The organism is Pantoea sp. CFCC18177 (assembly GCF_059412425.1).
Genome location: NZ_JBNBPL010000015.1, coordinates 57,672 through 115,342 on the forward strand (window position 1 = coordinate 57,672; position 57,671 = coordinate 115,342).

At 53.9% G+C, this 57,671-nt stretch carries 52 protein-coding genes (2 of these 52 cut by a window edge); 15 read left to right on the forward strand and 37 right to left on the reverse strand.

Going from position 1 to position 57,671, the window contains the following annotated elements; translation table 11 throughout:
• Together ACPUC8_RS16040 and ACPUC8_RS16045 are read left to right on the forward strand one after the other, a co-directional pair.
• Nucleotides 1–412 carry the 3' portion of a chemotaxis protein gene (locus tag ACPUC8_RS16040; RefSeq protein WP_494926818.1) on the forward strand. 551 nt of this gene lie to the left of the window's left edge, so only the last 412 of its 963 coding nucleotides appear in the window; its start codon lies beyond the left edge, outside the window; it ends in the stop codon at nt 410–412.
• 317 nt (nt 413–729) lie between these two features.
• The gene (locus tag ACPUC8_RS16045) at nt 730–2,286 is read left to right on the forward strand and encodes a methyl-accepting chemotaxis protein (protein ID WP_039333040.1); all 1,557 of its coding nucleotides are present in this window, start codon (nt 730–732) and stop codon (nt 2,284–2,286) included.
• A gap of 91 nt (nt 2,287–2,377) precedes the next feature.
• Here ACPUC8_RS16045 and ACPUC8_RS16050 read toward each other — a convergent pair whose 3' ends face one another.
• The 3 genes from ACPUC8_RS16050 to ACPUC8_RS16060 all read right to left on the reverse strand — a co-directional run bounded on the left by ACPUC8_RS16050 (nt 2,378) and on the right by ACPUC8_RS16060 (nt 6,450).
• A complete protein-coding gene (locus ACPUC8_RS16050; RefSeq protein WP_494926819.1) occupies nt 2,378–3,667 on the reverse strand; it encodes an HAAAP family serine/threonine permease in 1,290 nt (429 codons plus the stop codon).
• Between the two features lie 483 nt (nt 3,668–4,150).
• Entirely contained in the window at nt 4,151–5,146 is a 996-nt protein-coding gene (locus ACPUC8_RS16055) for a glycosyltransferase family 2 protein (protein ID WP_494926820.1), read from the reverse strand.
• Nucleotides 5,143–6,450: an oligosaccharide flippase family protein gene (locus ACPUC8_RS16060; protein ID WP_058974057.1), complete on the reverse strand. Its 1,308-nt coding sequence runs from the start codon at nt 6,448–6,450 to the stop codon at nt 5,143–5,145. Before ACPUC8_RS16060 ends, ACPUC8_RS16055 begins: the two co-directional genes overlap by 4 nt.
• A 1,148-nt stretch (nt 6,451–7,598) precedes the next feature.
• Here ACPUC8_RS16060 and ACPUC8_RS16065 point away from each other — a divergent pair.
• Nucleotides 7,599–9,503 (forward strand): flagellin N-terminal helical domain-containing protein, encoded by a 1,905-nt coding sequence (locus ACPUC8_RS16065; RefSeq protein WP_494926821.1) that lies wholly within the window; start codon nt 7,599–7,601, stop codon nt 9,501–9,503.
• 1 nt (nt 9,504) lies between these two features.
• On the opposite strand, the gene ACPUC8_RS16070 is transcribed toward ACPUC8_RS16065, so the two are convergent.
• The gene (locus tag ACPUC8_RS16070; RefSeq protein ID WP_494926822.1) at nt 9,505–10,395 is read right to left on the reverse strand and encodes a LysR substrate-binding domain-containing protein; all 891 of its coding nucleotides are present in this window, start codon (nt 10,393–10,395) and stop codon (nt 9,505–9,507) included.
• A gap of 103 nt (nt 10,396–10,498) precedes the next feature.
• On the opposite strand from ACPUC8_RS16070, the gene ACPUC8_RS16075 reads away from it, so the two are divergent.
• Nucleotides 10,499–11,920: an aldehyde dehydrogenase family protein gene (locus tag ACPUC8_RS16075; protein ID WP_494926823.1), complete on the forward strand. Its 1,422-nt coding sequence runs from the start codon at nt 10,499–10,501 to the stop codon at nt 11,918–11,920.
• A gap of 99 nt (nt 11,921–12,019) precedes the next feature.
• Here ACPUC8_RS16075 and ACPUC8_RS16080 read toward each other — a convergent pair whose 3' ends face one another.
• The 11 genes from ACPUC8_RS16080 to ACPUC8_RS16130 form a co-directional block, all read right to left on the reverse strand.
• Nucleotides 12,020–13,210: a cytochrome c biogenesis protein/redoxin gene (locus tag ACPUC8_RS16080; RefSeq protein WP_494926824.1), complete on the reverse strand. Its 1,191-nt coding sequence runs from the start codon at nt 13,208–13,210 to the stop codon at nt 12,020–12,022.
• Nucleotides 13,211–13,349: 139 nt separating this feature from the next.
• Nucleotides 13,350–14,660, reverse strand: coding sequence for an ATP-binding protein (locus ACPUC8_RS16085; RefSeq protein WP_494926825.1), 1,311 nt, complete (start codon nt 14,658–14,660; stop codon nt 13,350–13,352).
• Nucleotides 14,657–15,397, reverse strand: coding sequence for a response regulator (locus ACPUC8_RS16090; RefSeq protein ID WP_039333109.1), 741 nt, complete (start codon nt 15,395–15,397; stop codon nt 14,657–14,659). Before ACPUC8_RS16090 ends, ACPUC8_RS16085 begins: the two co-directional genes overlap by 4 nt.
• A gap of 70 nt (nt 15,398–15,467) precedes the next feature.
• The gene (locus tag ACPUC8_RS16095) at nt 15,468–16,460 is read right to left on the reverse strand and encodes an alpha/beta fold hydrolase (protein WP_039333111.1); all 993 of its coding nucleotides are present in this window, start codon (nt 16,458–16,460) and stop codon (nt 15,468–15,470) included.
• Between the two features lie 198 nt (nt 16,461–16,658).
• On the reverse strand, nt 16,659–17,882 hold the full coding sequence (fucP, locus tag ACPUC8_RS16100; RefSeq protein ID WP_039333113.1) for an L-fucose:H+ symporter permease: 1,224 nt from the start codon (nt 17,880–17,882) through the stop codon (nt 16,659–16,661).
• 41 nt (nt 17,883–17,923) lie between these two features.
• Nucleotides 17,924–18,274, reverse strand: a complete 351-nt coding sequence (locus ACPUC8_RS16105) for an L-rhamnose mutarotase (protein ID WP_494926826.1) — start codon at nt 18,272–18,274, stop codon at nt 17,924–17,926.
• On the reverse strand, nt 18,271–19,047 hold the full coding sequence (locus ACPUC8_RS16110) for an L-fucose dehydrogenase (protein ID WP_039333117.1): 777 nt from the start codon (nt 19,045–19,047) through the stop codon (nt 18,271–18,273). The genes ACPUC8_RS16105 and ACPUC8_RS16110 overlap by 4 nt, the downstream gene beginning before the upstream one ends.
• Nucleotides 19,025–19,882 carry an amidohydrolase family protein gene (locus tag ACPUC8_RS16115; protein WP_494926827.1) on the reverse strand — a complete coding sequence of 286 codons (858 nt, stop codon included), beginning with the start codon at nt 19,880–19,882 and terminating at the stop codon, nt 19,025–19,027. The genes ACPUC8_RS16110 and ACPUC8_RS16115 overlap by 23 nt, the downstream gene beginning before the upstream one ends.
• A 2-nt stretch (nt 19,883–19,884) precedes the next feature.
• Nucleotides 19,885–21,171, reverse strand: a complete 1,287-nt coding sequence (locus ACPUC8_RS16120; protein ID WP_494926828.1) for an L-fuconate dehydratase — start codon at nt 21,169–21,171, stop codon at nt 19,885–19,887.
• Nucleotides 21,168–22,016 carry a fumarylacetoacetate hydrolase family protein gene (locus tag ACPUC8_RS16125; protein WP_494926829.1) on the reverse strand — a complete coding sequence of 283 codons (849 nt, stop codon included), beginning with the start codon at nt 22,014–22,016 and terminating at the stop codon, nt 21,168–21,170. Before ACPUC8_RS16125 ends, ACPUC8_RS16120 begins: the two co-directional genes overlap by 4 nt.
• Before the next feature lie 14 nt (nt 22,017–22,030).
• A complete protein-coding gene (locus ACPUC8_RS16130; protein ID WP_494926830.1) occupies nt 22,031–22,771 on the reverse strand; it encodes an SDR family oxidoreductase in 741 nt (246 codons plus the stop codon).
• Between the two features lie 194 nt (nt 22,772–22,965).
• Here ACPUC8_RS16130 and ACPUC8_RS16135 point away from each other — a divergent pair, with 194 nt between their 5' ends.
• Nucleotides 22,966–23,718 carry a FadR/GntR family transcriptional regulator gene (locus tag ACPUC8_RS16135; protein WP_058973250.1) on the forward strand — a complete coding sequence of 251 codons (753 nt, stop codon included), beginning with the start codon at nt 22,966–22,968 and terminating at the stop codon, nt 23,716–23,718.
• A gap of 64 nt (nt 23,719–23,782) precedes the next feature.
• On the opposite strand, the gene ACPUC8_RS16140 is transcribed toward ACPUC8_RS16135, so the two are convergent.
• The 8 genes from ACPUC8_RS16140 to proB all read right to left on the reverse strand — a co-directional run bounded on the left by ACPUC8_RS16140 (nt 23,783) and on the right by proB (nt 31,151).
• Nucleotides 23,783–25,528 (reverse strand): putative phage tail protein, encoded by a 1,746-nt coding sequence (locus tag ACPUC8_RS16140; RefSeq protein WP_494926841.1) that lies wholly within the window; start codon nt 25,526–25,528, stop codon nt 23,783–23,785.
• A gap of 201 nt (nt 25,529–25,729) precedes the next feature.
• Nucleotides 25,730–26,023: a hypothetical protein gene (locus ACPUC8_RS16145; protein ID WP_494926831.1), complete on the reverse strand. Its 294-nt coding sequence runs from the start codon at nt 26,021–26,023 to the stop codon at nt 25,730–25,732.
• A complete protein-coding gene (locus ACPUC8_RS16150) occupies nt 26,020–26,370 on the reverse strand; it encodes a DUF7940 domain-containing protein (RefSeq protein WP_039333132.1) in 351 nt (116 codons plus the stop codon). The genes ACPUC8_RS16145 and ACPUC8_RS16150 overlap by 4 nt, the downstream gene beginning before the upstream one ends.
• Complete coding sequence (locus ACPUC8_RS16155; protein ID WP_058973246.1) at nt 26,367–26,834, reverse strand: glycoside hydrolase family protein; 468 nt, start codon at nt 26,832–26,834, stop codon at nt 26,367–26,369. The genes ACPUC8_RS16150 and ACPUC8_RS16155 overlap by 4 nt, the downstream gene beginning before the upstream one ends.
• A gap of 172 nt (nt 26,835–27,006) precedes the next feature.
• A complete protein-coding gene (locus tag ACPUC8_RS16160) occupies nt 27,007–27,285 on the reverse strand; it encodes a transcriptional antitermination N peptide (RefSeq protein ID WP_039333138.1) in 279 nt (92 codons plus the stop codon).
• Nucleotides 27,286–27,698: 413 nt separating this feature from the next.
• The gene (locus ACPUC8_RS16165; protein WP_058973244.1) at nt 27,699–28,430 is read right to left on the reverse strand and encodes a S24 family peptidase; all 732 of its coding nucleotides are present in this window, start codon (nt 28,428–28,430) and stop codon (nt 27,699–27,701) included.
• Between the two features lie 353 nt (nt 28,431–28,783).
• A complete protein-coding gene (gene proA / locus ACPUC8_RS16170) occupies nt 28,784–30,037 on the reverse strand; it encodes a glutamate-5-semialdehyde dehydrogenase (protein WP_039333145.1) in 1,254 nt (417 codons plus the stop codon).
• A gap of 10 nt (nt 30,038–30,047) precedes the next feature.
• Nucleotides 30,048–31,151 (reverse strand): glutamate 5-kinase, encoded by a 1,104-nt coding sequence (gene proB / locus ACPUC8_RS16175; RefSeq protein WP_039333147.1) that lies wholly within the window; start codon nt 31,149–31,151, stop codon nt 30,048–30,050.
• Nucleotides 31,152–31,395: 244 nt separating this feature from the next.
• Here proB and ompC point away from each other — a divergent pair, with 244 nt between their 5' ends.
• Nucleotides 31,396–32,511, forward strand: coding sequence for a porin OmpC (gene ompC / locus ACPUC8_RS16180; protein ID WP_039333149.1), 1,116 nt, complete (start codon nt 31,396–31,398; stop codon nt 32,509–32,511).
• Between the two features lie 111 nt (nt 32,512–32,622).
• Here ompC and crl read toward each other — a convergent pair whose 3' ends face one another.
• The 3 genes from crl to gpt all read right to left on the reverse strand — a co-directional run bounded on the left by crl (nt 32,623) and on the right by gpt (nt 34,961).
• Nucleotides 32,623–33,024 (reverse strand): sigma factor-binding protein Crl, encoded by a 402-nt coding sequence (crl, locus tag ACPUC8_RS16185; protein ID WP_039333151.1) that lies wholly within the window; start codon nt 33,022–33,024, stop codon nt 32,623–32,625.
• 109 nt (nt 33,025–33,133) lie between these two features.
• Nucleotides 33,134–34,381 carry an esterase FrsA gene (frsA, locus tag ACPUC8_RS16190; protein ID WP_039333153.1) on the reverse strand — a complete coding sequence of 416 codons (1,248 nt, stop codon included), beginning with the start codon at nt 34,379–34,381 and terminating at the stop codon, nt 33,134–33,136.
• A gap of 121 nt (nt 34,382–34,502) precedes the next feature.
• Entirely contained in the window at nt 34,503–34,961 is a 459-nt protein-coding gene (gene gpt, locus ACPUC8_RS16195) for a xanthine phosphoribosyltransferase (protein ID WP_007887137.1), read from the reverse strand.
• Nucleotides 34,962–35,215: 254 nt separating this feature from the next.
• Between gpt and pepD the strand changes: the two genes are divergently transcribed.
• The 4 genes from pepD to ACPUC8_RS16215 all read left to right on the forward strand — a co-directional run bounded on the left by pepD (nt 35,216) and on the right by ACPUC8_RS16215 (nt 40,629).
• Nucleotides 35,216–36,676: a beta-Ala-His dipeptidase gene (gene pepD, locus ACPUC8_RS16200; protein ID WP_039333156.1), complete on the forward strand. Its 1,461-nt coding sequence runs from the start codon at nt 35,216–35,218 to the stop codon at nt 36,674–36,676.
• Nucleotides 36,677–37,030: 354 nt separating this feature from the next.
• The gene (locus tag ACPUC8_RS16205) at nt 37,031–38,536 is read left to right on the forward strand and encodes a sugar ABC transporter ATP-binding protein (protein ID WP_039333158.1); all 1,506 of its coding nucleotides are present in this window, start codon (nt 37,031–37,033) and stop codon (nt 38,534–38,536) included.
• Nucleotides 38,533–39,531 (forward strand): ABC transporter permease, encoded by a 999-nt coding sequence (locus tag ACPUC8_RS16210; RefSeq protein WP_039333160.1) that lies wholly within the window; start codon nt 38,533–38,535, stop codon nt 39,529–39,531. The genes ACPUC8_RS16205 and ACPUC8_RS16210 overlap by 4 nt, the downstream gene beginning before the upstream one ends.
• Nucleotides 39,532–39,558: 27 nt before the next feature.
• Nucleotides 39,559–40,629: a sugar ABC transporter substrate-binding protein gene (locus tag ACPUC8_RS16215; protein WP_494926832.1), complete on the forward strand. Its 1,071-nt coding sequence runs from the start codon at nt 39,559–39,561 to the stop codon at nt 40,627–40,629.
• Between the two features lie 164 nt (nt 40,630–40,793).
• On the opposite strand, the gene dinB is transcribed toward ACPUC8_RS16215, so the two are convergent.
• On the reverse strand, nt 40,794–41,849 hold the full coding sequence (dinB, locus tag ACPUC8_RS16220) for a DNA polymerase IV (RefSeq protein WP_039333164.1): 1,056 nt from the start codon (nt 41,847–41,849) through the stop codon (nt 40,794–40,796).
• Between the two features lie 243 nt (nt 41,850–42,092).
• Here dinB and dpaA point away from each other — a divergent pair, with 243 nt between their 5' ends.
• The gene (gene dpaA / locus ACPUC8_RS16225) at nt 42,093–42,836 is read left to right on the forward strand and encodes a peptidoglycan meso-diaminopimelic acid protein amidase (RefSeq protein ID WP_494926833.1); all 744 of its coding nucleotides are present in this window, start codon (nt 42,093–42,095) and stop codon (nt 42,834–42,836) included.
• Here the strand turns inward: dpaA and ACPUC8_RS16230 are convergent.
• Complete coding sequence (locus ACPUC8_RS16230) at nt 42,807–43,574, reverse strand: class II glutamine amidotransferase (protein ID WP_039333168.1); 768 nt, start codon at nt 43,572–43,574, stop codon at nt 42,807–42,809. The genes dpaA and ACPUC8_RS16230 overlap by 30 nt on opposite strands.
• Before the next feature lie 50 nt (nt 43,575–43,624).
• On the reverse strand, nt 43,625–44,203 hold the full coding sequence (gene lpcA / locus ACPUC8_RS16235) for a D-sedoheptulose 7-phosphate isomerase (RefSeq protein WP_039333170.1): 579 nt from the start codon (nt 44,201–44,203) through the stop codon (nt 43,625–43,627).
• Between the two features lie 243 nt (nt 44,204–44,446).
• On the opposite strand from lpcA, the gene fadE reads away from it, so the two are divergent.
• Nucleotides 44,447–46,891, forward strand: coding sequence for an acyl-CoA dehydrogenase FadE (gene fadE / locus ACPUC8_RS16240; RefSeq protein WP_494926834.1), 2,445 nt, complete (start codon nt 44,447–44,449; stop codon nt 46,889–46,891).
• Nucleotides 46,892–46,924: 33 nt separating this feature from the next.
• Here fadE and mtnK read toward each other — a convergent pair whose 3' ends face one another.
• Nucleotides 46,925–48,124, reverse strand: coding sequence for an S-methyl-5-thioribose kinase (gene mtnK / locus ACPUC8_RS16245; protein WP_039333173.1), 1,200 nt, complete (start codon nt 48,122–48,124; stop codon nt 46,925–46,927).
• Between the two features lie 105 nt (nt 48,125–48,229).
• Here mtnK and mtnA point away from each other — a divergent pair, with 105 nt between their 5' ends.
• A complete protein-coding gene (gene mtnA, locus ACPUC8_RS16250; RefSeq protein ID WP_494926835.1) occupies nt 48,230–49,249 on the forward strand; it encodes an S-methyl-5-thioribose-1-phosphate isomerase in 1,020 nt (339 codons plus the stop codon).
• Between the two features lie 80 nt (nt 49,250–49,329).
• Here mtnA and ACPUC8_RS16255 read toward each other — a convergent pair whose 3' ends face one another.
• The 3 genes from ACPUC8_RS16255 to ACPUC8_RS16265 are packed head-to-tail and all read right to left on the reverse strand — an operon-like array spanning nt 49,330 to nt 51,168.
• Entirely contained in the window at nt 49,330–49,872 is a 543-nt protein-coding gene (locus ACPUC8_RS16255) for a 1,2-dihydroxy-3-keto-5-methylthiopentene dioxygenase (RefSeq protein ID WP_039333177.1), read from the reverse strand.
• Nucleotide 49,873: 1 nt separating this feature from the next.
• Nucleotides 49,874–50,557 carry an acireductone synthase gene (mtnC, locus tag ACPUC8_RS16260; RefSeq protein ID WP_494926836.1) on the reverse strand — a complete coding sequence of 228 codons (684 nt, stop codon included), beginning with the start codon at nt 50,555–50,557 and terminating at the stop codon, nt 49,874–49,876.
• Nucleotides 50,554–51,168: a methylthioribulose 1-phosphate dehydratase gene (locus ACPUC8_RS16265; RefSeq protein WP_039333182.1), complete on the reverse strand. Its 615-nt coding sequence runs from the start codon at nt 51,166–51,168 to the stop codon at nt 50,554–50,556. Before ACPUC8_RS16265 ends, mtnC begins: the two co-directional genes overlap by 4 nt.
• 132 nt (nt 51,169–51,300) lie before the next feature.
• Here ACPUC8_RS16265 and ACPUC8_RS16270 point away from each other — a divergent pair, with 132 nt between their 5' ends.
• Nucleotides 51,301–52,461 (forward strand): pyridoxal phosphate-dependent aminotransferase, encoded by a 1,161-nt coding sequence (locus ACPUC8_RS16270; RefSeq protein WP_039333184.1) that lies wholly within the window; start codon nt 51,301–51,303, stop codon nt 52,459–52,461.
• A complete protein-coding gene (locus ACPUC8_RS16275) occupies nt 52,449–53,219 on the forward strand; it encodes an amidohydrolase (RefSeq protein ID WP_494926837.1) in 771 nt (256 codons plus the stop codon). Before ACPUC8_RS16270 ends, ACPUC8_RS16275 begins: the two co-directional genes overlap by 13 nt.
• Nucleotides 53,220–53,264: 45 nt before the next feature.
• On the opposite strand, the gene katG is transcribed toward ACPUC8_RS16275, so the two are convergent.
• From katG to hpxK, 4 genes are all read right to left on the reverse strand, one after another.
• Nucleotides 53,265–55,463 carry a catalase/peroxidase HPI gene (gene katG / locus ACPUC8_RS16280; protein WP_494926838.1) on the reverse strand — a complete coding sequence of 733 codons (2,199 nt, stop codon included), beginning with the start codon at nt 55,461–55,463 and terminating at the stop codon, nt 53,265–53,267.
• 226 nt (nt 55,464–55,689) lie between these two features.
• Nucleotides 55,690–56,025, reverse strand: coding sequence for a hydroxyisourate hydrolase (uraH, locus tag ACPUC8_RS16285; RefSeq protein ID WP_039333190.1), 336 nt, complete (start codon nt 56,023–56,025; stop codon nt 55,690–55,692).
• On the reverse strand, nt 56,022–56,516 hold the full coding sequence (gene uraD, locus ACPUC8_RS16290; protein ID WP_058972914.1) for a 2-oxo-4-hydroxy-4-carboxy-5-ureidoimidazoline decarboxylase: 495 nt from the start codon (nt 56,514–56,516) through the stop codon (nt 56,022–56,024). The genes uraH and uraD overlap by 4 nt, the downstream gene beginning before the upstream one ends.
• Before the next feature lie 12 nt (nt 56,517–56,528).
• Nucleotides 56,529–57,671, reverse strand: partial view of an allantoate amidohydrolase gene (hpxK, locus tag ACPUC8_RS16295; RefSeq protein WP_494926839.1) — the 3' portion only. It continues 117 nt past the right edge of the window; 1,143 of the gene's 1,260 nt are visible here — the last part of the coding sequence; the start codon falls outside the window, past its right edge; it ends in the stop codon at nt 56,529–56,531.

A 57,671-nucleotide genomic window follows, 5' to 3' on the forward strand; every position in this document is an offset into this window, starting at 1 on the left:
ACCTGGCCAGGTCGCGATCGTGGCAGAGGACTCCAAAGTGGCGCGTCAGTTACTGGAGCAGGGCCTGAAAAGCATGGGCATACCAGCTATCATGCACAACACGGGCCTTGAAGCCTGGATAAAAATCAACGATATGCAGAAAGAAGCGACGGCGGCTGGCGAATCAATTCACGACAAGATCGCCTTGGTGTTGACCGATCTGGAAATGCCAGAGATGGATGGCTTTACTCTGACGCGCAATATTAAACGCGATGAAACCCTGCGCCAGATTCCGGTGGTGATTCACTCGTCACTTTCCGGCAGCGCCAACGAGGATCATGTACGCAAGGTCGGCGCGGATGGCTATGTCGCGAAGTTTGAGATTAACGAGCTGTCGAGCGTGATTCATCGTGTGCTGGAGAAGAAGCGTTAATTTATAACCTGCACGACTCTCCAAGGCGCGATGATTCGCGCCTTTTTTTATGCCTGCTGATTTTACGGGCGGCCTGAAGGATGCCCCTTCCTCATGATCAAATCGTTAACAAATCTAACGAATTTGTGACCCACCTCTAAAAAATTAAAGTTAAAACATTAACAACCGATAACTGATAGCGCTGACACCGGCGCTGCCATACCAGATTAATCACGCTGGTAAAGTATTTTTACTATATAAAACATCAACCTGATGCAGGCTGCACGCCTGCTTTTCCATTTTGAAAACAACACATTTTGGCATTACGGGGAGAACCAATGTTGAGCTTAAAGAATATGAAAGTGGGCGTCCGTTTAGGGATTGCCTTTGGTTTGGTTGTGGCACTGTTAGGCGTAGTCGGCGTGACGTCGATTATGAAAATCAACAACATCAAAAATGGCATCACCTCTATTGTGGAAGATCGCTATGTGAAGGTGCGTCTTGGTTTTGATGTGCGTGATGGCGTCAACGATCAGATCAAGTATCTGCGTGGCATGGTGATCGATACCCTACGTCCAGAATACAATGTGCAGCGCTTTAAGCAGTTGGATGAAGCCACTGAACGCACCAACAGCGCGATGAAAAAGATCGAAGCGATTCAGGTGACTGAGATTGGTAAAAAGAAAATCGCCGGTCTACTGGCTGCCAGCCAGTTGTTCGAACAACAGAAGAATGAAGTGCTGGATCTGGTACGCGCTGGCAAACTGGAAGAGGCCAGCACCTTTGTACTGAAAAAAATCACCAGTACGCAGAATACCTATCTCGACAGCGCGGTCGCTTTTGCCAATTCTCAGTCAGACCAGCTGCGTAAAGAAGGTTCCGGCATTATTGATGATGGCTCCACCGCGATTGAAATCACCTTGATCTTCTCTGCCATCGCGATTGCCGCCTCAGTACTGCTTGGCTTTATGCTGACCCGTTCGATTGTTCGCCCACTGAATGAAGCGGTAGAAATTGCCGGAAAAGTGGCAGCAGGCGACCTCAGTTCACACATTGAAGTCAGCGGGAAAGACGAAACTGCAGTATTGATGCAGGCACTGCAGGCGATGAATGACAATCTGCTGACCATTGTCTCCAATGTCCGCGCCGGTTCGGACACCATTGCCGTGGCTTCCAATCAGATTTCCAGCGGCAACATCGATCTCTCTTCCCGCACCGAGCAACAGGCCAGTTCACTGGAAGAGACCGCCTCGGCGATGGAGCAGATGACCGCCACTGTGAAGCACAATGCCGATAATGCGCGTGAAGCTAATCAGTTGGTCGCCACCACCTCCACTGTCGCGAAAGAAGGCGGCGTGGTGATGGAACAGGTGATTGAGAAGATGGAAGCCATTACCCTCTCCTCGAAGAAGATTGTCGACATCATCAGCGTGATCGATTCTATCGCCTTCCAGACCAACATTCTGTCACTAAATGCCGCAGTTGAAGCCGCCCGTGCGGGTGAACAGGGTCGTGGTTTTGCGGTGGTTGCCACCGAAGTGCGTAACCTGGCACAACGTTCAGCCTCCGCTGCGAAAGAGATTAAAGTGTTGATTGAAGATTCCGTGGCGAAAGTGGATGAAGGTAGCCGTCTGGTGACGCATGCTGGCTCAACCATTGGCGAAGTGGTCAATAGTGTGAAAAGCGTGGCAGACATCATGAGTGAGATTACCATCGCCAGCAGCGAACAGAGCAGTGGTATCAGTGAGATCAATCTGGCGATTACCCAGATGGAAGCGGTGACACAGCAGAACGCCGCGCTGGTGCAGGAAGCGTCTGCCGCTTCTCAGGCATTGCAGGAACAGGCCGATCGTCTGGCGCAGTCAATGAGTGTGTTTAAGACGGCAGCGGTGTAATTTTATTGCGGTCAGGTCGCCATCAATGGCGACCCTACTACGGCAGTGATTTTTGTAGGGTGCGCATTAAGGTACAACCGGGCCAACATGATTAGCTCATCAGCGAATACGCAATCGACGAAATCGCTAACAAACCGACAATCACCACAAAGACGTTACTGATCTTCCCGCTGTACTGACGCATGGCCGGGACTTTTTGAATGGCATACATCGGCATCAGGAACAGAATCATCGCAATGATCGGGCCGCCAAGGGTCTCAATCATACCGAGAATACTCGGGTTCCAGGTCGCAACCAGCCAGGTCGTGAGCAACATAAAGCCGGTGGTAACACGGTTCAAACGCTGCGGCGTGACACTTTTGCCACGGCTGCGCAGTGATTTCACCACAATGCCGTTGAAGCCTTCACGCGCGCCCAGGTAGTGTCCGAGGAACGATTTGGTGATGGCGACCATCGCGACAATCGGCCCCATCCAGGCAATCATCGGCACGTTAAAGTGGTTAGCCAGATAGGAAAGAATGGTGATGTTTTGGTCCTTCGCTGCCTGCAAATCTGCCGGCGACAAGCTCAATACGCAGCTGAAGACAAAGAACATCACCGTCACCACCATCATCAGATGGGCGCTGGCAAGTATGCGCGAACATTTTTTCTCTGCACCTGCACCATACTCTTCACGCTTCGCCACCGCGAACGAGGAGATAATCGGTGAGTGGTTAAAGGAGAATACCATGACCGGAATCGCCAGCCACAGCGTCATCCAGATGCTGCTACCGCTGCTATTGTGGCTGAAAGAGAGAGTTTCCAACGCTGCACCGTGCCAGTGTGGCACCAGATAAGCCGCCAGTAACATCAACACTGCCACAAACGGGAACACCAGCACGCTCATCGCTTTGACGATCATCTGTTCGCCAAAACGTACTACGGTCATCATACCGATGATCAAAATTAACGACAGCACGGCGCGCGGCGGCGACACCCTGCCAAGTTGATGCACGATAAAGCTGTCAACCGTGTTGGTTATCGCGACGCTGTACATCAACAGGATCGGGAAAATAGCGAAGAAATAGAGCAAGGTGATGATTTTCCCTGCGCCCACACCAAAGTGTTCTTCCACCACTTCCGTAATGTCTTCACCGGGATTCTTACCAGAGAGCACAAAACGCGCCAGTGCACGGTGTGCATAGAAGGTCATCGGGAACGCAAGGATGGTCATTAAAATCAGCGGAATTAATCCACCCGCGCCCGCATTGATGGGCAGGAATAATACGCCTGCACCAATAGCCGTGCCGTACAAGCCCAGCATCCACACCGTATCACTCTTGCGCCAGCCCGTTGCACTGACCTCAACCGTGCCTTGGGCAACGGTTTGTGAGTTGTCCATCTGTCTCTCCAGAATTTAATGCTTTATCAAAATGCAGCCAGAACGACAGCTGCCAAAACATGCCAATAGCACGACCGCGCACATGCTACCCGTTTTTGCCTGATTAAGGTTGCTTCAACGCAAGACATCCATCACAAAGGCACCAAAAATGCGTGAAGTGGCGATTTAATGGACACAAACGCACAAAATACGCACGCAATCGTTTGCATGGGCGCTATTTGACCTGAGAGCGGGAGAGAGTGCAAGAAGACAACGACGGTTAGCCGGTAGGGGTAAGCCTTGGTGCGCCCGAAAGCGGCTAAGGGAGGACGGGTGGCAGCGGGCGGCCTAAAGGCCGCACCCTACAAAACTCAGGCGTGTAAGACGCCAGGAAAGGTGAAACTCCCCCGGTAACTCGCCTCTGGAACCATCATCGCTCCGCGTGTTCCAGAAGGAATAACAGCCGCAGACAATAGCAGAGAAGAACACCGGGGGAATTTCAAATCAGAATGCACGCATCCTGTAGAGGGCATAAAGGAAATAGTACGCTGTGATAGTGTTCAAATTCATAATCATGTACTTCAACTTTTCATTTTTATTGAGCAAAATAAAAATACCTTTTGAGTATTTACCTCGCTTGATTTCATTAATTTCCTGCGCGATATCGGCAGGTGAAAAAGATGAATGATACATCGCCGTCACGATTTGCATATCCAACGCCAGAACGCGTTTAGAAATGCCTTTAAGAAAATAATCGAGATCGCTGCCCTGATATTTTTCCACAATCGAGTCATATAACGCCGTCAGAAACTGCTTTCTGACTTTCAATTCGCTGTATTGCACCTTCCGCTTAGAGAGTGAACCCGCCACATCCTCATAGTGATAAGCGGCACCCGGCGTCACCAGGAAATTACTGATACAGCTAAAAAACTTCAAATTAAATAGCAGATCCTCACTCATAGAGATTCCCTCCATGAAACGCAGATCATAATCACTCAGAATCTGGCGGCGATAACATTTGTTGTGCAAATAACCAATGTTATCGCTCATTTCGAGTTCGCCAAGCACATAGGGAATATCCTCGTTGCTGAAAAACCCTGCTTGCGAAACTTTCCCTACCCGGTTGTCATTAAGGTTGCCGACCATCAAATCAACTGATTCCGCGGGCCACGCATCCAGATTCTGTTTGAAGATCATCAGGAAGTTATCATCTACCCAATCATCGGCATCCAGAAATAACACATACTCGCCACTCGCTTGCTGCAGCCCATTATTGCGTGCTGCACTCACTCCGGCATTGATTTGATCAATCACCGTCACCTGCGAGTAAGATGAAAAACCGGCTAAGATTTGCTGGCTGGAATCCGTGCTGCCATCATTAACCACCACAATTTCATAATTGCTATAGGTCTGTTTAAGCACACTAAGCAATGTCCGCTTTATGGTTTTTTGCGCGTTGTAGACGGGAATGATAATACTAAATAGTGGTTTTTCATTCATGATAAACTCTCTTTACTGTCTGAGGTTTTGTAATTGATAAATAACAGCCATAACTTCCTGGGGTTGAAGAAAATCTGGTGAATACGCATAACGGGTTGCGCAGAAAAGAAATAATTAAGCAGCGAGAATGAGACGAATTCGGTTAATACCACACTCATTGCGGCACCGGTTAAACCGAAATAAGGCACCAATACAACAGAGGATGCCAGGCAGATAATTAATACAGCAAAGGTCTTTTTGACTAAGAATCGATAGCCGTTGTACTTAATAATAAAACGGTCCATTAAACTGCTGAGCACGCCGCACATGGCACCCACGCTGAGTAATAACGTCGGCGCAACGGCATCGAGATAGGCTTCACCGTAGAAGTCGCGAATAAACCAACCCGACAATTGCCAGATTGCCATGATGACAACCGCCGACACCCCCAACACCAGCAGATGGAGTTTTTGCGCTTTAATAATGGATTGCTCATCATCGCGCTCAGCAAAGAATGCCGGGAAGAATGAGGCCAGCAGCGCATTGGGCAGAAACACCCACGCCGTGGACAGCGTCATCGCCACCGCAAAGATCCCGGCCTCTTTCACGCCGAGGAAATAAGAGACGCTGAGTTGATTGACGCGGGTGTAAATCGCAATCGCAATCACTGAGAACACCAGAGAAACACCCGATGCCACCATGTAGCGTGAATACTTTTTGATATGGCGCAGCGCCGGGATCGGCACCTGGCGGTGATAGCGCAGGAAGATGGCCAGTTTGATGCTGAACGGCAGTAGCGTGGCGAGTACAATCGGTATCGCCAGGAATTGGGGATCCAGTTGGAACCAGGAAATAAAGAAACGCACCGTCAGGCTGATAGCGAGACCGATAACATTGGCAATCACGTTAAGCCGCGCATTCAGCATCGCCTCGTTGTAAATGTTCACGAGGTCGATCGATGAAAACAGGCAGGCAATCGCCGCTGCACAGATAAACACCAGCGCTTCACGACTCCACTCTTCGCCCATGATCACCATGCCGCTGATGGCTAAGCCGCAATAAATCAGCATTACCAGCAGAAAGGTCGCCATCATCAGGCGAATACCTGAATGATGATTTTGCGAAATGCGTTTGAGCAGAATCACATCGCTGCCCATCACCGCAATGGATTGAATAAACTGAAACACCAGCATGGAGAGTGAGATAATGCCGAACGTGGTAGGGCCAACATATTTCGCCACATAGGAGGTGACAAAAATCAGGCCGAATACCGCGATCAACTTCTCAGCAATCATCCACATCGAATTTTTTAATTTATTTTTCACAGAACAACCTCAGTGAGATTCATTGATAAGCGACCATGCCATTCTCTTGCATGCGGCTTAACATTGGATTTCAAACTATTTCGGACTTTCCTCAGGGGTAAAGATATGGTCTTAAGCACCTGAGTAAATCTCAAATCAAATAAGACTTTCGCCATTAAATTTGTACAAATCGATTCAGTTCATAACGTTAAAATGAGCAGGCTACCGCCCCTGGCTTGCAGCTACCAATTTGCTGAATACATGCAATCGTTTATTTTGGCGTAAAGAGTCCTGACTGCACCGATAGCGGGACAGTTTAAAATCAATAGGTTAGATCCTTCACATTAACGATGCTCAGTTCATCATTCGTACAACCAAACGCGTAATCTAAATTAAATTACTCATCTCTTAATCAACACGTTCAACGCGATGACGCGCTATACATGCCTGATGAAATGAAAGAAATGTCGACCGGGGCTGAAAAGGTGCATCTTAAGACGGGCCTTCTCAACGAACGTCACGACATTAACGATTTTTGCTGTATGCCCTGCCCTTTAATTATTTCGGTGCGTCTTTCGCGCGACCATAAAGGCAAGTGGCGTTAATCCAGTACGACTCTCGCAGTCGCACTGCAATGGGCTCCTAACCCTAAAATTGAGATCTGATTCAAAACTTTTAACGGCATTCTCACCAGGAGCGGTTATAAGGTCAATGGTCCAAAGACCAATACGGAATTTACTCAGTTAGAAAATTGATAAGGCGCCCAATGAAGTATTAGCCAGGGTGAATTGGCTATGAAGAGATTGATTAGTTAAACCCCGTATGATGATTAGGAATAATACGATTAAATTAAGTTTGTGGGGCCAATACTCTCTAACGTGTTGTTATGTAAACTATCCCACCAACTTCATCGAACATTAAAACTGAAAGGAGCCTTAAGTTCATTACGGACCTACTATATTTAGTAGTGCCAGACGAATACATACATGAAAAACCATAAAGCGAGTGAATGACGATTTTTTATTAAAAATAAACACAAATTTTTAGACATTAAGACCAGAAATTTAAGCGAAGCGTAGCTGAGGGCGATCACTTAGCTCAAATTTTCGCTAAAGAAAGGGCTGACATGCCGATAATGCTTACAGTGAATTTGTCCTGTGAGACCGGAAATGATCAGCCTTCAAACCAACGTATCCGCGATGATCGCGACGAAACAGTCGAACCAAAATGGCTCCGCATTAAGCGTGGCGATTCAACGTCTGTCGTCCGGCATGCGCATCAACAGCGCAAGGGATGACGCGGCGGGTCAGGCTATCTCGAATCGCTTCACCAGCCAGCAAAATGGGCTGGCCCAGGCACAGCGCAATACCGGTGATGGTTTATCAATGGTTGAGTCTGCCGGGAGCGCGCTGGGTGAGATTAACAACCGCCTACAACGTATCCGCCAGCTCACGGTTCAAGGGTTAAACGGGACGAACTCCCAAGAGGATACGGATTCTATTCAGGCGGAAATTAACCTTAACCTCAAAGAGATTAATCGACTAAATAGTACCTCCAGCTTCAACGGTATCAAATTGCTGGATGGCAGTGCCGGGCGCGTCGGCATTCAGGTTGGGGCTAATGATAAGCAAAAGATTGGCGTCAATTTATCGACGGGATTTAGCGTCAACGAGCTTGGACTGGAAGACTTTGTGATCAGCGGCATCAGCGGTAATGTGACGGCGGTACCCAGCCTGACAGGTCTCGCCCTGAATATGTCTCTGAGCAGTCCCGCCATCACCGTCAACTACTCGCCAGCGACCGATTCTCCTCAGTTAGTGCAAAGCAATGCCACTAACCAGCAATATATTCAAACCACGGGCAGTGATGGCAAACCGTCCTACTATTTAGCCAGTGTCAGCGCCCGTTGGGATACCGCATCAGCGGCAGGTAACGTTCTGATTAGCAAAAGCACCACGGTTCCGCTTTATAGTCAGGTTGATACGATCGCCGCTCACGCGATCACATCGGTGAGCTATCAAGACAATAGCGGTACAGCATTAAGCAATAGCCCTGCGCCAAACCTCACCGTTGATAATGGTCAGTACTATATTGAACAAAATGATACCTACTATCCTGCGACCATCACCTTTGGTGCTGGCGGTGCTATCACCGCAAAAATGACCACTGATCCGGCTTTGGATGAGAGTGATTTCACCACGTTACCCACAGCCGTGACGACGACGCCAGCCATCGACACCAGCAGTGCAACGCTCAGTTTCACCGATGGAAATAATAATGCGGTAGCCACTAATGATGCGCGCTTGCTCCGCACCAACAGTGGGCAGTATGTGATGGAAGTGGATAACGGCGGGGGAAATTATCAGTATTTCAACGCGACCGTGACAGCAATTTCCGATGGCACCGCCAACAGCCTGGATATCAAGGCGTTAAGTACCACCAGTATCAACAGTTTCAGTGACGTGACCAGTGTCAGCGGTACCTCTTACATCACGCTCGACCCGACGAATGTCAATGTGCGCTACACCGACGCAGAAGGTGTTCAGAGTAATGATGTGCTTCGTCTGGATAGTGATGGCAATTACTACATGGGCGTATCAAACGGACAAGAAAGCAAGACCGCAACCTTTGTGACAGAAGACAGCGCACCAAGCACCATGATGGTGAAGACATTAAAAGGCGTGGGCGACGTACAGATCTATTACGTTGCCAATGTGTCATCGGTGACCGATACCTCCACCAACCAAACCACCACCACCGTGGCAGAAGTCGGGGACGAAATTCGCTTGAAGCATCCCGATGATCCGCTGGCCACGTTGGATCGGGCGATTGCGCGTGTGGACAGCCAACGCAGCGAGTTAGGTGCAACCGCCAATAGACTGAGCTCGGCGCAAAACCTGCAAAGCACCGCCACGACACAGCTAGCAACAGCACGATCACGTATTGAAGATGCCGATTATGCAGCAGAAGTTTCCGCACTGACCCGAGCACAGATTGTGCAACAAGCCAGCTCATCGGTGTTGGCAAAAGCCAATCTTGAACCGCAACAGGTGCTGACCTTATTACAGGGCTAGTTCAACGCAGATGACGCACGAATGCCGTTAATGCCTTAAGTGCGGGCGGCACTAATCGATGCCCAGGGTAATAGAGACACAGCGTACCGAGGTTCACCTGCCACTCTGGCAGTAATCGCACCAACTTGCCCGCCTGAATATCGGCGACAATATGTTGCTCGGACATGCAGGCAATGCCGAGTCCAGCCAGCGCCGCCTGGTGCATGGAGGCTACATCGCTCACGGCGAAACGTGGCTCACCTTGCAAGGTGTAGGTTTGCTGTTGGTGGCTCAATGCCCAGCGATAAATACTGCCATCAGACATGCGCATACACAGCGTTTGGTGCTCGCTCAGTTGCTCTGGCTGATCCGGCGCCGTAAAACGTTCAAGATAGTCCGGAGCGGCAACCACTATCATCCGCAACTCGGCGGTAAGCTTAACGGCGATCATATCGGCGGGAATATCTTCAGCAAGACGGATCCCCGCATCAAAGCCTGCAGAAACGATATCCACCTTTTCTCTTTGGCTGCAAATATCCGCGCGAATACGCGGGTATCGTTTTAGAAACGGCATAAGCACGGACTCATACCACAGCGCATAGCTTTCTGGCGGCACATTTAAGCGGAGAATCCCCGATGGATCGTTGGGTTCGCTGCTGATCTCTTCGGAGGCGCTGCGAATCACCTCAACAGCAGGGGCTATTTTATCAATAAAGCGTCGACCGGCATCCGTCAGGGCCACACTTCGCGTGGTGCGATTGAACAGGCGCACACCCAGCCGTTTCTCCAGCGCGGCCACCGCGTTGGTGATCGCTGAAGGTGACATTTCTAACTCGCTTGCTGCGCTTTTAAAGGTTCCGCGCCGCGCCACTGCCAGCAGGATTTCCAGTTCTGTCATACCGGTCCGGTTCATGAATTATTCCGTTTGTCGCAATACCCTTTGCAGGATGAGGCGGATTATTTACGCGCGTCTGGCGTGCTAGTTTTCCTGCATATTCATTTCAGGAAGCTTAACCATGCATATTATCGAACACATCTATATTAATGGCCGTTTTGTTACCCCTGCTGGTAACGAGTGGCTGGAGATGATCAATCCTGCTGATGGCCGCGTCATTGGCAAAGCGCGTATGGCAAACGAGCAAGACGCAGAGCGCGCGATCGCCGCCGCTCATGCGGCATTTCCCGCTTATGCTCGCACCTCCGTCGCTGAACGTATCATGCTGTTAAAGAAGATGCATGACGCAGTGAAAAGCTGTGAAAGCGAGTTGCATGCCGCCATCCTCGAAGAATATGGCGCACCGGCCTCACGCTCGCAGTGGATGGCAAGTTATCCCGCTGACGTCATTCTCCAGGTGATCCAAGAGTTGGAACAATACCCTTTTAGCCAGCAAGCCGGACGCGCGCATGTTCAAATGCTTCCCCTCGGCGTCGCCGGTCTGATTACCCCCTGGAACAGCAACGCGGGCTTTATTTGCCACAAGCTGGCCACCGCACTGGCCGCAGGGTGTACCACGGTGATTAAGCCCAGTGAATTTAGCCTGTTACAGACCGAAGTGATCACGCAAGCGTTGCATCGGGCGGGCTTGCCTGATGGCCTGTTTAATATTGTCACGGGACGCGGTGCCGAGGTCGGGGATGCGATTAGCCGCAGCCCATTGGTGGCAAAAATTTCCTTCACCGGTTCAACCGCCACGGGGAAAACCATTTTGCGCACGGCCGCTGAGACTTTTAAGCGCGTAACGCTGGAGCTGGGCGGCAAATCGCCCACCCTCATCCTGCCAGATGCGGATGCCAATAGCGCTGCAGAGCTGGCAGTGCAAGCGGGGTTTATCAATAGCGGGCAGGCCTGCATTGCTGGCACACGCATTCTGGTGCCCGAAGCGCGCAAAGCTGAATTCGAACAGGCGCTGTCGCGGGAGGTGGCCGCACAATGTTCTGGCGACCCCGCTTCCCCAGCGACCACCATTGGCCCGATGGTGAATGAAAAGCAGTGGCAACGGGTGCAACATTATATTGGCCTCGGCGAACAAGAAGGTGCGCGAATCCTGTGCGGTGGTCAGGGACGTCCGCAAGGACTGACTCACGGCTGGTATATCAAGCCGACGCTGTTTAGCGACGTGACGCCGCAGATGCAGATTGCCCGTGAAGAGATCTTTGGCCCGGTGCTGAGTATCATGAGTTATCGTGACGAAGCTGAGGCGATTGCCATCGCGAATGACACCTATTATGGCCTGTCTGCGCTGGTGATTGGTGCCGACGAGCAGCATGCCCGCGCTGTGGGTGAACAGATACTGGCGGGCCGGGTGATGATCAATACATTGGCACATGAACCGCGTGCGCCATTTGGTGGCTTTGGTCATTCAGGAATGGGCCGGGAGATGGGGCAATGGGGGATTAGCGCTTTTCTGGAGCCGCGAGCCGTTACGGTTGCCTGTTAAACGACTGATGATAACGCAGGCTAGGGCCGCCCAGCCTGCTCATCCGCTTCAGTGCGAGTTGTCAAAAAGGGCATATTGCCTGAAGCCATGTCGCCCTCCTTACGTCCGCGCCTCTTTTAACAACTGCTGAATCACCTGCTCCTGTTCCGCATATTGACCTTCACCAAACGCGGTGTATCGCAACTGCCCGTGCGCGTCGAAAATATAATGGGCGGGCCAGTATTGATTACCGAAGCGATTCCAGATGCTGTAGTTGTTATCCGCTACCACGGTATACGGCAGTTGCCACTGTTTAATTGCACGACTCACCGCTTTCTCGTCGCGTTCCCACGGATACTCCGGGGTATGAACGCCTACCACTACCAAGCCCTCGGGTTGATACTTATTGGCCCAGTCACGCACATGCGGCAAGGTATGCTGACAGTTAATACAGTCGTAGGTCCAGAAATCCACCAGCACCACTTTGCCTTTTAACGTTTCCGGGGTGACAGCGGCACCGTTCAGCCATGCGGTGCCGCCTTGCAGGGAGGGCAGCGTACTGCGGGTTTGTGGCATCACCACCGGTTCGAGGCGGGGTTTCGTCGCAGGCTGTGGCCCCCATTCACTGAGCCGCTGCTCCAGACGCTGCGCAAACGCGGGGCCACTTTGTAACTGCCCTTGCGCGCCGCTGGCGATCAACACCACGGCAGCCAGCATCAATCCCCCTGCTACCTGGCGTAAACGGCTGGTTAGTGCCAGGCTTGGCCGTAATCGCATCACCAGTCCACGCCCCGCCACAAACAGTAGCGCCAGCATCAGTGCGGCACCGCTGCCATAGGCTACCAGTAGCAGACCAACCGAGACGGGATCTTTTCCCACCACCGCCAGGCTGAGAATCGCGCCTAATACTGGCCCCGCACAGGGTGCCCACAACATGCCCGTTGCCATTCCCGCCAACCCTGCCGCGACTAAACCGCGTCGGCGTTGGCTGGCATCATTCATGCGATTGCCTAACGCTACAAAGGGTTGAGTAACATACTGAGCCAGGCGCGATGACAGTAAGGTCAGCGACGTCACGGCTAAAAAGGCCAGTGCGATCCACCTTCCCGCTGCGGTCACGCTGGCGACCCAATGGCTGGTCACCGTGACCAGCAGTGCCACGGCGGTAAACATCATCACCATGCCGCTCAATAACGCCAGCAACTGTCCTTTTTGTCCGCGTACGCTGGCGAACACAAAAGGAATAACGGGTAAGGTGCAGGGGCTGAGCAGTGTCAACATGCCTGCGCAGAAAGCAATTAAAAGTGTCATTGGAAACCTCGTGACAGGGGTTAATGGGTTGCGTGCTTTAGCACGTGCGCTCATTTAACCAGGCTGTTGTGTTCACGAAGTGTCTGGCACCGCCCGTATTGTCAGTCTGTATGTGTACAGGCGGTGCAGATACAAAAGGCTACAAATCGGTTTGCTTTAACGTGATATGTGCGTCGAGTCCCCCCTCACCCCGATTGGATAAATGCAGGCTGCCAGACATCTGGCTCACCAGCTGCGTGGCGATAGCCAGACCCAATCCGGTTCCGCCGGTGTGACGATTGCGCGAGCTCTCCACCCGGTAAAAGGGCTCCAGCACCGCCTGCAGTTCCGCTTCGGGAATACCGGGGCCATTATCCAGCACGTGAATGTCGACTTGATCCCCCTGCGGGGCGTTCATCACCATCTGCGCTTCACTGCCAAACTTTAGGGCGTTATCGATCAGATTGGTCATGATGCGGTGCAGGGCCTGCGGGCGAACGGCAAAACGGTCCTCGCCGCGACATGAGGTAAAGCTGACCGCTTTGCCGATATCCTGGTAGTCACAGGCAATGCTGTCGAGAAATGCATTCAGACTCACAACCTGCCGCGCCTCCTCCAACACTTCCGATGAGCGTGCGTAGGCAATTCCTTCTCGCACTAAACGGCTCATGTTATCGAGGTCGCCCAGCAATTTATCGCGCAGCTCCGGTTGTTCTGACATCTCCACCCGCAGTTTCATACGCGTGATGGGGGTTTGAAGATCGTGTGAGATCGCGGCCAGAATCTGCGCGCGCTCTTTGAGATGATCCTGGATGCGCGTCTGCATCGCATTAAAGGCGCGTGCCGCCTGCTGCACTTCATCGGGACCGCTTTCAGGCATCAGCTGCGCACGGTTTGATGCCGGTGTCAGCTCTTCGACCGCCTGGGTAAAGCGCATAAAAGGACGCACCACTTGCCGTACCGCCAGCCAGGCGCAGCACAGCAACAGCAGCAGTTGACCGATCAGCACTGCAGGTAACCAGCGGGCGATGGCGGGCATACGCGGCCACAGATCCAGCGTCAAGGGTGCGCCATCGTGGAGTGTCAGGTGCACCTGAATATGCTCACGCGTCCCAGGAATCGCATGAATACTCATTTGATAGCGCCCGCCGAGGCTCTCCTGTAACGAGCGCACAGCATCCCGCGCACGCCAACTGCTGGGATAAGGCCCTGGTAAGCCTGCCGATAATTGATAGCGATAATTGCCGCGCTCCAGTTTTGCCAACCAAGCGGGGCGTTCAGCCGCAGGCAGACGATCAAGAATGGCGACGCTGGTTGCGACGTCATATTCAAGATTGCCCAGCATCACGGTTTTGGCGCTACTCATGCGTTCAACCATCAAGCTTATGAGGGTGGTGGCATTCGCCAGCAATAATCCGCCCAGGACGATGATCAGCAGACGAGTCAGTAACGATCTCGGCCACAGTTTCATTCATGCGCCTCTTTGATGATTACCGCTGCGGCCAGCACATACCCTTCGCTGCGTACCGTTTTGAGGTAGGCAGGCTCGCGCGCATCATCACGCAGACGCTGCCGCAAGCGACTCACCAGCAGATCAATGGATCTTTCGAACAGTTCGGCATCGCGGCCCTGGGTCAAATTCAACAGTTGGTCGCGGTTCAATACCCGCTGTGGATGATCAAGAAACACGCGCAGCAGACGATACTCTGCTCCGCTGAGCGCCACAATCACGCCTTCATCATCAATGAGATGCCGGGCGGAGGTATCCAGTTGCCAGTCGCCAAAGGCAATAATACGACCGATCTCAGTGATTTGCAGATTGGGCGGCAAGGCGCGTGTACGGCGTAAAATCGCTTTGATGCGCGCCAGCAGTTCACGCGCGACAAAGGGTTTAACCAGATAGTCATCCGCACCCATTTCCAGGCCGAGAATGCGATCGGTATCCTCACTACGGGCCGTGAGCATTAAAATCGGTAAGTTGCGCTGCGTATCACTGCGTAGCTGACGACACAGCGTCAGCCCATCATCGCCGGGCATCATAATATCGAGGATCACCAAATCAATGGCATTGGCCGATAACATCGCACGCATCTCTCTACCATTGGCGGCGCCGGTGGCGCGATAACCTGACTTGATCAGGTAATCGGTAATCAGTTCACGGATATCCCGGTCATCATCTACCACCAGGATGTGATCAATGTGCTCCAAAACAACCTCCTGTTTTCAACCTACGCAAAAAAGACCGGCACTCATGTGCCGGCCCTTAAAAAATTCGCGGTTACAGCGCAGCGGCATCTTCCACCGCTTTGACAAACCCCTGCGGATCTTCTGCTGGCGGGTTATGTCCAATATTGCCGGTAAAGGTACGATGCTCATACTTGCCGCTGAATTTCGCGCGATACGCTGGTGGCGCGGGGTGCGGCGCACCGTTGTTATCCCCTTCTATCGTAATCGTTGGCACGCTGATCACGGGCAAGGTGGCTAACTTTTTCTCATAAGCATCATACTTTTGCTCACCTTTTTCCAGGCCAAGACGCCAGCGGTAGTTACTGATGGTCACCGCGACCTGATCCGGATTATCCAGCGCTTTTGCACTCACGTTAAAGGTGGCATCACTAAATTTCCAACCCGGTGAGGCTTGCTGCCAGATCAGTTTGGCAAAATCATGAGTATTTTTCGCATAACCTTGTTCACCACGCTCAGTGGCGAAATAAAATTGATACCACCATTGCAACTCTGCTTGCGGAGGTAAGGCTTTCTTGCCCACGTCCTGGCTGCTGATCAGATAGCCGCTGACGGATACCAGCGATTTCACACGTTCCGGCCACAGTGCCGCCACGATGTCCGCCGTGCGAGCCCCCCAGTCGAAGCCAGCAAATACCGCCTGTTTGATGCCCAGTGCATCCATCAACGCCACGGTATCCGCCGCCAGTGCCGAAGGCTGACCGTTACGTGGCGTGTTATCTGACAGGAAGCGCGTGCTGCCGTATCCACGCAAATAAGGCACGATAACGCGATAGCCTTTGGCGGCTAACTGCGGCGCGACTTTGGCATAGCTTTGAATGTCATACGGCCAGCCGTGCAGCAGAATGACGGCCTGACCATCGCGTGGCCCGATATCGACATATCCAACATTCAGCACCCCGGCATTAACCTGATGAATGGTACTAAAGGCGGCAGCGTATTCCGCTTCAGTTGGGGTAGCAGCAAAGGCAGAACTGGTAGCGGTTAAGACCAGTGCAGCAAGCAGAGTTTGGCGTAATAAGAACATGGTGTTGTCTCCTCAGACACGGTTGATGTGTATAGAAGACCACGCCCATGTATAGGTGATGTTTGCAGAATAACGGGTTATGCAACGGGATGTATGTGTGTGGTGAGGAGATACAGTGGGATACAAAAAGGCAGGAAAGTTTTAAAAAAAGGATAACCGCCACTATCAGGTGGCGGTAGAAATGGCATTTGAAATGCGCTAGCTCTTACGCTGACTCAGCGCATAAACCAGCACCACGACAAAGCACACCAGCGGCAGACCATAGGCCAGTGCGGTGCTGGAGGTATCGGAAATGCGCCCCATAAACCACGGCATAATCGCTCCCCCGACAATGGCCATAATCATAAAGGAGCTGGCTTGTTTGGTTGCCGGACCGAGGTTCTTCACGCCCATGGCAAATATGGTCGGGAACATGGTGGACATAAAGAAGAAGATGGCCACCAGCGCGACGACGGACACATCCCCTATACCCAGCATCACCACCGCACAAAGCACAATATTAATTAATGCATACGCGGCGAGAATGAGTGCAGGTGAAACTCGGCCCATCAACCAGGTTGAGAAGAAACGCCCAAGCATGAAACACACCATGCCCACAGACAGCAAATAAGCGGCACTTTGATTCGTGACGCCATGCCAGTGTTCAGTGGTGTAATTGATAAAGAAGGCACCGACACCCACCTGCGCGGCCACATAAAAGAACTGCGCAATCACACCACCTACAAAGTGTTTATGTTGCCATAACGATTGACCCGCATGTTTTGGACTTGTGTCTTCCGCTTCGCGAATATCCGGTAATGCCGTGCGTTTAAATAACAGCGCAATCCCGATGACCACAAAGGCGATAACCACATAGGTTATTTTGACGGTATTTTGTGCCTCATCTGCGCTGGCGTGGCTAAAAAATAGCGTCCCGCCGATCATCGGCCCGACAAACTGCCCCAAGCCGTTAAATGATTGCGCCAAATTCAGGCGACGTTCAGCACCTTTTGCGTCCCCAAGTACTGTCGCATAGGGATTGGCGGCTGTCTCAAGGCAGCCTAGTCCGCAAGCCAGGACAAACAGCGCAAACAAAAACATCATGAAATTGTTGACCATCGCGGCAGGTACAAACAGCAGAGCGCCAATGGCATACAGAGCTAACCCAGCCAAAATACCGGCTTTATAACCATGGCGGCTCATAAAATAGCCAGCGGGCATGGCTACCAGGAAATAAGCACCAAAATAGGCTCCCTGTAATAACCCCGACTGGGCTTTGGTCACATGCAGTGTTTCCTGAAAATGTTTATTTAATACATCTAACAGGCCATATGACACACCCCACATAAAAAACAGCGTGGTAATGAGCATAAATGCCCAACGTAGGCTAATAGCGCCCCCGACACCGATATTATTCGGCGTCCCGACTTGTTCTGTAGACATGGTTATATCCTCGTAGCGTACTGTAGGGTAAGCGTTGTTATTTATTGGTCGTGCAAAGAGAATATTCGATCCATCGCCACCCATTTTTCGCCTGCGGGTGTCCAGGGTGTAGGTTGTTGAAATTGCCACATCAACGCCTCCCAGCGCTGAATATCAGGATTACGCTGTGCAGCCTCGGCAAATTGCACTGCATCAAAGTGTTGATTCACCTCCATCACCATAAAGAGGCGGTTTCCCAGCCGATAGATTTCCATGTTCACCACGCCGTGCTGGCGCAAATGCGTGGTGACTTCAGGCCAAATTTGCTGGTGCAGCCGCTGGTACTCCGCGATTTTTTCCGGTGAATCCACCAGATCCAGCGCCAGGTAATGAAACTGCGTGGCGCCGCTCATGACAGCGCCCGGTCAAGGTGAAGATAGCCGCCATCCACACTCAGCCACTCACCGGTTGTATGGGATGCGCGTGCCGACAGTAAAAACACTACGGTGTTGGCAATCTCTTCCGGCGTGGTCATGCGTTGGCCGAGAGGGATGCGTTGCGTGATATTGTTGAGCGCCTGCTCGGGCTCGGGGAATGTGGCAATCCAGCGTTCATACAGTGGCGTCATCACTTCAGCAGGCACCACCGCATTCACCCGCACACCACTGGCACGCAGCGACACCGCCCATTCCCGCGTCAGGGAAAGAATCGCGCCCTTGGCAGCACAGTAACCACTGGTGCCGCCCTGCCCGCTTAGCGCTGTTTTTGACGCAATGTTGACGATCGCCCCTTGGCTACTCTCCAGCGCCGACTGACAGAAGTGCGTCATCTGATAGTAGTGGATCAGGTTTTTCTCCAGTGAAGCCACAAAGGCAGAACGTCCAGCGTCTAAGCCCACGCCATCATTCACCCCGGCGTTATTCACCAGACCATCAATCCGGCCAAACTGTTGCTGAACCGTCTCCACCGCGTATCGACAGTTCTCCTCGTCACAGAGATCCACAATGACCGTTGTGGCTTGAGGCTGCCGTTGGCGTAATGCTGCCAACCAGATTTCATCTGGTGGGGTATTGGTCACCATTACCGGAATCGCGCCTTCTTCAGCCAGTAACGATGAGATCGCCGCACCGATACCCGATCCCCCTCCCGTTACAATGATGACCTTATCCTGTAAAAACAGATTCATGTTCTTCTCCTGAGCATTGATAGACCTGCGCAGCGGTATTTCCCCAAATGCTGGCCTGTTCATCCTGCGACAACGTGCCAATGGCCTGCTGAGTAAGTTGGGCAACCTCGTCATATTCTGCGGCCAGCAGACAAACCGGCCAGTCAGACCCAAACATCAAACGCTGTGGACCAAATCGCGCCAGTGCTTCCTCAATGAAAGGACGCAGTTGTGCACTCTTCCACTGCCCGCTGGGTGCTTCCGTCACCAGGCCTGAAAGCTTGCACACCACGTGTGGCATCGCGGCCAATTCCGCAATTTGCGCGCCCCAAACTTTTGCGCCGGAGGTGATATTTGGCTTGCCCAGATGATCGAGCACCAGCCAGTGCTGATCATGCTGGGCTGCAAAGGCGGTTAATTCCGGCAGATGACGCCAGGTCACCAGCATGTCCCACACATAGTGCTGCTGCTGTAACAGTGCCATGCCTGCTGACACCGCGGATTGTCGCAGCCAGGCTGCGGGATCCGTCTCATCCTGCACCTGATGACGAAACCCTCGCAGAAGCGGATGCTGCAGCGCATTCAGCTGTGCATGCAGATCGCTGGCCGTGATATCAATCCATCCCACCACCGCCTGCGTGGCTGGAGATTCAGCCGCCCATTGCAGCAATTGCATCGTTTCCTGTGGGCACTGCCGCGCCTGAACCACGATCGATCCCTGTAACTGCTGCCCGGTCAGCAAAGGGGACAGATCGTCGGCAAGATAATCGCGCTGCAACGTCCCCATTTGCTTGCTGATCCAGGGATAATCCTGCGCCTGATATCGCCAGAAGTGCTGATGTGCATCGATTCGCACTCTCAGGCTCCTTGCGCGCGATAGCGGTATTTATCGATCGAGGCAGGGAACATCTCGATGGAAAAACCCGGCGCCTGTGGTGGCAAGTAGGCAGCCCCGCGAATCTCACAGGGGTGCAAGAAATGTTCATGCAGGTGATCGACATACTCAATCACCCGGCCTTCATGTGTGCCCGCAATGCAGATGAAATCAATCATCGACAGGTGTTGGACGTATTCACACAGCCCCACCCCACCGGCGTGTGGACACACCGGCAGTTGATATTTTGCCGCCATTAGCATCACGGCCAGCACTTCATTGACGCCGCCTAAACGACAGGCATCGATCTGCACCACATCGATCGCTTCACGCATGATGAATTGCTTGAAAAGAATGCGGTTCTGACACATTTCACCGGTTGCCACCTTAACTGGCGCGACTCCCTGACGAATCCTGCGATGGCCTTCCACATCATCCGGGCTGGTCGGTTCTTCAATAAACCAGGGCTTGGCGAACGCCAGTTGCTGTACCCAATCCACCGCGTCATTCACTTCCCACACCTGGTTGGCATCAATCATCAGTTGACGATCCGGCCCCAACACCTCTCGTGCGATCCTGACGCGGCGTTTGTCATCCTCCAGATCGCGCCCGACTTTCAGCTTGATATGCGAGAAACCGGCATCGACAGCCTGCTGGCAGAGCCGACGCAATTTGTCATCGTCATAGCCCAACCAACCCGCTGAGGTGGTGTAGCAGGGATAACCTTCCTGCTCTAACTGTTGCATGCGTTGCGCTTTACCCGCAGCCTGCGCTGTCAGGAGCGCCAGCGCTTCGTCCGGCGTGATGCAATCGGTGAGATACCGGAAGTCGATACAGCGCACCAGTTCCTCTGGGGACATGTCCGCCACCAGTCGCCACAGCGGCTTTTCCTGCGATTTTGCCCACAGATCCCAAACCGCGTTGACCACCGCGCCGGTGGCAAGATGGATGGCACCTTTGTCGGGACCAATCCAGCGCAACTGACTGTCGCTGGTGATGTCGCGCCAGAATTGCCCCATATCAGCAGTAATGGTTTCGAGCTGGCGTCCGACGATCAAATGCTCCAGCGCGCGGATAGCGGCACAGCAAATTTCATTGCCGCGTCCGATGGTAAACGTCAGACCGTGCCCGCTGATCGCGGCATTATCGGTCTCAATAATCACATAAGCGGCGGAATAATCAGGATCGGGATTCATCGCATCCGAGCCATCCAGATGTGCTGAAGTGGGAAAGCGAATGTCTTCAACGCGCATTGCCGTCAGTTTGGTCATTGTGCTGAACCCTCGGTGATTTGACGCTGTTCGCCCAAGCCAGCAATGCCCAGGGTGATGGTTTGTCCAGGACGCAAATAGACCGGCGGTTTCTGCCCCATTCCCACGCCCGGCGGGGTGCCGGTTGAGATGACATCGCCCGGTTGTAGACTCATAAACTGGCTGAGATAACTGATGATGTGCGCGACAGAAAAAATCATGGTGCGCGTATTTCCATTTTGATAGCGCTTGCCATCCACTTCCAACCACAAATCTAACTGTTGGGGTTCGGCGATTTCATCCGCCGTGACCAGCCAAGGGCCGAGAGGGCCGAAGGTGTCACAGCCTTTGCCTTTGTCCCAGGTACCGCCCCGTTCGATTTGATATTCCCGCTCGGAGACATCGTTCACCACGCAGTAACCCGCCACATGCCCCAGCGCATCCTCTTCCCGGATGTAGCTCCCGCCTTTACCGATCACCACGCCAAGTTCCACTTCCCAATCGGTTTTAACGGAACCACGCGGAATACGCACCGCATCATTAGGGCCGACTACCGCGCTGGTCCATTTGCTAAACACCACCGGTTCCTGCGGAATGTCAGCACCGGTTTCTGCAGCGTGGTCAGCGTAGTTCAAGCCGATGCAGATAAATTTGCCAATCTGACCCACACAGGCGCCAATACGGGGCTGACCGGCTATCTTGGGCAGCTCAAGAATGTTCAGCTGGCGTAGCTTTTCCAGTGATGCGGGCAGTAATGTCTCACCTGCAATATCATCAATGTATTGCGACAAATCGCGCAGTTCACCCTGCTCATCCACCATTGCCGGACGTTCTTTGCCCACTTCACCTACACGAACTAATTTCATGACTTACTCCTGTGTTAATTGCTCCAGCCGCCATCAATGACTTGCGCTGTGCCGGTGGTGTAGTTGCTGGCATCCGAGGCCAGATAAGCAGCGAGATACGCGATCTCTTCTGCCGTGCCGATGCGTCCAATTGGCTGACGAGCAACAAAAGCGGCATACACCGCCTCTTCGCTTTTGCCTTCCACCTGTGCCTGCGTCGCGATACGCTGGCGCAGCGAGGGAGAATCCACCGTGCCGGGACAAATGGCGTTACAACGAATGCCGTCAGCAATAAAATCCGCCGCGACCGAGCGTGTCAGGCCGATCACCGCTGCTTTAGTGGCACTGTAAGCAAAGCGATTTGCCACCCCTTTCACGCTGGAAGCCACTGATGACATATTGATAATTGACCCTTTTTTCTGTGCCAACATGCCAGGCAGAAACGCCTGAATCATGTGAAACATGGCGGTGACGTTAAGATCGAGTGCGAATTGCCACTCCTGCTCAGAGCAAGTCAGCAGATTGCCGCTGTGCACCACACCTGCACAGTTAAACAGCACATCCACCGGACCGATTTCTTGCACTGCTGCGCTGATGGCCGCGCGATCCGTCACATCCAGCCGGTAAGCTGTGACGCCAGGCAGATCCTGGAGAGCGGTGATGTTGATATCGCTGCCTGTTACCGTTGCCCCTTGCTCGGCAAAATAGCGTGCGCTGGCATAACCAATTCCCTGCCCGGCCGCGGTGATTAACACGCGTTTTCCGTGTAAATTCATTGCATCCTCTCTGGTATAAAGATCTAATGGTCAGGCCATTAAAGGCGAAGTTTTTAGCGTTTATGCCTAACAAAAGCGCTGGTCACTTCCTCGCTGGCGTATTACTTTTTATTGACAAACACGTAACATTGACAAGTTTGTTGAGGTTTTTTTGTGCATCGGGTCACTTAATTTATTTCACAGGTAGCAGTAGCATGCCGATAAAAAAAATGGAAAACCCAAGGCTTTACAGACAGATAGCCGACCAGCTTATTAAGCTAATTGATAACAATGAATTTCCGCCTGGCAGCCGCCTGCCCGCTGAACGTGATTTAGCTGAACAATTACAGGTGAGCCGGGCGTCAGTTCGTGAGGCACTGATTGCGCTTGAAGTGATTGGCTTAGTGGATGTGAAAGTCGGTAATGGCGTGATTGTAAAGGCGCGATCGGGTTCGCAGGAGCCGGTGATGATGCAAGCCGGACGCGACCAATGGAACGAACCGGATGATGAGCTAGGCATCAAGCTGGATTTTTCTACAGAACTGCCGCCCTTTTCATTGCTACAGGCGCGGCGGCTGATTGAACCTGAGGCGGCTGCACTGGCTGCACGCCATGCCAGCCAGCAAGAGTTGGAACAAATACGCGAGGCTTATTTGCAGAATTGCAAAGATAACCAGGTGCAATCACGCACCCACCCCGGCGATCGTCTGTTTCATATCCGCATTGCTCAGGCCAGCGGCAACCCCGCTTATGGTTTTATCATCGGCCACCTGTTGGGGCATCGCTATGGCAGCATGTTTAAAATGCTGCAGGCCCATTACACCCCAAGTGATATGCCCCACGTTTCGGAAAATGAGCACCTGACCATTTTGAATGCCCTCGAAAAACGCGATGCTAAAGCAGCACGATCGGCGATGAAGGCGCATATTGACCGCGTTATCGCTACTTTTGAACAGGCGCAGGAGTAGTGGGCGAGCAGGTGATGACAAACAAAAAAGGCGAGGCCGAAGCCTCGCCTGAACGTGTTTGACCTCAATCATAATAGGGAAGTTTACGATCGACACCGTTGATATTAACCAGCACAAAGCCTGTTGGCGTAGCAGCATTGGTGGGTGTACCAGCAGCGGAAGCCAGCGTCAGCACGCCCTTCTCGTTGGCACCAATGCCTGCCAGTCCGTTGTGCATACCGAAGCGCGCAGCGGGTTTATACGGCCCCAGCGTGGTGGTATCGGTGACCACGGACAGGTCCGACTGGAACAGTGAGCAAGAGCCGGTATCAAAGCGCGTCGGGCCGGTGTTTTTCAGGTTCAGCATGGTGTCACCACTGTTGGCTTTCAGCTTGACCCACACCACGGCATAGGTGGTGCCCACACGGTTATAACGGATATCCAGGATCGCGGGCTGCCCCATATGAAAGGCATCCGCCCATACGGTTTCCAGCCGTTGCAGGTTAATCCAGGTTTTCCCGCTACTCGCTACGTTAACTGGCGTCCCGGCGGTTCCTGTCGGCTGGGTGGCATCGGCTTTACCAATAAACTCCATGACCCACTGCTGATTCGCGTTCGGGAAGAACAACTGCCCAAGGCGATACCAGTTATCGGTAGAGGTGTTGTTGGTGATCTTGTAGCCGCTGTAGTAACCCGCGCGCAGCGATCCGGTCAGGAAACTGCCATAGCTTTCGTCACGACGGTAGCCATACTCGAAGGTTGATAACCATTTCCCGGTGACCAGATCGTTCGACACTTTACTGCCAGACTGCACGTTGATTTGGCGCATGGTGACGCGGGCATTGTTGAGGTTGAACGGGTTCAGGCAATCCTCCACGTTCAGCGTATCAATGGTCCAGCCACCGTCCGAGAGATCGCCAGGATTGCGCGTGTGTTCAATCCACACGTTGCGCAGAATCCCCTGCGTACAACGGGGTATGTACAGCGTGGCATCACCATAACCGGTCTGGAAGTTACAGTTGCAGATCTCAATCGCGGTAGAGTGATCCCATGCGCCGTTGGGGGAATTTGACCAGCCGACATCAAATACCCGTGCATAGGTGTACATGGTGTAGATCTGATCAAATTTGGTATCCAGCGTATCCAGCACCTTAATCACCGTACCGCCGTTATTCTGCGCGCGGAAACAGTAGATATTGACCGTGGTGCCTTCGATGCAGGTATTTTCGAAGAACGGCTGCACGTTGCTGCACATATCGGAGGTAATGGTGCCTTTGTTGGTGGTGATATCGGCGGACGCCTGGCCGTTCCAGGCGATGCCGCGAATCGAGGTGCGGCGCGCCTTTACCTTAAACACCGGGCTGGTACTTTTATCGGAAATGATGGTGGTACGTGGCAACGAACCCAGTTCCACATCATCGCCTTGCAGGCCAAAGAACGCGCTGTCCGTGCCGCTGATATCGATCGGGCTGATCAAAAATTTACCGCCAGGAAAACGAATCGGCAGGTCAACAATATTCGTGCTGTAGGCCTTGGTCCATGCCAGCATACGATTGACCGCATCGGTGTCATTGACATAGCCATCCCCTTTCGCGCCAAAGTGATAGACGTTGATATCAGAGGGATTGTTAATCACGCGCTTCCAATAGAATCCGTTACCCACTGCCAGCGTACCGCCATCATCTGTGGCGGTGGTGGTGCCAATAAAACCGGTGAAGTCGCCGCCCCCACGGAAGGTTGAGTCCGCGTTATAGCGACGCAGAAAAGCCAGATCGCCGTTTTTGGTGGGCGTGGTGGTACGCAGTTCAGCATAAGAGTTAACTTCGATCATCATAGCCTCCTCGGCCTTTTCAGGTTCGCAATACAACAGCGGAATCAGCTTCAGTGCGCCTGTTGGCCGCAGTGCTGATCCCAGAGATCGTTGTGATTGTTAATGGCACGAACGGTCCGCACGTCCATACGTTGGGCGTCATTACCGTGGGTATAAATCGGGGAAAACAGGGTACAAGCGGAGTCGATAACGACGGGGGATTCAGGGCTGGTTGTATTTCGAGTGCTGCAGCTTGTCACGAGCAGCAGCGTCATCAAGATTAAAGTTGCTGGTTTCCACACGTTTGGCCTCCTCGCGCAGCTGTTGCTGCTGCTGACTGACCGCCACCGCCTGAGCGACGGTTTTTTCCGCGCTTTCGGTTGCGGCTTTGGATTGCTGCTGCACCTTGCCAATTTTCTTGCCACCGAAGTAGCTGGCAGCCAGTGCCGCGATGACGCCCACCAACGCAGCAAGCCAGTGCCAGCTGCCCCCGAGCATTGCCGTAAGAAAAGTCATGGTTTCTCCTCCAGGGTTTTGCGCTGCTCAATCAGGTTCTTCTGCCGCACAAACTGCGCCAGCACCCCCATCGCCACCATGAAGGCGCCAATCAATCCCAGGTAGTTGTGAGGCAAAATATCTTTGATGTCCTGCGGCAGCGCGTTCCAGGCATCCAGAGCCGACGAGGGAAAAGATTGCGCCCAGGCGCTGAGCATCGAGCCTAACGATGCCAGCCACACGGACCAGGTTTTGAACAACAACCTTGCATGTTTCACAAACTCCAGCGTGGTGAAGCGCTGAAGCAGCAGCAGTACGATCACCGCCGTCAGTACGGCGATGACAAACACCATCCATTTCAGATTCATAACAGCCCCCGATAGATGTCATAGGTGCCGCTGCGCATCATTTCGGCATGACGACGGGCGCGCCCCGGCGTTTGTCGTGCCCACAGGCTGTCGAGCATGGCGTTGGCGGCACCGTTGAAATCGCCTTGCGTTATCGAGGTCAGCATGCCGCGAAATAGCGCCAGTCCATCGACGCCCATTTGGTACGCCATGCTGATCAGCACATCACAGCGCGCATCACTGCATTTGCTGATCGCCTGCTGTACCAGCACCCGCTGGTTCATCTCTTGCACCTTGTTTTCGACGATGCACTGTTTCCATACATCGCCCACCCGTCGCGGCACCTGGAAGATATAGTTGCTGAGTGACGCGCCTTTCGGCCCGATGCGGATACCGCCAGCTACGGTGGGAAATCCTTGGGTATCGAGATAAGGCGCCTCACGATAGCCCTCTTCAAAATTCAAAATGGCAATAATCTGGCTCATAGCGTTTCCTCTTTGACGGGCGCAACTGTCTGAAAATCACTGCGCAAAAAATCCAAAAACATAAAGTTTGCTGATCGGTTAGCCACTGCAGCGCAACGCTAACCCGGCGTGACGCTCAAGCAGGGCTAAAGAGTGAGCAACACCAAAGTGTTCCGTTTAAAACTGGGAAGGGTTAACGCACGGCATAAAGATGAACATGGGGCAAACAGCAGTTATCGAAGCTGGCGCTTTCGGGTTGAGTGCGGGTGGGGGCCATCACGGCATTGTCAGCACGCGAGTGCGTCTGGCGCTGACAGATTCGTTCGGCACTGCGCAAGGTGACGTTATCAGGTTCAAGACCTAAAGCGCTGTCGATACTGCGTTTGAGACGGCTGAGGGACTGGCGGCGTCGGTGACGGCGAGTGCGCGCGTTCCCGGTGAAGACTGACTTGCCATACTGGATAATCGCCATAACTCCTCCTGTGAATGAGTCTTTGGCGATGGGGTGACTGGCACGGCATGTCGGCATAGGCCGATGCGTCCGTTGAACCGCTGCAAGCATTCGCCATCAGCCAGCCCGGCTGCATTCGCGGCCAGGTATAAGCAGAGGAGAGTGAAGTCAGAGGAGAGCTGACGACGCTACAAAGTGCGTATCCACCCCATCCCAAAATCCACTGACTTTGGGTGGTCGGTATCGCGCTTGTGCAGCGCCTCAATTGTTTAAGAGCGGGCTCATCCGGGAGCAGTGATCTCGTCTTTCCATGGTCAAATTATTAACAGGTTCTAATGCATTGGCAAATACCAACAGTTAATTTTTTATTTACCATCAGTTAAATTTATGATTTCAGCCAGAATATTTTTTTGGCTGATTTCGCGCTATTGGCTCTAACCTAAAATCTGGTAATCACGCGCCTGGCTCATGATGACACGCGCAATCACCTGCAGGGTTGCCGCTTCATCCAGCGTGAGATACCAGGTTTCATAACGCTTGTTATCCGAGATCACCGCGACCTTTTTGTGCTGCAGTTGCAGTCGTTTAAGATAGAGTTGATTGTCCAGCGTGAACAGGTAGATGCCATCACCATCAAAGCGCTGCACGCTGATGTCCACAAATAGCTGGTCACGCGGTGCGAAGGTTCCTGCCATCGAATCATTGTTCAGGGCGATCAGCCGGATGTACTCCGCAGCCCGACCGTTAAACAGCACGCGCGCTTCATCCAGACCATACTCAATCGCTTGAATGGTTTCGACCAGTTCATCACGCGCAGCGATGCCTTGGGCGCTACGCTGCCCAATATCCAGACTCTCAACACGAAATATCGGTTTTGTATCCCGTCGCGCGGGCGGGTCAATCAACGCGGAGGGTTTCTCCATGCCAAATTGCAACCACTCTACGCGCACGCCTAACAGCTGGCTAAGTGCCAGCAAATTACTGTCATCTGGAATCGATTGGGCGTTAAACCATTTCCAGACCCCCGGTGTTGAGATCCTGCATCCCCTTTGCTGCAGTGCTTGCGCAACCTGTTTGTTTCGTCCATGTCCGACAATTCCCGCGCTGTCACACGCGGCAATCAGCCTGGCAGTAAAAGCTTGTCTCGTACTCTCTTTTTTAACCATCAGTTAATAATCTGCCATCAGTAAAAGACTGAATGTTATTTTCGTTTTTGCTACCAGTTCATTTTATATTACCGCTGGTTTACTACCCAATCGCTTTTATCAATGAAGCTGGATGATCATTATCCCCTTCGGCTCGATGGAAACCAGTAATGAATGCCCGACAGCTTGTTCTGACAGGGGTTTTCAGGAATGTTCTGTGGCGCTAAGACCAGCGCCTACAGGAAAAAATGGGCGAAAAGACGCTGACGCGCCATAAATGACAGAATTAAATCAAAAAGCTCTGGAAATAACTGGATCGAAAGCCAAAAAAAAGGCACCCATCAAGGGTGCCCATTGTGATGCAGGAGCGAAAATTAGCCGCGCAACGTATCGTCGCCCCAGCCAATCCACTTATAGGTTGTCAGCGCTTCCAGCCCCATCGGACCGCGCGCATGCAGTTTTTGGGTGCTGACCGCCACTTCCGCGCCCAGGCCAAACTGACCGCCGTCGGTGAAACGGGTGCTGGCGTTAACGTAGACCGCAGAGGAATCGACCTGGTTAACAAAGCGGTTAGCATTGCCAATGCTGCGCGTCAGGATGCCGTCAGAGTGCTGTGTACCGTGCTCGCGAATATGCGCCACTGCCTCGTCAAGATCGGCGACCAGCTTGACGTTGAGGTCGTTGGACAACCACTCATCGTCGTAATCTTCCGCTTTCACGGCAACCACGCTGGCAGGGCCGCTTTGCAGCAGCGCCAATACGTTTTCATCACCGTGTAGCGGAATATTTTCCTGCGCCATACGCTGTAGGAACGCAGGAATAAAACGCTCGGCCTGATCGCGATGGATCAGTAGCGTCTCCAACGAGTTACAGGCACTTGGGCGCTGTTTCTTGGCGTTAACGATCACGTCCAGTGCCGGTTCTGTCTCCATGGTTTCATCGAGATAGAGATGGCACACGCCAATACCGCCGGTGATCACCGGGATGGTCGAGTTTTCACGGCACAGCTTGTGCAGGCCCGCGCCGCCACGTGGGATCAGCATATCCACGTAACGATCGAGCTTAAGCAGCTGATTGACCAGCTCACGATCCGGGTTCTCAATCGCCTGCACGGCGCCAGCCGGTAAACCATGCTGGGTCAATGCGTTTTGGATCACACGCACCGTGGCTGCGTTAGTGCGGTAAGTCTCTTTGCCGCCGCGCAGAATCGCTGCGTTGCCGGTTTTCAGGCACAGGGAAGCCACATCAACAGTAACATTAGGACGCGCTTCGTAAATCACGCCAATCACGCCCAGCGGCACACGGCGGCGTTCAATACGTAGACCGCTGTCCAGCATTCCGCCATCGATCAGCTGGCCAACCGGATCGGCAAGACGGCACACCTGGCGCACGTCATCCGCGATGCCTTTCAAACGCTGAGGATTCAGCGTCAGGCGATCCAGCAAGGCGGCACTCATGCCGTTTTGGCGTGCATCGGCCAGGTCCTGCTCATTCGCCGCCAGAATGTCAGCGCTTTCCGCTTCCAGACGATCGGCAATGGTCAGCAGCACCTGATTTTTTTGTTCGGTAGAGAGTTCCGCCAGTTTGTACGACGCTGCGCGCGCCGCTTTACCCATTTCTTCTAACATCATCCGCTCCTTAACTGACGATCATGTCGTCGCGGTGGACCGCAACCGGGCCATATTCGTAACCCAAAATATCGCCAATTTCCTGGCTATGATGACCCGCAATCATGCGCATCGCATCGCTGTTGTAGCGCGTGACGCCGTGTGCGATATCGCGACCCTGCAAGCTACGAATGCGGATCACTTCACCACGAGAGAAGTTACCCTGCACTTCACGGATGCCTTTCGGCAGCAACGAACTGCCTCGCTCCAGCACCGCAGCTAACGCGCCATCATCAATGGTGATTTCACCGGCTGGTGGTGCGCCGAAGATCCAGCGCTTGCGGTTTTCCAGCGGTGACTGCTGCGCGTGAAAACGGGTGCCCACCGGTTTGCCGTACAGCACATCGCTGATTACATCCGGGCGGCTGCCTGCGGCGATAATCACGTCGATACCCGCGCGACAGGCGACATCGGCGGCCTGCAATTTCGTGGCCATGCCACCAGTGCCCAGACCCGAAACACTGCCACCGGCCAGCGTACGCAGCGCGTCATCAATCTGGTGGACATCGCTGATCAGCTCGGCTTCCGGATTGGTGCGTGGATCGGCAGTGAACAAGCCTTGTTGATCGGTCAGCAGCAGCAGTTTATCTGCGCCACCGAGCATCGCCGCCAGTGCGGACAGATTGTCATTATCGCCCACTTTGATTTCAGCGGTGGCAACGGCATCGTTCTCGTTGATCACCGGAACGATATGGTTGTCGAGCAACGCACGCAGCATGTCACGGGCGTAAAGGAAGCGTTCACGGTCTTCCATATCGGCGCGCGTCAGCAGCATCTGCCCGATATGAATGCCGTAAATGGAGAACAGCTGTTCCCACAGTTGAATCAAACGGCTCTGCCCCACCGCAGCCAGCAGCTGCTTTGAGGCGATGGTAGGCGGCAGTTCGGGGTAACCCAGGTGTTCGCGTCCAGCGGCAATCGCGCCAGAGGTGACGATAACGATACGATGACCCGCCGCGTGCAGTTGCGCACACTGACGAACCAGCTCCACCATGTGCGCCCGATTCAGCCGACGTGAACCGCCGGTGAGGACGCTGGTACCCAACTTGACCACAAGGGTCTGACTGCCACTCATATTTTCCTGCCATGTAAGAAAAAATTCTGCGAAGGGACGTTTTATCAGGAGTCAGCGAGGAAGCCAACAGCAGCAAGGGGAAAAGCACAAAAATCCCCTGACAATGCGGTAGACCAAAAGTTCGCAATTAACAAGAAATCAGAAAAACTGTCATAAAACTTTCATCGCTAAACGTTAAAACGTCCCGTGTTTTACAAACCCTTTCAAGGGTACAACAAATTTTACTCATTGGGATTGATAGCAAATGAAGAAGAGCACACTGGCATTAGTCGTATCTGCGTTGGCACTGACCTCCGCTGCACACGCCGCAGAAGTTTATAACAAAGACGGTAACAAACTGGACTTCTACGGTCGCGTTAAAGCTGAGCACTACTTCAGCGATGCGGATTCCAACAACGGTGACAAATCTTACGTTCGTATCGGCTTCAAAGGTCAGACTCAGATCAACGATCTGATGACCGGCTACGGCCAGTGGGAATATCAGTACAACGTCAACAACTCTGAAGGTTCTGACGCGAACGCAGGCAACAAAACCCGTCTGGGCTTTGCGGGTCTGAAATTCGGTCAGTACGGTTCATTCGACTATGGTCGTAACTACGGCGTGCTGTACGACGTAGAAGCATGGACTGACGTATTCCCAGAGTTTGGTGGTGACGGTACTGCGCGTTCTGATAACTTCATGACGCAGCGTACTACCGGTGTGGCGACTTACCGCAACAGCAACTTCTTTGGTCTGGTTGATGGCCTGCGCTTCGCGCTGCAATACCAGGGCAAAAACGATGACAAAACCGCTAACGCCCGTGGTACTGCCACTGACGGTACTCGCCAGAACGGCGACGGTTACGGCGCATCTCTGGGTTACACCATCGGTGATACCGGTGTGAGCCTGATGACGGCAATTACCTCTTCTAACACCACTCTGGCGCAGAAAAACCGCGTTTATGGCGGCGGTGATAAAGCGGATTCATGGGGTGCAGGTCTGAAGTATGACGCCAACAGCGTTTACCTGGCCGCTATCTACACTGAAACCCGCAACATGACCCCGTTCAGCGGAACCTATCAGGGTGCTTCAATTTCTGGTGCAGCTAACAAAGCACAGAACATTGAATTGGTTGCACAGTATCAGTTCGACTTCGGCCTGCGTCCGTCTATCGGCTACGTGCAGACCAAAGGCAAAGATATGGAAAACGGTATCGGCGACGCGGATCTGGTTAAATACATCGACGTTGGCGCGACTTACTACTTCAACAAAAACATGTCTACCTTCGTTGATTACAAAATCAACCAGCTGGACGACAACAACAAACTGGGTCTGAACAACGACGATATCGTTGCTGTTGGTCTGACTTACCAGTTCTAAGTTGTTAGCGTTACCCTCAATGTGTCTATAAAAAAAGAGCCGGCTCATCACCGGCTCTTTTTTATGAGTGGTCGCCATAAATGGCGACACTACAAGAATAGATGCCGTCAATCAGGCACTCAACTTCACGGGCTCTTCTTTAAATCCTGCCGCGGGTTTGAGATCCAGTTTTTGATCTTTTAACACAGCTTTCAGGCGCTCGTGGAAGTTACGCAGCGTGCTTTCCACTTTCTCGTTGTTCTCTTTGCCCTTAATCGCCGCCACACTCCAGTCTCCGTCTTTATCAAACAGACCAAAGTGATATTCGTACGTGAAGTGATCCTCTTGCGCTTCCAGATTCATCCACCAGCCCCAGAATTCCCGACTTTCTGGTGCAGGCTTCACGTTGACACAGGCTGCCAGACAATCAAAAAAGAAGCGGGTCTCTTCACATTTTCCTTCACGGATATACGGCCCCAATTCGGTGAAGCGCTTAAGCAGGCGACTACGGGGGTGACCACTCGGTAACGTCATGCTAATTCTCCCTCAAACAAACCGTAAATTGTCTCTCGTTGCGCTCATCTGGCGCGCAACGCAAACTTTCCCGGATATAAGTTGTAGCAGAGAACGCGTTTTTTGCCAGTCAGACACCCAATTGTTTTGCCAGCCAGTCACAAATTTGATTCAGCGCCTTCTCGAAACTGGAGAACACCGGCTTGGTCGGGATCGCCAACACCTTGCCCTGCGCGGAGGAGTTAGCAATCAACTGAGCCTCTTCCTCAGGGCTAAACAGATCATCCGGCCAGTAGGCGGCCAGCATCGGCGTTGGCGTACGGCGCCCTAACAGCCCCTGCACTTTCAGCGAATAGCGATTGAGCTCAATGCGCAAATTGCTGTCAGAAGCGGAGGACATACCCAGACGACTGGCCAGCATATCCATATACATATCCGGCAACTGCTGTTGACGTTGTGTATCGACAAACACGTTGTGCACCATCGCGCCCAGCGTCGCCACCGCACGCAGACGCGGCACTTCCAGATAGGCGAGTCGTGTGGCCACATTGGCACCAAAACGATAACCAAACAGCGCGACACGGGTGTGATCGATCCACGGGACGTTGCTTAGCTCTCGCAGCACATGTTGATGCACTTGGCTGGTGTCCTGATTCAGCGTCCATTTACTGCTGAACCCAACCGAAGGCATATCCAGTGTCAGCATGGCAATGCCGCGCGGGGCGAGGTAGTCATGGAACAGGCGATAATGGTCGCTTTGCAGTGAATCCAGGCCACCACACAGCAGCACGGTAGGATACGGCGCTTCGGCCTGGGCCGGCATATGCAGGAACCCCGTCACCGGACTGCCGCCAGCAATCTGAAAGGTGAGCGCTTTAAGCTCGCCTGGCAAACGTTTTGTGGCTTCTTCGTAGGCTCTGTTCGCCAGCACCTGCGCCTGGTCTGCCAGTTCATCGCCCTTTATATAAGGATAAGCGGCGATGCTGTAGAGGTTTGAGGCGTGAAGCCACTGCTGGCCTGCTTCGTCATGATTTTCATTCTGCATGGCAAGCTGCTGCCACAGGGCGGCCTGCTTAGACCATTCGTAATTCCAGTTGCCGCTGCGATAGCCAATGACCGTGTCCAACTGCGTATCATCCGTGTGTTCAAGATCGCAGATGGCAATACGTGCCAGCACTTCGCTGATCTCTTGTGGAGTCAGGCCACGCCACGTCCACAACAGTTTGTTGAGCATACGATACCAGCAGCGCTGAGTATCGCCTTCAAGGGCACTGTGCACCTGCATCGTGTGATGATGCTGGCGATGCACCAGTGAGGAGGTTTCAGGGTGTTTAAAGCGGGGCTTAAAAAGCTCTTCGCTGAGGTTTTTATCCGACATCTTAGCCATTCTCCCGCGATAGTCGCATCAATGCCTAAGAGTGTACTGCACCCGCAAGATGGGTGCGAGGCGTAGAAAGCACAACGCCCGGCATAACCGGGCGTTGTTTGCGATGCATCAATTAGCTTTTGACGATTGGCGGAATGTACACCACGCCCATGTCCCAAGGCTGCTCGATCCAGGTGTTCTGGGGAATATCGACAATGTAGTCGTCCACCAGCGCACGGCCCGCAGGTTTCGCGAAAATGGTACAGAAACGCGCTTTTGGATACATATCGCGTATGGCTTGTGCAGTACCGCCGGTATCGACCAAATCATCGATCACTATGAAGCCTTCACCATCGCCTTCCGCACGCTTCAGCACTTTCATTTCGCGCTGATGATCGTGGTCATAGCTGGAGATGCACACGGTATCGACGTAGCGAATCCCCAGTTCACGTGCCAGCAGCGATGCCGGAACCAGACCACCACGGCTCACCGCGATGATACCTTTCCACTGTTCCACAGGAAGCAGGCGCTGGGCCAGTTTACGGGCATGAATCTGCAACATGTCCCAGGTGACGACGTATTTTTCGCTCATAAAAGAAATCCCAACCAACAATGTTGGTTTAAAAATAGGCAAGGGGGAAAAGGTTGCGCGAGATTATAAGGATCTGACGCGTTAAAAACCAGCATCTGACGCATTGGATGCAGGATTTTAGCGCAGGCGAGTACGCACCCGGTGAAAAACAGTGATATTCTCAGCCACATCACGTCAGATGTGCTGACGGCGATCTTTCACTGGAACCCCGCGTGCGAGCGGTATGTCCGCCACGCTGACACAGGAGACGCGTTGTGTCTGAATTGTCGCAACTTTCCCCCCAACCGCTGTGGGATATTTTCGCTAAAATTTGCTCCATCCCGCATCCTTCTTATCATGAAGAAGCACTGGCTGAACACGTTGTTAGCTGGGCAAAAGAGCAAGGTTTTTGGGTTGAGCGCGATCAGGTCGGCAATATCCTGATTCGTAAACCCGCCACCGCCGGTATGGAAAAGCGTACCCCGGTCGCGCTACAGGCACACCTTGATATGGTGCCGCAGAAGAACAACGACACGGTGCACGACTTCACGAAAGATCCGATTCAACCTTATGTTGATGGCGAGTGGGTGAAAGCGCGTGGCACCACCTTGGGTGCCGACAACGGCATTGGTATGGCTTCAGCGCTGGCGGTACTGGCTGATAGCAGCCTGACGCACGGTCCACTGGAAGTGCTGCTGACCATGACCGAAGAGTCCGGCATGGACGGGGCTTTTGGTCTCCAGCCAAACTGGTTGCAGGCAGATATCCTGATCAACACCGATTCGGAAGAAGAGGGTGAGATCTACATGGGTTGTGCCGGGGGTATCGACTTCATCACCACCCTGCCACTGAGCCGTGAGGCAGTTCCTGCTGGCTTTGAAACCCTGAAATTAACCCTGAAGGGTTTGAAAGGCGGCCATTCCGGCGCAGACATTCATCACGGTCTGGGCAACGCCAACAAACTGTTAGCGCGCTTCTTTGCGGTTCATGCGCAAGAACTGGACGTACGTCTGATTGAATTCACCGGCGGTACGCTGCGCAATGCTATCCCGCGTGAAGCCTTTGCGACCCTGGCAATCGACAGCCACAAAGTGGATGCGCTGAAATCGGCTGCGGCCCATTTCCAGGCCACGCTGCTGAATGAACTGGGTATTAAAGAGAAGAACATTGCGCTCGTTACCGAGCCATTGGCGCATCAGGCCCAGGCGCTGACCACTGACAGCCGCGATCGCTTCATTAACCTGCTGAACAGCACTCCGAACGGCGTGATCCGCAACTCTGACGTGGCTAAAGGTGTGGTGGAAACCTCACTGAACGTCGGTGTGGTGACCATGGATCAGGACAATGCCGAAATCATCTGCCTGATTCGTTCACTGATCGATACCGGCAAGGACTGGGTAGTTGAAACCCTGACCTCGCTGGGCCAGTTGGCTGGCGCGAAAACCGCACCGAAAGGCGGCTATCCTGGCTGGCAGCCTGATGCCGATTCGCCAGTGATGGCGCTGACGCGTAAAACCTATGAAGCGCTGTTTGGCAAAACGCCAAACATTCAGGTGATTCACGCCGGTCTGGAGTGTGGTCTGTTCAAGAAGCCTTATCCAAACATGGATATGGTATCGATTGGGCCGACCATCACCGGGCCGCACTCGCCTGATGAGCAAGTGCACATTGAGAGCGTGGGTCTGTACTGGAAACTGCTGACCGCGCTGCTGAATGTGGTGCCAGAAAAGGCGTAAGTTTGCGCCTTCGGGCGGCTTGAAGGCCGCCGCTAAGATTCACAACCAGGCCAAGGCCTGGTTTTTTTATGCCCGTCACCTGGAAAGCCACGGGGTGCCTTACAAATTGCAGCAAACTATCTGTAGCGGCGGCATACAGGCCACCCGGAGATCACAGCACATTCCTCTACAAATCACCTTTACAACCACCCTATTTCACCACCTCTTACCTTATCGCCAGTTTTAGACGCCGTTATGTCCAGATGTCCGGATGGCTAATAAGATTTCGTGCTAGCTTATGCGCTTTCGTTTGTTGCCCCGCGTTATGGCTTCAGAAAAAATGCGACCCACTACCTCTATTAAAGGCCTGACTCAATGAGTGCGATTAACCGCCTGGAGATGCGTAATATCTCCATCGCGTTTGGCGGATTTGCCGCGTTGACCCAGGTCGATTTTCTTACTGAAGGCGGCTCGGTGCATGCGCTAACCGGCGCCAACGGCGCGGGTAAATCCACGCTGATGGCAGTATTGGCAGGTGCGCACAATCATTACACTGGCGAGATATTGCTTGATGACGTGCCGGTTTCAATTCGCTCGCCGCGTGATGCCAAAAAGCTCGGCATTCACCTCGTACAGCAGGAAGTGGATGTGGCACTGGTGCCGCAGCTCAGCGTAGCGGAAAACATCCTGCTCGATCAGTTGGCAGAACCGGGCCACGCTTACAGCTGGCGCGAGATTCGCCGCCAGGCGCGTGCGCTACTTGAACAGCTTGAAGTCAATATTGACGTTAACCGTTTGGTCGAGCGTTGCTCACTGGCGGAGAAGCAGCAAATCTTGCTGGCGCGCGCCCTCTCCCACCACTGCCGCTTCCTTATTCTGGATGAACCTACTGCGCCGCTGGATCAGCATGAGAGCGAGCGCCTGTTTAAAGTGGTGCGCCGCCTGCAAAACAACGGCATTGGCGTGGTGTTTATTTCCCACCGCATCCACGAGCTGAAAGCGATTTGCGATCGTTTAACCGTATTGCGTGATGGCCGACTGATTGAAAGCAGCCCAATGGCAGCGCTCAGCGGTGAACAGATCGTCGAGAAAATGCTGGGGCATCAGCTCACCGATGTTTACCCACCGCGCCGGGAACGCAGCCAGCAACCTGTGCTGCTGTCGGTGGAAGGTTTGCATGACGATCAGCTGCTGGCCGATATCTCACTGCATCTACGCAAAGGAGAAATTCTTGGTATTGCCGGTCTGGCGGGTGCTGGAAAAACCGAACTCTGCAAAGCGCTGTTTGGTGCCAGCAAAAGCCGGGTGGAGAAAGGCGAGCTGCACGGCAAACCGTGGCGACCACGCTCACCACATGACTCCGTGGAAAACCGCATGGCGCTGGTGCCAGAAGAGCGCCGCAAAGAGGGCATCTTTATTGACGAGCCGGTGGCGATGAACCTGAGCGTGACCGCCGATAACAGTTTCTCACGCTGGAGCCTGTTCGGCCATCGCAAGGCATGGCGTTGGGCCGAAGAGGTGATTCAGCGCCTCAACGTGCGCACCACCGGCCCCGCACAGACGCTGCGTCGCCTGTCAGGCGGTAACCAGCAGAAAGTGGCGATCGGCAAATGGTTGCGCAATAACGCTGACGTGCTGATTTTTGATGAGCCAACCAAAGGCGTGGATATCAAGGCCAAAACCGATCTGTTCACCCTGATTGATGGCTTAGCGCGCGAAGGCAAAGGCATCATTTATGCTTCGGGCGAGTTTTCCGAACTGGTTGGGCTATGTGACCGTATTTGTGTGCTCTGGGATGGGCGCATTGTGGCAGAGATGGAGGGCAGTCAGGCCACAGAAGAGACGCTATTGCTTTATTCCACCGGAGGAACCCCTGCGTGAGCAGCAAAGAACTATCCCTGAACCCGCAGCTTTCTCTGCGTCATAAATTATTCGATTTTCTCTACAAGTGGGGCATGTTGCTCACGGTGGTGCTGCTGATCGCCGGCTTTGGCCTTGCGTCAGACAGCTTCCTTGAGCCCACCAACATCATCAACATCCTGCGTTCAATTGCCATCGTCACGGTTATCGCGATTGGCGTCTCGATTTCGTTGACCATTGGCGGCTTCGACTTGTCCGTTGGATCCACGGCGTCACTGGCGAATGCGCTGGTGATTTCCCTGTTTGTCTGGCACGGCTTTGGCACCACGGAAGCGATTATCATCACGCTGCTGTTGTGTACCCTGGTGGGGCTGTTCAACAGCTTCCTGATCGTGATCCTGCGCATTCCCGACATGCTGGCCACACTGGCCACGCTGTTTGTTATTCAAGGCGTGGCGATGACCTACAGCTTTGGTGGCTCGATTACCGAAAATATGGTGATGCCGAGCGGTGACATGGCTGAAGGCACTATCCCAGCGGCATTTGGTTTGCTCGGTCAGGTGCCGACCATCGTGATCATTATGCTGGTGGTGACGCTGGTTGCGCAGTTGGCGCTTTCGCTGACCAAACACGGACGCCGCATGTACGCGCTGGGCGGCAATCCTGAAGCGGCACGCCTGTCAGGGATTCGTACCACACGCTATCGCGTACTGGCCTATGTGATCTCTTCTTTGCTGGCGGGTGTCGGCGGTATTTTGCTGGCATCGCGTATTGGTTCCTCACAGGTGAATGCAGGAAGCGGCTACCTGATGGATGCCGTTGCCGCGGCATGGATCGGCTTCTCGCTGGCCGGTTCCGGCAAACCTAACGCGCTGGGTACCTTGGTCGGCGCGGTGATCCTTGGCGTGTTGCAGAACGGGCTGGTGATGCTGTCCGTGCCTTACTACGCCATGGACATTATCAAAGGGCTGGTGCTGGCTCTGGCCCTGGCCATTACCTACATTCAGCGCCGCTAAGGCGCATTTACTGAGAAAGAGATCATAATGAAAAAAATCACCCTTTCGCTGCTGGCGCTAAGCCTGCTGAACGCCAGCGTCGCCTTTGCTGACACCGTTGCACCTGTGCCTGCCGTGATCGCCAATCATGAAGGCCCGGTACGCATCGCTATCATCCGTAACCTGGGTTCTGACGATAACACCACGCAGTTTGTGGCCGGAGCCATTCAGCAAGGTCGCCAGTTGGGCTTTAAAGTCAGCACCTTCCTGAGCAACGGTGATGACGCGCGTTTCCAGGATTTTGTTGCCCAGGCGATCAGCCAGAAGTATGACGGCATTATTCTGTCGCACGGTAAAGAGCCCTACTCCACCGCGTTGGTAAAACGCATCGTCGATGCCGGTATTAAACTGTCAGTGTTTGATACTCCGGTTGATACGCCAGTAAACGGCGTCACCGTCACGGCGCAAGATGATGCTTCACTGGCACAGGCGTCTCTGGGTCAGTTGATCAGTGATTTCCATGGCAAAGCCAACATCATCAAGCTGTGGGTTGCGGGCTTCCCGCCGCAGGAACGCCGCCAGGTAGTGTATGAGAAACTGCTGAAAGAGAATCCAGGTATTCATCAGCTGGAATCCATTGGCGCTGTTTCTACCGATGTGCAGGGTGATACTGCCAACAAGGTTGGCGCGATTCTGGCGAAATACCCGAAAGGCAAGATAGATGCGATTTGGGCATCCTGGGATGCTTTCAGCCAGGGCGCGTATAAAGCGCTGCAGGAGAATGGTCGTACGGAGATCAAGATCTACAGTATCGACGTGTCTAACCAGGACCTGCAGTTGATGCACGAGAAGAACAGCCCGTGGGTGCAGACAGTGGCTGTCGATCCGAAAACCATCGGCGCTGTGAATATGCGTTTGGTCGCGAATAAGATTGCGGGCGAGGCCACACCGGCCAGCTACGAATTCAAAGCCTCTTCCATTTCGCAGCAGCTGCTGAGCAGCCAGCAAGGTGCGGTCAACGTGGCATCGTTGAACAAGATCATTCCAGGCTGGGGTGAGAACAACGATTTCGTCGCGCCATGGTTTGCCACGCTGGAAGCGAAATACGGTAAGAAATAGCGGCCTTCCCCCCTCACCCCAGCCCTCTCCCGCATACGGGAGAGGGTGCAGTCAGAGCGGTCTGGCAAAGTGAATGCATTCCTCACCATCGCTTGATCGGTACCCTCTCCCATTTTGGGAGAGGGTTAATGTGAGGGTGAGGGTGAGGGAAAACATCAGCACGATTACCACCCCAGCACTAACTGCCGTTCCAGCTGGGGATCCACCAGCGTCACATGCAATCCCACCAGCCGTACACCACGCCCTGCGCGCCGCTCATCCCACGCCTGGCGAGCGACGGCGATCATGTCATCCTTGTTTAACACCTGCCAGACGTGCTCTTGCGTGGTCTGCTGGAAATCATTGAACTTAAGCTTCACACCCTGTCGCGCGATCTGCTTATCGGGACGAATGTTGGTTAGCCGACGATCCAACTCCTCATAGAGGAAATCGATAATCGCCAGACACTGCTCCCAGCTGTGAATGTCTTCCATCAACGTCCGTTCGACCCCCAGTGATTTGCGCTCACGCTCCACCACCACATCGCGGTCATCAATGCCGTTGCTGCGTTCCCACAACACACGCCCGAACTTACCAAAGCGTTTCAGCAGCAGCGCCAGATCGCTGCGCTGTACATCCGCGCAGGTGTGCAATCCCATCTCTTCCAGCTTTTTGGTGGCCACTTTGCCAACGCCGGGAATTTTGCTCAGCGGCAGCGTCAGTAAAAAGTCAGGCATGACCTGCGGCGTAATCACATATTGCCCATTGGGCTTATTCAGATCCGAGGCGATCTTGGCGAGGAATTTAATCGGTGCGATACCCGCCGAGGCGGTTAAGCCGGTTTCACGCAGGATATCAGCACGGATCGCCTGCGCCATGAGCGTAGCTGAACCCTGGCAATGCCCGCTGTCGGTGACATCCAGATAGGCTTCATCCAGTGAGAGCGGTTCAACCAGTGCGGTATAGCGCGAGAAGATATCGCGGATCTGGCGTGACGCCTCTTTATAAGCATCAAAACGCCCAGGCAAGAGCCTGAGATGCGGACACAGCTTCAGTGCCGTTGCGGTTGGCATTGCGCTGCGCACGCCGTATTTACGCGCCGGATAGTTGGCGGTGCTGATCACTCCGCGCTGGACGCGGCTGCCGCCGATGGCGATGGGAATATCACGTAATGAGGGATCGTCGCGCATTTCCACCGCTGCGAAAAAGCAGTCCATATCAACATGAATGATTTTACGCATACGCCCTCCGAATACTGGATAAGTATACAGCAGCGAAAAATATCGGCAATAAATGTTGTGCAGCGAATTAAAGTTTACAAAATTCTGGTCGTAATCCCTTTAGGAATGCACCATTTTCACCGACACTGACTTGATTAAACGTCAGACAATGTTAATGTTGCGCTGCGGTAGCGGATATTTCCGATAATGCAATACCAAGACGCTCAGCGTCATCGTCTCTCTTCACTTCAAGGTATACACAGAATGGGCAGAATCGCATTGTTGCTTGCGATGATTCTTATGCCAGTCCTTAGCTGGGCAATTTCGCCAGAGCCAACCCAACCGTCGGCTCCGGTGAGCAAAGAGTTAAAGAAACAGTTACTTGGCACCCCCGTTTTTATTCAGATTTTCAAGGAAGAGCGTACGCTGGAACTGTACGGCAAAATCGGTAATGAATATCGTCTGCTGGACAGCTATCGCATTTGTAATTTCTCTGGCGGTTTAGGGCCTAAACGTCGTCAGGGCGATTTTAAGAGTCCGGAAGGGTTTTATAACGTTAAGCTCAACCAGCTAAAACCGGACAGCCGTTTTTACCGCGCAATTAACACCGGATTCCCGAATCAATACGATCGCGATAAAGGTTATGACGGTAACTATTTGATGATCCATGGTGATTGCGTATCGATTGGCTGCTACGCCATGACCAATGCATCGATGGATGAGATCTTCACTTACGTTAACGCCGCGCTGCGTAACGGTCAGCAGGACGTGCAGATTAATATCTTCCCGTTCCATATGACCGACAGCAACATGCAGCGTCATCGTTACTCGACGTACATCAATTTCTGGCGTGAACTGCAGCCGGGCTATGCGTACTTTGAAAAGTACCATGTGCCGCCGACGGTGAATGTGACCACCACCGGGCAATATGCGGTCAACAGCACGCCGGCGATTTCAACACCGGATGCTGCCTCGAAGTCATTCCTGGCGCTCACCCAGGCAAAATAATGCCCACTCGCCTGGCACTATCCGGTGCCAGGTTTCATTCCCCGTCAGCGGCTGTGTCGCAATCACTGTCACCACATCTTTTGGCGTGGTTTGCTGCAAGAAATCAATCTCTACATCCTGATCGAGCAAGGTGGCTTTGCCAAACGGCGCACGGCGCGTAATCCAATACAGGTTGGTTGAACAGAACGCCATCAGGTAACGCCCGTCAGACAGCAGCATGTTAAACACGCCCTTCTGCCGCAGTTCGCCTGCCAGCTCAGCAATATAGCGAAACACCGCTGGCCAGTTGCCCGGCGTACGCGGATAGCGCTCAGCCAGTTTATGCAGGATCCAGCAAAATGCCTTCTCGCTGTCCGTTTCACCCACGGGTCGAAAATGGCCGGTTTCCAGTTGGCGATAGCCTTTTAGCTGCCCATTGTGCGCGTAAGTCCAGTTGCGGCCCCACAGCTCACGGGTAAAGGGATGCGTATTTTCCAGCGACACTTCACCACGGTTCGCCTGCCGGATATGTGCCACAACCGAATGCGATTTGATCGGGTATTCCTGCACTAAGCGGGCAATCGGTGAGTTAAAGCTGGGTTGTGGATCTTTGAAGGTGCGGCAGCCTTTCCCTTCATAAAAGGTAATGCCCCAGCCATCTTTGTGCGGCCCGGTTCCACCGCCACGCTGCACCAGACCGGTAAAACTGAAACAGATGTCCGTAGGGACATTGGCGCTCATCCCGAGCAATTCGCACATAGCAACCGCCTTAAGTCAGAACCTCCCACGCGGGTGGGAGGGACACGTCATTACTTAACCATCTCTTTTTCGACCAGCAGCATCAAGATATGAATCACTTTAATGTGAATCTCCTGAATGCGGTCGGCATAGCCAAAGTGCGGTACACGAATTTCGATATCCGCCGTGCCAGCCATTTTGCCGCCATCTTTACCGGTCAGGGTAATCACTTTCATGCCTTTAGCACGTGCCGCTTCCACCGCTTTGATGATGTTTGCGGAGTTACCGGAGGTCGACAGACCGAGCAGTACATCGCCTTCACGGCCCACAGCTTCGATATAGCGTGAAAAGACGTAGTCATAGCCGAAATCATTACTCACGCAGGAGAGATGGCTGACATCAGAGATGGCAATTGCCGGGTAGCCAGGACGATTTTCACGGTAGCGCCCGGTCAGCTCTTCAGCGAAGTGCATCGCATCACAGTGTGAGCCACCGTTGCCGCAGGAGAGCACTTTGCCACCGGCCTTGAAGCTATCAGCCAGCAGCACCGCGGCGCGCTGAATTGCGTGAATGTTCGCTTCATCACTCAGAAACTTGTTGAGCGTATCGGCTGCTTCATTAAGTTCCGAGCGAATAATGTCCTGATACATAGGGATGTCCTTTAGAGGAAAGATTGACCCTGCAAGTTTAACGGAATGGGGCAAAGCCGCAAAGCGCCCGCATCGAGTAAAAACACCTTGTGAGCTAACCGTTTCGCGTGTTCTTGACGGCAAGCGGTGATTTTGTGAGTTCCGTTGTAATTGCGATGTAAACAGATTGCTAAATCTCGTCCGCTGCTCTAAACCTTAATGCATAACAGGTCAGACCTCTTACAACTTACGGAGCAGTTCATTATGTTGCTTGCCTCGATTGTCGCAACGCTGATTTTGATTAGCGCCCTCTTCTACCATCAAGTGTCGCTGCGCATCAGCAGCGTGGTTCTTCTGCTGTGGACGGCAGGACTCGCCGCTGCAGGCCTCTGGACGCCTTGGCTGCTTCTGCCTTTGGCGATTATCCTGCTGCCTTTCAATTTGCCAGCCATGCGCCGCAGCATGTTCTCTAAACCGGCGCTGCACAGCTTCCAGAAAGTGATGCCGCCGATGTCTCGTACGGAAAAAGAGGCCATCGATGCCGGTACCACATGGTGGGAAGGCGACCTGTTCCGCGGCAAACCAGACTGGCAGAAACTGCATAACTATCCTCAACCGCGTTTAACGGAAGAGGAACAAGCCTTTATTGATGGGCCGGTTGAAGAAGCCTGTCGCATGGCCAACGATTACCAGATCACCCACGAGTTGGCTGATTTGCCACCCGAGCTGTGGGCCTATCTGAAACAGCATCGTTTCTTCGCCATGATCATCAAGAAAGAGTATGGCGGCCTCGAATTTTCGGCGTATGCACAAGCGCGCGTCCTGCAAAAGCTGGCGGGCGTATCGGGCATTCTGGCGATTACCGTTGGTGTACCAAATTCACTCGGCCCAGGCGAATTGCTGCAACATTACGGCACTGATGAGCAGAAAGATCACTATCTGCCGCGTTTGGCGCGTGGTGATGAAATTCCTTGCTTCGCGTTAACCAGCCCGGAAGCGGGTTCGGATGCTGGTGCCATTCCCGATACCGGTGTGGTGTGCATGGGTGACTGGCAGGGTCAGCAGGTGCTGGGTATGCGCCTGACCTGGAACAAGCGTTATATCACTCTGGCACCGATTGCGACCGTGCTGGGCTTAGCCTTTAAACTGTCCGATCCCGATCACTTACTGGGCGATGTCGAAGAATTAGGCATTACCTGTGCATTAATTCCGACTCAAACTCCCGGCGTGGAAATTGGTCAACGCCACTTCCCGCTCAACGTGCCGTTCCAGAATGGTCCAACGCGCGGCAAAGATATTTTCGTACCGATCGATTTCATCATCGGTGGTCCAGCCATGGCCGGTCAGGGCTGGCGCATGCTGGTTGAGTGCTTGTCTGTGGGTCGTGGCATCACCTTGCCATCCAACTCGACTGGCAGCCTGAAAAGCATTGCGTTGGCAACCGGGGCTTATGCGCACATTCGCCGCCAGTTCAAAGTCTCCATCGGCAAGATGGAAGGGATCGAAGAGCCACTGGCGCGCATTGCGGGCAACGCCTACGTGATGGATGCCGCTGCAACCTTGATCACCAGCGGCATTATGCTCGGTGAAAAACCGGCGGTGCTGTCCGCCATCGTGAAGTATCACTGCACCCATCGTGGTCAGCGCGCGATTATTGATGCGATGGATATCGCAGGCGGTAAAGGCATCATGCTCGGTGAGAACAACTTCCTGGCACGTGCTTACCAGGGCGCGCCGATTGCTATCACAGTGGAAGGGGCCAATATCCTGACCCGTAGCATGATCATCTTTGGTCAGGGGGCGATTCGCTGCCATCCTTGGGTGTTGGAAGAGATGAACGCGGCCGCCAAAAATGATCTGGTTGCTTTTGACCGCGCACTCTTCAGCCATATCGGCCATGTCGGCAGTAACAAAGTACGCAGCCTGTGGCTTGGCTTAACCGGCGGCCGCACCAGCGCTGCGCCAACCCGTGATGTGACGCGTCGCTACTACCAGCAACTCAACCGCCTCAGCGCCAACCTCGCGCTGCTGTCAGATGTTTCAATGGCGGTGTTAGGCGGCAGCCTGAAACGCCGTGAGCGTATCTCTGCGCGCTTAGGCGATGTGCTGAGTCAGATGTATCTGGCGTCCGCCACGCTGAAACGCTATGACGACGAAGGCCGCAACGAAGCGGATCTGCCGCTGGTGCATTGGGGCGTCCAGGATGCGCTGCATCAGGCGGAAGTGGCAATGGACGATCTGTTGCGTAATTTCCCAAATCGTTGGGTCGCGGGCGCACTGCGCATGGTGATCTTCGCCGGAGGTAAACACTGCCCGGCACCGTCAGACAAGCTGGACCATAAACTGGCGAAACTGCTGCAATTGCCATCCGCTACGCGCACCCGTCTGGGACGCGGTATGTACCTGACGCCAAGCGAGCATAACCCGGCAGGCCAACTGGAACAGGCGCTGCAGGATGTCATGGCAGCAGAAGTGATCCATGAACGTCTTTGCCAGCAGCAGAAAAAACACCTGTCCTTTACCCGACTGGATGCACTGGCGCAGCGTGCGCTGAAAGAGGGCTGGATTGATGAGAGCGAGGCGAAAGTGTTAACCCGAGCCGAAGCCAGTCGTTTGAAAGCGATTAACGTGGATGATTTTGCACCTGAAGCGTTGGCGGCCCCGAAGCCACAAACATCCGCCAAAACACGCGAGAATGAAGCCGCGTAAGCCTAACCGGCGGCCCTCGGGCCGCCCTCAATTTTATCCTGCCTGACGAATCCGCGCGATCAACGCATCAACATCCGCAATATGATCTGCTGCCAGAATCAACGTACGACCCAGCGTAATGCAGCTACGAATACATTCCGTGCGCATCGTGTCATCAGCAATCTGTTTGAAATCAGCCACGTGTGACATCCCGACAGTGCGGCGAATCAGCTCCGTGCCGCAATAGCCGATGGTGTCACTCCACACTTTGCGCAGGAAGGCTTCAGCATAGCCCGGATAGGCCAACGCAACGTCAGTGGTGTTCGCCTGTGCCAGTTCCAGGAAGCGGCGAGAGAACTGGCTCCACACTTCATGCACATCACTTAAGCGACGCTCACGCCCTTCCGCGGCTTCACGCGGTGCCAGCAAGCCCGGCAGGCAGCAGTAGTTAATCAGCAGATTGCCGATGGCGCTGCCAACATCAAAACCGATCGGGCCGAAATAGCCAAACTCAGCGTCAATCACCTTCAGGCTGCCGTCTGCCACAAAGATCGATCCGCTGTGCACATCGCCGTGTAATAAGGCTTCGGCATCCGCGAAGAAACGATGCTTCAGACCGGCAACGGCAATTTTCAGCGCATCGTCAGTGCGTAGGCTGACCACCAGCGACTCCAGCGCAGCGGGGTATTTATTGCGTTCGTGATCGATGAAGGGATCGTTGAAGAACAGGTCTTCGGTGATTTCGCACATTTCCGGGTTAATGAAGCGCGCCACCTCGGCTTTTTTCTTGTGCGGATGCAGGAAGAAATCAGACGTATGGAACAGCGTCTGCGCCAGATACTCTCCCAGCTGATGACCGGCTTGAGGATAGTAAGCCCCTTTCACCAGTTCGCCGCGCCAGATGCGATGGCTGGAGAGGTCTTCCATCACCATCACTGCCAGTTCAGCATCGTAATGGGTGACGTTAACGGTGTGCGCAGGGCAGTGTTTATAGTGCTCAACCAGCGTCTGCGCCTCCAGACGCGCGCGATCCAGCGTTAACGGCCATGACTCACCGACGCAGCGCACGTAGGGCAATGCCTGCTTGACCACCACACGGCTCTGACCTTGATTATCAAAAATTTTAAAGACCAGGTTGAGATTGCCATCGCCGATCTCCTCTGCGCTGACCAGCGCTGACGGATCGTCCACACCGCCAAATTTTTTAGCATATTCCACAGCATCAGCAGCGGTGAAGGTACGGTATTGCGACATTGCCTGTTCCTCGACATTCGATAGTAATAAGCCGTTTGGACGTCTATACATCCGTCACGCATGTTGGCACAATAGCCGCTATTAACGCAACAGGGATTTCACACCATGCAAACACTTCGTACCACCAGCCTTGAGGTCCGCGATAACCAACTGTGGATCCTCGATCAACAGGCGCTGCCACAACAACAGAACTGGCTGCCTGCGCACACCGTTGCCCAGTTGGTCGACCATATCCATGCGCTGCGCGTACGCGGTGCGCCGTTAATCGGTCTGTCTGCCAGCCTGCTGCTGGCGCTGCTGGGTGAACAAGGCGTGGCACGCGCAGAGTTAGCCGAAGCGCTTGAAGTGCTCAGGGCAGCACGCCCAACGGCGGTGAACCTGATGAACAATCTGGAACGCATGAAAAATGCGCTGACGGAGAGCGATCACGTTACGGCGCTGAGTACCGAGGCGCTGCGTCTGGTGGCGGAAGATAAGCAACTGTGTGACAACATTGCCCGCGCGGGTACTGCCTTGGTTAAGCCTGGCAGCCAACTGCTGACGCACTGCAACACCGGCGGCCTCGCCACGGCGGGCGTCGGTACTGCGTTGGGGGTGATCGCCCATGCGCATCAGCAAGGCTTGGTGAGCAATGTCTGGGTGGATGAAACCCGTCCTCTGTTACAAGGCGGCCGCTTAACCGCATGGGAGCTGGGCGAACTGAATATCCCCTATCAACTGATCACCGATTCAATGGCGGCCAGCCTGATGGCGCGCGGCGTGGTCGATGCGATTTGGGTCGGTGCCGATCGCATCGCGGCTAACGGCGATGTGGCCAACAAGATCGGCACCTACAGCCTGGCCGTGCTGGCGCACTATCACGGTATTCCCTTCTATGTTGCAGCACCGCACACCACGCTGGATCGCCTTTGCCCGAACGGCGAAGCGATTCCAATTGAGCAGCGCGCCGCCAGTGAAGTCACCGGCGTGTCAGGCAGTTTTGGTAGCGTCCAGTGGGCACCAGAGAATGCCGCCGTGTATAACCCGGCATTTGATGTCACGCCTGCGGCGTTGATTAGCGGTTGGGTGTTGGATACTGGCGTGGTGACGCCTGCGCAGGTAAAGGAGGGGATTTTTCAGCCGTAATCTTTGCCGTTGGGGTCAAGGTCGCCATAAATGGCGACCGTACAATGGCCTGTAGGGTGCGCATTCATGCGCACCGATAATTACGCCAGGCGCGGATAGGCGTCAGCAATCTTGTCGCCGGTGAAGTTGGCGATCCAACCTTCCTGGTTATCAAAAATACGGATTGCCGTGAAGTGCGGCTCAGAACCCATATCGAACCAGTGCGCGGTTCCCTCTGGCACCGAGATCAGGTCATTCTTCTCACACAGAATCTGATACACCTCATTGCCAATGTGCAGGCAGAACAGGCCAGATCCTTCAACGAAGAAACGCACTTCATCTTCGCTGTGGGTGTGTTCATTGAGGAACTTCTCGCGGAGTACCTGTTTGTTGGGATTGTCCGCACGCATGCTCAGCACATCCCAGCTCTGATAGCCCTTCTCAGCCACCAGACGATCAATCGCATGTTGATACGCTTTGATCACCGTTTCCGCGTCAGGATCGTTACCCAGATCGCGATCCGCTTCCCAGCGTTCAAATCTAACGTTTTTGGCATTTAGTCGCTCGCGAATGGCTTCAGCATCGGTGCTGTGCCAAACCGGCTGACTGGCTTCGGTATCGCTAAAAATGGTCAGTGCACTCATGTTAAATCGACTCCGGTTTAATCTGGGAAAAATCATTCACCTGATGATGACGGCTGGCGTTATCCGCCTCGCCACGAATTAACTGCAATGTGTGCCAACCCGCCTCTGCTGCCGCATCGAGTTCCTGATGAATATCCGACAGGAACAACAAGGAAGAGGGGGCAAGGCCAATTTTTTCGGCAATATTGCGATACGATTGCACCTCACGTTTCGCACCAACGGCCGTATCAAAATAACCGCTAAACAACGAGGTTAAATCACCTTCGTCGCTGTAGCCAAATAACAGTTTCTGCGCGGGGACCGATCCCGAGGAATAAACGTACAAAGCAATCCCCTGCTGCTGCCAGCGCTCAAATGCGGGCAGCACATCCGGATAGAGATGACCGGTGAACTGACCTTCAACATAGCCTGCGCGCCAGATCATGCCCTGTAGCGCTTTCAGGCCGGGGGATTTGCGGTCCTGATCGATGTAACCCAGCAGCGTAGTGATCACCTCTTCCAGCGTCGCCTGTGGCGCGTCGGACTCGGTGCGTACCGCATTCAGTGCCGCAATCACCTGTTCATCCGCCTGATTCTCGCGGACAAATGTTGCCAGATGCTGGCGCGCATAGGGGAACAGAACGTTGTGCACAAACTGAATATCGCTGGTGGTGCCTTCAATATCCGTAACAATCGCGCGAATCATTTGGCCTCCAGCAGGCGACGGTGTAGTTCACATTCGAACAGAAATTCCAGACCTTCCAGATGACGACGCGCTTCATTGACGTCTTTCCCCCAGCAGGTTAAACCATGGCCACGCAAAAGAAATCCGTATTGCAGCGGCGTATCCGCGGCAAAGGCTTCAATGCGCTGTGCCAACGCATCGATATCCTGGTCGTTATCAAACAGAGGAATCGAGACGGTATTGAGGTGTGTGTCTTGACCGGCGAGGGTTTTCTGCATCTCGTAGCCACTCAGCAACAGCGCACTGCCCTTCTCGACCCGTGACAGCACGGTGGAATTAACGGTGTGCGTATGCAGCACGGCCCCCGCTTGCGGGAACAGACGATAGATTAAGGTGTGCAGCCCGGTCTCTGCTGAAGGTTTACGTCCCGAAGGCACAAGATTGCTGGCAATTTCTACCTGAATAAAGTCTTCACGCGTCAGGTTACCTTTGTCTTTGCCTGATGCGCTCAATAAGCAGTATTCCGCATCCTGGCGTACCGACATATTACCGCCGGTGGCAGGCGCCCAGCCTTTGGCGCCAATCCAGTGGCAGGCGGCCACTAAATGTTCCAGTGGGAGAAAATCCGTCATAGCGATGTACAGGCTCCGCAGGTTAGATTTAGACGTCTAAGCGTCTCGATTGCCAAATATTACCATCCTGTTTATAGTGGCAGCAACACAGGGTTTCTCCGCATCGACATTCGCGCTTAAGGCCACTAAATAATGACGCAGCTCAACCTGATCCCCGAGAGCAAATTACCGGCGCTCGGCACCACGATTTTTACCCAAATGAGCGCCCTTGCCGCGCAGCACAACGCCATCAATCTGTCACAAGGTTTCCCGGACTTTGATGGCCCACACTATTTGCAGGAGCGCCTGGCCTATCATGTCAGCCAGGGCGCAAACCAATATGCACCGATGACCGGTGCGTTACCACTGCGCGAAGCGATTGCCGATAAAACCGTTGAGCTTTACGGCCATAAACCCGATGTTAACAGCGATATCACCGTCACTGCCGGTGCAACGGAAGCGCTGTATGCCGCGATTACGGCGTTGGTGCGTCCGGGCGATGAAGTGATCTGTTTTGATCCCAGCTATGACAGCTACGCGCCTGCGGTGCAATTGGCTGGCGGCGTATTAAAACGTATTGCATTGCAGCCGCCAGGGTTTCGCGTTGACTGGCCTGCCTTCCGCAGCCTGTTAAGCGCTAAAACCCGCTTGGTGATCCTGAACACGCCACACAATCCTTCTGCCACGGTGTGGCGTAAGAGTGATTATGCCGAGCTGTGGCAGGCCATCGCCGAGCAGGAAATCTATGTGCTGAGCGATGAAGTTTACGAACATATCTGCTTCGATGAAGAGGGCCATGCCAGCGTATTAGCCCACGCTGAACTGCGTCAGCGCGCCATTGCCGTCTCCTCTTTCGGCAAAACCTTCCACATGACCGGCTGGAAAGTGGGCTACTGTATCGCGCCTGCGGCTATCAGCGCGGAAATCCGTAAAGTGCATCAGTATCTGACGTTTTCGGTCAACACCCCGGCACAGTTAGCAATTGCCGACATGCTGCGTCAGGAGCCGGAACACTATCGCGATTTACCGACGTTTTATCGTGCACGCCGCGATTGTCTGGTGGATGCCTTGTCCTCCAGCCGCTTCAAAGTGCTGCCGTGCGAGGGCACCTACTTTGTATTGCTGGACTACAGCGCGATTTCCGATCTGGATGACGTCAGTTTCTGCCAGTGGCTGACTAAAGAAGTCGGCGTGGCAGCCATCCCGCTGTCGGTATTCTGTGCCGATGCTTTCCCGCACAAGCTGATCCGCCTGTGCTTTGCCAAACAAGAAGCGACGCTTATCGCCGCTGCGGAGCGTTTATGTCAGCTTTAAAAATTACCGTTCTGCAGGAAACCCTGAGCTGGATGGATGGCGCGGCTAATTTGCGCCATTTTGACGGCGTGCTGAAAGGCATTGAAGGCCGCGATCTGATTCTGCTGCCGGAAATGTTTACCACCGGCTTTGCTATGGAAGCCGCGGAAAGTTCGCTGCCGCAAGAGCAAGTAGTCGAGTGGTTGCACCATCATGCCAAAGCCAGCAATGCGCTTGTCGGCGGGAGTGCAGCCATTCAAACGGAAAAAGGGGCGGTTAACCGTTTCCTGTTGGTGGAACCGAATGGCACGCTGCATCAGTACGATAAGCGCCATCTGTTCCGCATGGCGAATGAGCATCAGCACTATGTACCGGGTGAGACGCGTGAAGTGTTTACCTGGCGCGGCTGGCGTATTCTGCCGCAGATTTGCTACGACCTGCGTTTCCCGGTGTTCTCCCGTAATCACAACGATTACGATCTGGCGCTTTACGTTGCCAACTGGCCTGCACCGCGTGCCCTGCACTGGCAGTCTCTGCTGTTAGCCCGTGCCATTGAAAATCAGGCTTACGTGGCTGGTTGTAACTGCGTTGGTAGCGACGGCAACAGCCATCAATACAGTGGCGATAGCCGGATTATTTCGCCATTGGGTGAGATTCTGGCCGCAGGCGAGCCTTTCGCCCGCACCCGCCTGGATGCAGAGCTGTCGCTGGATGATCTGCAAGCCTACCGCGAACGCTTCCCGGCGTGGCGCGATGCCGATGCGTATACGTTGAAGTAATAAAAAACCCCGGCAAGCCGGGGTTTTTTATTTATCTGAACAGCATTACAAATCGAAGCGGTCCAGGTTCATCACCTTGGTCCAGGCGGCGACGAAGTCATTCACAAACTTCTGTTTGGCATCGCTACTGGCGTACACTTCGGCCAGCGCACGCAGGATGGCGTTGGAACCGAATACCAGGTCTGCACGTGTTGCGCTGTACTTCACTTCACCACTGGCACGATCGCGGCCTTCAAACAGCTCGCTGCTTTCATCCGTTGCGCGCCACGCGGTGCGCATATCCAGCAAATTAACGAAGAAGTCATTGCTCAATACGCCAACGCGATCGGTGAACACGCCATGCTGGCTGCCATCAAAGTTGCTGCCCAGCACGCGTAAGCCACCGATCAATACCGTTAATTCCGGTGCACTCAGCGTCAGTTGTTGGGCTTTATCCAGCAGCAGGGTTTCGGTAGAAGAACCACCTGCGATACGACGATAGTTGCGGAAACCATCGGCCAGAGGCTGCAGCACATCAAACGACTCGACATCGGTTTGATCCTGACGCGCATCCACACGCCCCGCCGTGAACGGTACCTGCACCGCCACGCCAGCGGCGGCGGCCGCTATTTCAATGCCGACACTTCCCGCCAGCACAATCACATCTGCCAGTGAGGCTTTGCCTGACGCTTGCTGAATTTTTTGCAGCGCTGGCAGCACATCGTTAACCACGCTGGCATTCACCGCCCAGCCGTTTTGCGGTGCCAGTGCCAGACGTGCACCGTTGGCACCACCGCGCTTATCACCACCACGGAAGGTTGAGGCTGAAGCCCAGGCCACAGAGACTAACTGGCTGGCGCTTAAGCCGGAAGCCGCAATTTTTGCTTTCAGATCGGTGATATCGTCCGCTGTTGGCTGATGCGTGGCCGCCGGTAACGGATCCTGCCACAGCAGATCTTCCTTCGGCACTTCAGGACCGATGTAACGCGCTTTTGGCCCCATATCACGGTGGGTCAGTTTGAACCAGGCGCGGGCGAAGGCTTCATTGAACGATTGTGGGTCGTTAAGGAAGCCGCGTGAAATTTTCTCAAATTCAGGATCAAAGCGCAGCGTGAGGTCGGTCACCAACATGGTGGGTTTGCGCTTCTTCTCCGGATCAAAGGGATCGGGGATAATCGCTTCAGCATTCACCGCTTCAAACTGGATCGCACCCGCCGGGCTGTGAGTCTGTACCCATTCGTATTTGAACAGGTTCTCGAAGAAGTAGTTGCTCCACTGGGTTGGCGTCTGCGTCCAGACCACTTCAAGACCAGAAGTGATGGCGTCAGCACCGGCACCACTGCCGTAACTGCTGTTCCAGCCTAAGCCCTGCGCTTCCAGCGGTGACGCTTCAGGATCGACACCGACGTGGCTGGCGGCAGCCGCACCGTGCGTTTTCCCCAAGGTATGACCACCGGCAATCAGCGCGACGATCTCTTCATCGTTCATGCCCATATTACCGAAAGTGGCACGAATCGCCGGTGCCGCTGACTTTGGATCGCCGCTGGCTTCAGGTCCTTCCGGGTTAACGTAGATCAGGCCCATTTCGGTAGCACCGACCGGTGCGTTCGCCAGGCTCTCTGGATGACGATGCGCCAGCCACTCTGTCTCATTACCCCAATCCACATCCAGATCCGGTTCCCATACATCTTCACGACCTGCACCGAAACCAAAGGTGCGGAAGCCCGCATTTTCCAGCGAGACGTTACCCGCCAGGATGTAAAGGTCGGCCCAAGAGATTTTCTGGCCATACTTTTGCTTCACCGGCCACAGCAGGCGACGCGCTTTATCGAGGCTGACGTTATCCGGCCATGAGTTAAGCGGTGCAAAGCGCTGCTGACCACGGCCCGAACCGCCGCGACCATCTACGGTACGGTAGGTACCGGCACTGTGCCACGCCATGCGAATGAACAGCCCAATATAGCTGCCCCAGTCGGCTGGCCACCAGGATTGAGAGTCGGTGAGGATGGCACGAATGTCGGCTTTTAGCGCCGGGTAATCCAGCTTGCTGAACTCGTCGCGATAGTTGAAGTTTTCATTTAGGGGATTGGAACGGTTGGAGTGTTGATTCAGCAGATCGACACGCAACATATTTGGCCACCAGTCACGGTTGGATGTCCCGTTTCCTGCGCCGCGTGCCAGTACGCTTTTTTCTTCGGATGCCCCATGATGGAAGGGACATTTACCTGAGGCTGCTACATTATCGTTATCATTTGACATGCTCATTTTCGGCTCCGTTAGCTTCTCGTTGTGCAATTAAGATAACCGCACATAATGATAGCTTAAACTTGGAATAACCGAAGATTTTGATAGTTTTAGTCTTTCAAAAGAAGAGTGTGAAGTGCCACACATAACATCGGCTTGTTGATGGCGAGGTGCGCATAAAGGTGCTCCCTACAGTCCCGCACCAGCGGTCGCCATTTTTGGCGACCGCTGGTGATACAGAGACCGATCAACTCCCGCGATACGTCGACCACGACCACGGCGAAATCAGGAACGGCAGATGAAAATGGCTACCCGCTGTACTAATCACGAAATCAATTTGCGCGCTGACATACAGGGCATCGCGGCCATCCGCGGCAAAGTAGTCACCAATTTCGGCGGTGAGTCGGTAATGGCCAGGCGCCAAGGGTTCTGGCGTGAGATCTTTCAGGCGGCCATCACTGTCGGTTTCCCCTTCCGCCAATGGCAGCCAGCCTTCCGGACTATTCTGCTCCAGCGAAATGGCCACGCCAATCGCGGGTTTACCCAACGCGGTGTCCAGAATGTGCGTAGTAATGGTGCTCATACGATGCTCTCCTTTAAGCGTAACAGAGTGATTTCCCGCAACTGCGTCAGCGCTTCTTGCTGCTCGGTTTCATCATCATTGTTGAGCCTGCGCTGCAACTCCGCCAGCATCTCCTCGCCACTGCGTCCTTTGGCTCGGATCAAAAACACCCGACCAAAGCGCTGCTCATAGGATTGATTGCCCGCCAGCATGGCAAATTGTAATGCGCCATCAGCCTTCTGCATCGCTGACTGCTCATTGCGCGACAATGACGCCTCTTTACCCACACCTTGCGCTTTTTCACCAATGCGAGGATGAGCACTTAACGCTTGCTCCAGTTCTGCACGTTGCCAATTCTGCGCCAGGCGATCGGCTGCGCTGTGCAGCGCGGCCAGATCGTCAAAAGGACGTGCAGCAACCACCGCCCGTTGCCAGCTGGGAATCGCCACGCAGTGTGCTATCGCAACCTGCGCATCGGCGTCAGCGGCCTGATTAAAACTTGCCAGATCCATGCCATCACTCCCTCAACTACGCGCCAGATCGCACACCGCTTGCAGATACGCCTGCACACCATAGGCCACGTCAACCGTTTGTACGGACTCCGCCGGATGATGGCTGATGCCGCGATGATTACGCACAAATAACATCCCAACCGGCCAGCGTTCTGCAATCGCTATCGCATCGTGACCGGCACCGCTCGGCAACGACACACTGCGGCCCTGTACGGTTTCGACGGCGTGGCTCAAGGCCTGCTGTAAGCGCGCATCACAGGTGGTGGCAGCAATGCGATAAAACTCGTTCGAGGTAAACGTCAGGCCACGGCGCAAGGCAATCGCTTGTGCCTGGGTTAACAGCATCGACTGCAAACGCTCCAGCGGCTCATCCACTGGACCACGGACATCCAGCGACAGTTGAACCTCGCCAGGGATAACGTTCACGGCGCCCGGTAAACAGTTTAAGGTGCCGACGGTGGCGACCAGCTGTGGATCTTGCTCACGTGTGGTCTGCTCAACAAACACCATCCATTCCGCCGCAGCGGCCAGCGCATCTTTACGATGTGCCATCGGCACGGTGCCTGCGTGACCTGCCTCACCGATAAAACTGCAGTTCAGGCGGCGTGCACCGTTGATGGCGGTGACGACTCCCAGCGCCAGATCTTCCTGCTCAAGACAAGGCCCTTGTTCGATATGCAGTTCAAGGTAAGCAGCAATATCGTTCACGTCACGTGCCGCCTGCATAATCTTTGCCGCATCCAGCCCAACATCCTGCATCGCTTCCGCAACCGTAATGCCGTTTCCATCTGGGTGCGTCACCCAGCTTTCTGGCCAGGTGCCGGTAATACCGCGACTGCCCAGCAGCGTGATACCAAAACGCGTGCCCTCTTCATCGCCGAAGCCGACGATCTCAATCGCCAGCGGCAGCCGCTGTTGATGGTCGTGTAACCACTGTACCGTTTCGATGGCACTCAGCACGCCCAGCATGCCGTCATAACGCCCCGCGTTGCGTACGGTGTCGAGATGGGAGCCCAGCAATAGCGCTTTCGCTCCCGGTTCTGCCGCTTCATAACGGCCGCAGATGTTGCCGACCGCATCCTGCCAGGTGGTCATGCCAGCCGCCTGCATCCACTCTGCGACACGGGCATTGGCACGAACCTGCTCAGGGGACAA

Excerpts from the sequence above, each read along its gene's own strand:
- ompC (WP_039333149.1), top strand. The coding sequence starts at position 31,396 with ATGAAGAAGAGCACACTGGCATTAGTCGTATCTGCGTTGGCACTGACC.
- ACPUC8_RS16255 (WP_039333177.1), bottom strand. The coding sequence starts at position 49,872 with ATGAGTGCACTGACCATTTTTAGCGATACCGAAGCCAGTCAGCCGGTT.
- ACPUC8_RS16105 (WP_494926826.1), bottom strand. The coding sequence starts at position 18,274 with ATGAGCGGCGCCACGCAGTTTCATTACCTGGCGCTGGATCTGGTGGAT.
- ACPUC8_RS16125 (WP_494926829.1), bottom strand. The coding sequence starts at position 22,016 with ATGAAATTAGTTCGTGTAGGTGAAGTGGGCAAAGAACGTCCGGCAATG.
- uraH (WP_039333190.1), bottom strand. The coding sequence starts at position 56,025 with ATGAGCACCATTACTACGCACATTCTGGACACCGCGTTGGGTAAACCC.
- frsA (WP_039333153.1), bottom strand. The coding sequence starts at position 34,381 with ATGTCGGATAAAAACCTCAGCGAAGAGCTTTTTAAGCCCCGCTTTAAA.
- proB (WP_039333147.1), bottom strand. The coding sequence starts at position 31,151 with ATGAGTGGCAGTCAGACCCTTGTGGTCAAGTTGGGTACCAGCGTCCTC.
- ACPUC8_RS16085 (WP_494926825.1), bottom strand. The coding sequence starts at position 14,660 with ATGAAACTGTGGCCGAGATCGTTACTGACTCGTCTGCTGATCATCGTC.
- ACPUC8_RS16275 (WP_494926837.1), top strand. The coding sequence starts at position 52,449 with ATGTCAGCTTTAAAAATTACCGTTCTGCAGGAAACCCTGAGCTGGATG.
- katG (WP_494926838.1), bottom strand. The coding sequence starts at position 55,463 with ATGAGCATGTCAAATGATAACGATAATGTAGCAGCCTCAGGTAAATGT.
- ACPUC8_RS16120 (WP_494926828.1), bottom strand. The coding sequence starts at position 21,171 with ATGACCAAACTGACGGCAATGCGCGTTGAAGACATTCGCTTTCCCACT.
- ACPUC8_RS16045 (WP_039333040.1), top strand. The coding sequence starts at position 730 with ATGTTGAGCTTAAAGAATATGAAAGTGGGCGTCCGTTTAGGGATTGCC.
- dinB (WP_039333164.1), bottom strand. The coding sequence starts at position 41,849 with ATGCGTAAAATCATTCATGTTGATATGGACTGCTTTTTCGCAGCGGTG.
- ACPUC8_RS16055 (WP_494926820.1), bottom strand. The coding sequence starts at position 5,146 with ATGAATGAAAAACCACTATTTAGTATTATCATTCCCGTCTACAACGCG.
- fucP (WP_039333113.1), bottom strand. The coding sequence starts at position 17,882 with ATGTCTACAGAACAAGTCGGGACGCCGAATAATATCGGTGTCGGGGGC.
- proA (WP_039333145.1), bottom strand. The coding sequence starts at position 30,037 with ATGTTAGAAGAAATGGGTAAAGCGGCGCGCGCAGCGTCGTACAAACTG.
- ACPUC8_RS16230 (WP_039333168.1), bottom strand. The coding sequence starts at position 43,574 with ATGTGCGAATTGCTCGGGATGAGCGCCAATGTCCCTACGGACATCTGT.
- ACPUC8_RS16065 (WP_494926821.1), top strand. The coding sequence starts at position 7,599 with ATGATCAGCCTTCAAACCAACGTATCCGCGATGATCGCGACGAAACAG.
- lpcA (WP_039333170.1), bottom strand. The coding sequence starts at position 44,203 with ATGTATCAGGACATTATTCGCTCGGAACTTAATGAAGCAGCCGATACG.
- mtnK (WP_039333173.1), bottom strand. The coding sequence starts at position 48,124 with ATGTCGCAATACCGTACCTTCACCGCTGCTGATGCTGTGGAATATGCT.
- gpt (WP_007887137.1), bottom strand. The coding sequence starts at position 34,961 with ATGAGCGAAAAATACGTCGTCACCTGGGACATGTTGCAGATTCATGCC.
- ACPUC8_RS16150 (WP_039333132.1), bottom strand. The coding sequence starts at position 26,370 with ATGAATCTGAAATGGATGGTGTTTGTCATCGCCGTACTGACGGCGGTG.
- mtnC (WP_494926836.1), bottom strand. The coding sequence starts at position 50,557 with ATGATTCGCGCGATTGTTACGGATATTGAAGGCACCACCAGCGATATT.
- ACPUC8_RS16270 (WP_039333184.1), top strand. The coding sequence starts at position 51,301 with ATGACGCAGCTCAACCTGATCCCCGAGAGCAAATTACCGGCGCTCGGC.
- ACPUC8_RS16215 (WP_494926832.1), top strand. The coding sequence starts at position 39,559 with ATGAAAAAAATCACCCTTTCGCTGCTGGCGCTAAGCCTGCTGAACGCC.
- ACPUC8_RS16070 (WP_494926822.1), bottom strand. The coding sequence starts at position 10,395 with ATGAACCGGACCGGTATGACAGAACTGGAAATCCTGCTGGCAGTGGCG.
- ACPUC8_RS16075 (WP_494926823.1), top strand. The coding sequence starts at position 10,499 with ATGCATATTATCGAACACATCTATATTAATGGCCGTTTTGTTACCCCT.
- mtnA (WP_494926835.1), top strand. The coding sequence starts at position 48,230 with ATGCAAACACTTCGTACCACCAGCCTTGAGGTCCGCGATAACCAACTG.
- uraD (WP_058972914.1), bottom strand. The coding sequence starts at position 56,516 with ATGGATCTGGCAAGTTTTAATCAGGCCGCTGACGCCGATGCGCAGGTT.
- ACPUC8_RS16135 (WP_058973250.1), top strand. The coding sequence starts at position 22,966 with ATGCCGATAAAAAAAATGGAAAACCCAAGGCTTTACAGACAGATAGCC.
- ACPUC8_RS16265 (WP_039333182.1), bottom strand. The coding sequence starts at position 51,168 with ATGACGGATTTTCTCCCACTGGAACATTTAGTGGCCGCCTGCCACTGG.
- ACPUC8_RS16050 (WP_494926819.1), bottom strand. The coding sequence starts at position 3,667 with ATGGACAACTCACAAACCGTTGCCCAAGGCACGGTTGAGGTCAGTGCA.
- ACPUC8_RS16110 (WP_039333117.1), bottom strand. The coding sequence starts at position 19,047 with ATGAATCTGTTTTTACAGGATAAGGTCATCATTGTAACGGGAGGGGGA.
- ACPUC8_RS16205 (WP_039333158.1), top strand. The coding sequence starts at position 37,031 with ATGAGTGCGATTAACCGCCTGGAGATGCGTAATATCTCCATCGCGTTT.
- ACPUC8_RS16165 (WP_058973244.1), bottom strand. The coding sequence starts at position 28,430 with ATGGTTAAAAAAGAGAGTACGAGACAAGCTTTTACTGCCAGGCTGATT.
- fadE (WP_494926834.1), top strand. The coding sequence starts at position 44,447 with ATGTTGCTTGCCTCGATTGTCGCAACGCTGATTTTGATTAGCGCCCTC.
- dpaA (WP_494926833.1), top strand. The coding sequence starts at position 42,093 with ATGGGCAGAATCGCATTGTTGCTTGCGATGATTCTTATGCCAGTCCTT.
- ACPUC8_RS16130 (WP_494926830.1), bottom strand. The coding sequence starts at position 22,771 with ATGAATTTACACGGAAAACGCGTGTTAATCACCGCGGCCGGGCAGGGA.
- ACPUC8_RS16160 (WP_039333138.1), bottom strand. The coding sequence starts at position 27,285 with ATGGCGATTATCCAGTATGGCAAGTCAGTCTTCACCGGGAACGCGCGC.
- ACPUC8_RS16145 (WP_494926831.1), bottom strand. The coding sequence starts at position 26,023 with ATGACTTTTCTTACGGCAATGCTCGGGGGCAGCTGGCACTGGCTTGCT.
- ACPUC8_RS16095 (WP_039333111.1), bottom strand. The coding sequence starts at position 16,460 with ATGTTCTTATTACGCCAAACTCTGCTTGCTGCACTGGTCTTAACCGCT.
- ACPUC8_RS16140 (WP_494926841.1), bottom strand. The coding sequence starts at position 25,528 with ATGATCGAAGTTAACTCTTATGCTGAACTGCGTACCACCACGCCCACC.
- ACPUC8_RS16080 (WP_494926824.1), bottom strand. The coding sequence starts at position 13,210 with ATGACACTTTTAATTGCTTTCTGCGCAGGCATGTTGACACTGCTCAGC.
- crl (WP_039333151.1), bottom strand. The coding sequence starts at position 33,024 with ATGACGTTACCGAGTGGTCACCCCCGTAGTCGCCTGCTTAAGCGCTTC.
- ACPUC8_RS16155 (WP_058973246.1), bottom strand. The coding sequence starts at position 26,834 with ATGAGCCAGATTATTGCCATTTTGAATTTTGAAGAGGGCTATCGTGAG.